Consider the following 57,671-nt stretch of genomic DNA (forward strand, 5'->3'; position numbering starts at 1 on the left):
CGTGTGACGTGTGGTAACTCCACCTTACCGATGAGCCCGGTGGCCACCGAGTTCGAAATCGCATGGGGTTGGGCATGCCCAACCCCATGCGATCACCTCAATCTACACCGGAAATTACACCACGAGCGCGGACGCTAACAGGCTTTTCGTCATGGGGTGGATCGCCAAACCGGGTTCTGCGGAAGACCGCCTAAATCAGTGGCTAGTTCGGAAGAACTTAGCCCCGGTCTTTTTGGCATTCTCGGTTTTAGAGAGCGGATTGTTTTTCTGGCTGGCTGTTCGCAGGGCTGGCGCTTTCTAATGCTTTTGCCGCTCGCCTACGCCATTGGAGCTTTCATAACCGGCGTCGTGTTATGGAGGTCGAAAGCCCCTTCATCGGCTCTATAGATAGCGACATATTTTTTCGTAGGGCTGCCGGTAATCAAGATGGTTCTGAACAGCGGTATCATTAGCGAAGTGGTTGCATTTTTCTCCTAGCGCCAATGCGTCATCACCCGTTCCAGCGGCGATGCCCGGATCGACCGGATCATGTGCGCGATGCTCAGCGCCTGCGTGCGCGAAGGCGTCAGCGATCCGGCCGGTGGCAAGGCCTGCATCAACGCCAAGATCGCCAGTTTCGAGGATGAGGTCGTGCCGGTGCCCGCGCCGGCCGCCGTCGCCGCCATGGCCGGCCCGCCTCCAGCCGCCCCGTCCCCGACCCCGCCCGACCAACCGCCCGCCCCGCCAAAAGGGCCGCCGATCATCGTCACTGGCCGCCCCAACCCGATCCTCGCGGGCCAATGGGCGTTCAGCCAGCACCAGACCGTGATCCGCGATTTCAGCGCCCGCACCCTGCCGATCCGCACCTGGAACCTGTGCATCCCCGACGGCACGATCGACGCGACGATCGAAACCATGCTGGACGACAGTTTCGCCGGCCCCGGCACGTCCAGCTATTGCCGGCAATGGAAACTGGACGGCGACGGTGCCGCCATACACGGCAATCAGCGCTGCTGGCTCGGGCCGGGGGTGCGGATGCAGGGCAAGCTGGAAGGCGAAATCGGCCCGCGCAGTGTCGAGATAAAACGCAACATCCGCCTGTTCGAGGTCAATAGCGCGCCCGCCCGCGATCTGGGCAGCCCCATGGGCGGCGACGCAGAATTTCTCATGTCGATCACCGGCACCCGCGTCGGCAATTGCAGGCCCCGGCGCTGAGCGCACCAGACCGCGGCGTCGCAAAATCGGCAGTGGTTCCGATCGCGCCTTGCCATTCCGGCAAGCCAGTGCATAGGCGCCACAAGGAAATGTTCCGCTGGGCCACAGAGGGCGTCTCCCACCATTGGTTCTGAATCCATCCGGAAGGGGGACAATATTTTGCGTTATTCCGCTTTGGTGATCGTCTTTTTCACGACGTCGGCGCTGGCCCAGACCGGCAGCATCATCGACCATCGGGCTGCCAACATCCCGGCGGGAAAGACGCTCGGCATCGCCGAAAAGCGCCATATCATGCAGGATTTCGCCGCCTGCACGGTCCGGCGTTGGCGCCATGGCGTGGAACGCTATCTCGACACCATGCCGGAATCGGTCGAGGCCCAGACAATGGGCGCGCGGCTGGCGACGGAGGACTGCCTGATCAGCGGTCAGATGCAATTTCAGGAAGCCCTCTATCGCGCCGCCGCTTATGAGGCGATGTATCGCGTCGCCTTCGCGCGTCAGGGCGTGTCCGATTTCACGTCCGTGCCGCCGATCGATTATGCGCAACCAGGCGCGCCCACGGACGAAGCGGCATCCGCACGGGCAACCCTGCGCCGCCTGGCCGACTGCGCCGTCCGCCACGGCCCGCTCGAAGCGCGCGCGCTCATCCTCTCGCCGATCGGCGGACCGGACGAAAGCGCCGCCTTCGCCGCCGTCACGCCGATGGTTTCGGCCTGCATGCCCGCCGACGCCACGGTCAATTTCTCGAAGATCAGCCTGCGCGGTTATGTTGGCGAGGCGCTCTATCGCCTGTCGATGGCGGCGCGGGGCGCCAGCGCCCCGCCATCCTGAGGATGCGACCGGCCACGCCAGACCACGCCAGCACCATAGGGCAAGCCCTGCGCAATTGGCCGCCATGCTTTCCAAGCCCGGCGGATCGATATAATATCGCGCGTACAAATCCGCCGTCCCGTCATCGGTCTCGCGCCAATATGGGACTGGAGAAGGATCGACCGTCATGGCCAATCGCTATGGAACCAAGAATAACAATATTCTGAGCGGCACCACCGGTCGCGACCGGATCGTCGGGCGCGGCGGCAATGACATTCTCTACGGCCGCGGCGGCCGGGACGTGCTGCTCGGCGGATCGGGTGGAGACCGCATCCATCTCGGCATTGCCAGCCGCTATTCGGACGTGTTCGGCAGCCGGATCGACGGTGGCGAGGGCACCGACCTCGCTTATCTCTACCTCAGCGAAATGACGCAGAAGCTGAAGATCCTGCCCAATTTCGAACGCATCACCGCCGATGCGGGCGACGGCACGGCCCCCCGCACCCTGGTCACGATCCACGGCATCGAAGTGCTGATCGCCTATCTGGGCACGGGCGACGATTATGTCCTGCTCGGCCCTCGCGAGGCGATCATCCGGGCCGGCGATGGCAGGGACAGGCTGATCGGCGGCGACATGCACGACGATTTCAGGGGCGATGGCGGCGACGACGTGCTGTTCGGCCGGGGCGGCGGCGACAGTCTGGATGGCGGCGCGGGCACGGATCTCATCCTTGGCGGCGCCGGCGCGGACGACATTGTCGGCGCCGACGGTGCCGATCGCCTATATGGCGGCGATGATCGCGATACGCTCTCGGGTGGCAACGGCGATGATCGCATCCATGGCGATGCCGGCGATGACATACTCTATGGCGGGTCGGACGCGGACATAATGTTCGGCGACGACGGCGCCGATATCCTGTGGGGCGAATGGGGCGACGACCGGCTCTATGGCGGCCTCGGCGCCGATCGCCTGCTCGGCGGCGCCGGCAAGGATCGCTTTGTCTGGCGCGACCTGGCCGAAGGCGGCGATACCGTCCGCGATTTCGAACAGGGCGTGGATCGGCTGGTCGTGGCCGGCCGCGCCGTGGGTGGCCTGACCAGCGTGGACGACAGCAATTTTTCCAGCAATGCCACCGGCGTGGCAATCGATGCCAATGATCGATTCCTCTATGCGCAGGACAGCAGGATGCTGTTCTTCGATCCCGATGGCAGCGGCGCGGCCCCCGCCACGCTGATTGCCCAAATTCAGTTCAACGTCGGCATCCAGCTTTACGCCAGCGACATCGTCATTGGATGAAGCCGGCGTCGCGAAGGCGCACCCGCCAGCGAAGGCCAAACCCATAACCAATCGATTATCGGATTTCGTCCATCTGTTCCCTGGCAGCTTTGGCTTCGGCGCAAAATAACTTCGCCTCCCGGCAGCGCCGCTCCATCTTCTCGACGGCCTCCTTCCATTGCTGCAAAACATAGGGGTCTCCCACGATCGAGGGAGAGAATATCCGCCTGCCCGATGGCGGCGATGCCGGCGCGCCCGACGACATGGCAGAAGGCGCCGCCTCCTGCCGATGCGCCGCGCGCTGCGACACCCCTATGCCCAGCAGGAAAAAGCCCGCCGCCCCCAGCACCAGCCCGCATCCGGTCAGCATGCGCCTGGCCTGGTTCATGATCGTTCTCCGCCGCTCGCCCTGCGCCCTATTTCACGAACCACCTATTTTACGAACCGCTTGAAGAAGCTGTCGCTGTTCCAGCTCGGCCGCGTGTCCGCATTGGCGACACGCAGCGTCACCGCGGTCACATAATCGTTCAGCTTCGCCGTCTCGGCCGGCATCACCGGCTGGTTCGCGTCGTCGAAGGGCGAATGATAGATGTTCGCGCGCCAGGCCTTCTCCACCGTCGCTTCCGGCGTTCCGGCCTTGAAGCCATATTTGAAGAACAGCGCCGGTATCCCCTCGCGGATGAAGGCATATTGGTCGGACCGGATGAAGACGTTGCGGTCGGGGAAGGGATCGGGCGTGATCGGCAGGCCCATCGCGTCGCTCACCGCCGCCGCATCCTGGCCCAGGCTGCTCTGGTCATAGCCGACCGGGGTCACGCTGGTCAGCTTGAAGATCGGCAGCGCCATGTCGAAATTGAGGTCGGCGACGATGCTCTTGCTCGGCACGGTCGGCCGCCGCGCGAAATAGCGCGATCCCAGCAGGCCCTTTTCCTCGCCGGTGACGATGGTGAACAGGATGGAGCGTTTCGGCTTCACCTTGCCAGCCTTCAACGCCTTGGCGATCTCGATCAGGCTGGCGACGCCCGACGCATTGTCCAGCGCGCCATTATAGATGGCGTCGCTCTTGATCGGCGTGCCGACGCCATAGCCGTCCAGATGCGCCGACAGCACGACATAGTCCTTGGCCAGCTTGGGGTCGCTGCCCGGCATCACCGCCACCAGATTGGGCGAGGACAAGGCCACCCGCTTGGCCGCGACCGCCGCCTTGAGCCGCAGCGTCAGCGGGAAGCTGGCGACCGGCTTCGACGCATCGGCGGCCGCCGCGATCGCGGCGAAATCCTGGCCGCTGCCGGCGAACAGGTCGGCCGACCGGGCCGGGTCGAACTGGGCATTGAGGAAGGGCGTCTGCGTGTCGCGCATCGCCACATCCTCATAATAGACCGCCGGCGCGCTCGCCAGCGCCTTGCGCCGGTCCCAGGGGATCTCGACCTGCCCCGGCGTCACCAGGCTGATCATGCCGACCGCCCCCTGCGCCGCCAGCCAGTGGCCCCGTTCCGATCGGGCATGGGATTTGAGCGCGCCGCTGATCTCCGCCGGCCCGCCCGAAACGACCACCACGATCTTGCCCTTAAGGTCCAGCCCGGCAAAATCGTCATGGCCCACTTCGGGCAGATGCAGGCCATAGCCGGCAAACACCATCGGCGCGTCGATCGCGCCGGGCACCGGACCGCCGCTGCCGGAAAAGATGATGTCGCCCGGCACCGACAACGCCGTCTCGCCACTAGCGCCGACCAGGCTCGCCCTGCTCTCGCCCGACAGCACCGTCTGCTCGACAAAGGCGATCGGCTGCTTATAGCCCTCGACCCCGGCGGGTTTCAGCCCCAATGCCTGAAACTGGCCGATCACATAGTCGGCCGCCTTGTCATAGCCCGGCGTGCCGGTGCCGCGCCCCTGCATGTCGTCCGCCGCCAATATCTGGACATGGCGCCACCATGTCGCGCCGCGCGCCGCCAGATCATCCTCAGCCGGCGCGGCGCTGGCCGCCGCTCCCATCATCGCGACCAGCGGCAGGGCGGAAAACAGCTTGCGCATCGGTGGAATACCCTTCTTTTATCCTGCAGATATCATGCCTTATCCTGCCCGACGAACAAGGGGGCTTGGAACCGCCACGGCAAGAGTGTATTGTGGAGATAATACAGCATGGAGATAATGATGCCGCGCCTGCCCCTGTCCCACCACCTGCCCCGTCACCTGACCCTCGCCACCCTGCTCGCCATCGGCCTTGCCACCAGCGCCTGCTCGCGCGGCAACGACCATCAGTCCGGCGGCGGCAACGGCGACTCCCCGGCCGCCGCCAGCACCCCGCAGGACTGGGCAAAGCTCAGCCAGTTCAGCCGCATCGACGTGACCGGACCTGACAATGTCGTCGTCACCATCGGCCCCAAATTCTCGGTCACCGCCGATGGCGATCCCAAGTCGGTCGCCCTGCTCGACATCCGAGTGAAGGCCGACACGCTCCAGATCGGCCGCAAGTCCGAAGGCATGTGGAACAAGGTCGACGGCGGCAAGGGCGCGACCATCCATGTCACCCTGCCCGCGATCCGCGCGATCGACGTCACCGGCTCGGGCGACTTCACCCTCGACAAGGCGGAAGGGACCGAACTCGCCCTCTCGCTCACCGGCTCGGGCGATCTCGACATCAGCCAGGTGAAGCTTGGCAGCCTCAAGGCGGAAATCACCGGATCGGGCAGCATCACCCTCGCCGGCACCGCCGATCAGGGCGAATTGTCGATCACCGGCACCGGCGACATCGACGCCGCCGGGCTGAAGCTCGGCCGTGCCGCTGCCGAAGTCATGGGCACCGGCGACATGGACTTTGCCTCCGACGGTCCGGTCGCTATCAAGATCATGGGCACCGGCGACGTCAAGGTGAAGGGCAAGGCGCAATGCACGACAAACACGATGGGACCGGGCGAGGCGCATTGCGGCCCCTGATGCTGGCAGCGGCGGCGGCACTGGTCGGGGCTTCCCCCGCCGGCGCCGCCACCCGCGGCTATACCATCACCAGCTTCGACCAGATCCGCGTCGATGCGCCGGTCACGGTCATCATCACCACCGGCACCGGCGTCTCGGCGCGGGCGGAGGGGGACCAGCGCGCGCTCGACCGGCTGCGCGTCGATGTCTCGGGCCGGCTCGCCATCATCTCGATGGAGCGGCCCGAACCGGGTGAAAAGGGTCTTGGCCCCGCGACCATCCGCCTCTCCACCGGCGAAGTGAACCGCGTCGTCCTGACCGGCGGCGGCGCCGTCGCGGTCAGCGCGATGAAGGGCCTCAATGGCGAGATCGTCCAGGGCGGCAATGGCGATGTCAGCGTCACCTCGCTCCAGCTCGACAATCTCCAGGTCACGCTCGCCGGCGGTGGCCGCACCACGCTCGCCGGCACCGCCGGCGTCGCCAATCTGCGCATCAGCGGCCCCGGCGCGATCGTCGCCGACCATCTGGTCGCGCGCCAGGCCGCGATCCTCAACGACGGCTCGGGCAATGTCGCCCTCACCGCCAACGGCCCGGTCAGCATCCGCTCGACCGGATCAGGCGATGTCAGCGTCACCGGCCGGCCGATCTGCACCGTCGAAAATCAAGGCACCGGCCGCATCCAGTGCGGCACCGAGGGCTTCTGACCGGCGCGGCGGCGGATCAACCTGCCGGAACATTGCCATGCTTATGGAAGTCTTTACCCTGCCCGCGCTAGTCAGGGCGACCTGACCCCAACCGGACCTTCCTCCATGCGCCCAGCCCTCGCCCTGCCCGTCCTTGCCGCCCTGTTGCTGGCCCAGCCGGCTGCGGCCCAGGTGGCGGCGCCCGACAGCGGCGACACCGGCTGGATGATCGCCTGCGCCCTGTTGCTGCTGCTTGCCGCGCTGCCGGGCCTGATGCTGCGTCATGCGGGGCTTGCCAATGTCCGCCACGGGCTTGCCGCGATGGCCCAGACGCTGGTCGCTGGCGCGACGATCCTGCTCGGCTGGGGTATTGCCGGCTACAGCCTTGCCTATGCGCCGGGCAGCGAATGGCTGGGCGGCGGCAGCAATCTGCTGCTCGCCAATCTCGCCCCGCTGCGCGACGGCCTCACCGTGCCCGAATCCGCCTTCGTCCTGTTCCAGATGGGCTTTGCCGTGCTGGCTGGGGCGATATCCGTCGGCGCGATCGCCGGCCGCGCCCGCCTTGGCTGGGTTGCCGCCTTCGCGCCGCTCTGGCTGCTGCTGGTCTTCGCCCCGATCACCCACTGGATGTGGGGCGGCGGCTGGCTGGCCCAGCTTGGCGCGATGGACTTTGCCGGCGGCCTGGTCGTCCATGTCCTGGCCGGCTTTTCCGCCCTTGCCCTGGCCCTCGTCGCCGGGCGCCCCCGCGATGCCCAGGGTGGCGGCCATGCCCATATCCTCGCCATCGCCGGCGGTGCGCTCTTCTGGGTCGGCTATGCCGGTGCGGTCGGCGGCTGGGCGCTGGGCGCCACCGACGATGCCGCCACCGCCATCCTCAACCTCTTCTTCGCCGCCTGCGCCGCCAGTCTCGGCTGGGCACTGGTCGACCGGCTGCTCGGCGCCCATGCCAGCGCCACCGGCCTGCTGTCCGGCGCCATTGCCGGCCTCGCCGCCATTTCCGCATCGGCCGCCCTGGTCGGCACCGGCGGGGCGATGCTGATCGGCCTCGCCGCAGCGATCATCGCCCGCATCGGCGCCGGCTTCGCCAGCGCCTGGATCGACGATCCCGCCCATATCTTCGCCATCCATGGCCTGGGCGGCGCGACCGGCGCGCTGCTGCTTCCGCTGTTCGTCCTGCCGCTGCTCGGCGGGGTCGGGTTCGACGCCGGCATCACCCCCACCGCCAGCCTGCTCGCCCAGGCGATCGGCCTGGTCGTGATTGCACTCTGGGCGCTGGTCGGCACCGCCATCGCCGCGCTGATCGTCTCGATCCTGGTGCCGCTGCGCGCCACGCCCCAGGCCGAAGCCGATGGCCCGGACGCCGTCGAGCATGGCCAGCAGGGCTGGGACTTCCGCTGATCCCGCCATGGCCGTCGCCGTCGCCATCTTCGCCCATCAGGAGGAACGCCGGATCGCCGGCTGCCTCGGCTCGCTGCCGCTCGACCGCCCGGACACCATCTTCCATGTGCTGGTGAACGGCACCACCGACCGCACCGTGGCGCGTGCCCGCGCCGCCGCCGCCGGCCGCGCCCATGTGATCGTCCATGACATCACCGCTGGCGGCAAGTCGCGCACCTGGAACCATTTCGTCCATCACCTGCTCACCGGCACGGAGGATGCCGTCATCTTCCTCGACGGCGATGCCCAGATCGCGGCCGGATCGATCGACGCGCTGGTGGCAGACCTTGCCGCCCACCCCCAGGCCAACGCCGCTGCCGGCATGCCGGTCAATGGCCGGGAAGTGGAAACCTATCGCCGCAACCTGCGGATCGAGCGCGGCATCTTCGGCGATCTCTATGCCCTGTCCGGCCGCTTCGTCGCCGCCATCCGCGCGAGCGGCCTGCGCCTGCCCGACGATCTGGTCGGCGATGACGGGCTGGTCGCCTCCTGGGCGCATACCGATCTGGCAAGCGATGCCGACTGGCAATTGGAGCGGGTGCTGGCCTGCGAAGGCGCCGGCTTCGCCTGCGAACCGGTCGGCCTCACCCGGCCGCTCACCTGGCGGATGCATTACAAGCGGCTGATCAACTATTCGGTCCGCTATTATCAAAACCGCATCGTCTCCGACATCATGAGCCGGGTCGGCCCCGCCGGCCTGCCGCGCGAACTGGTCAGCCTCTATCCCAACTGGCTGCCGCGCTGGCGCCCCCGTCCCGGCCCGATCGGCTGGTTCGACCGCAAGGGCCTCGCCCGGATGAAAGCACGGGTCGCAGCGACAAAAAAAGCGTGACCGGCCGGGCCGATCACGCTTCCCATTTTGCAAGGCCGTCGGCCAGGATCAGCGATCCCGCGCCGCCAGCTCCTTGTTGACGTAGAGCGCCACCATCGTCGCGACCGCGCCCGACAGCAGGTAGATGCCCGATGCGGCCAGACCGAACTTCACCGACAGCAGCAGCGCCAGCAGCGGCGCGAAGCCGGCACCGACCAGCCAGGCCAGATCCGACGTCAGCGCCGAACCGGTATAGCGCGCCTCGGTCGCGAAGTTGGAGGCCACCACACCCGACGACTGGCCGAACGCCAGGCCCAGCAGCATGAAGCCCAGGATCATGAAGGCGACCTCGCCCAGATCCCCGCCATTGAGCAGCAGCGGCGCCACCACCGCGAAGATCGCGATGCCCAGAGCCGACCAGCCGAGCAGCGAGCGACGACCAATCTGGTCGGCGATGAAGCCCGACACCACGATCGCCAGCAGGCCGACCGATGCGCCGATCATCTCGATCACCAGGAAGCGATCGATCGGCTGATCGGTGAACAGCACCACCCAGCTGAGCGGAAACACCGTAACCATGTGGAACAGGGCAAAGCTCGCCAGCGGCGCGAACGCACCGATGATGATGTTGCGCCCTTCCGCCTTGACCGTCGGCAACACCTGCGACGGCACCAGATCCTTCTGCTCGAACAGACGCTCGAACTCATGCGTCACCACGATGCGCAGCCGGGCAAACAGCGCCACGACGTTGATCGCGAAGGCGACGAAGAAGGGATAGCGCCAGCCCCAGTCGAGGAAGTCCGCTTCCGACAGCGTCAGCAGGAAGAAGGCGAACAGACCGCTCGCCACCAGCAGCGCCAGCGGCGCGCCGAGCTGCGGCACCATCGCATACCAGCCACGCTGGTGCGGCGGCGCGTTGAGCGACAGCAACGACGCCAGGCCATCCCATGTCCCGCCCAGCGCAATGCCCTGCGCCGCGCGCAGGATCACCAGAACGACAGCGGCATAGTGGCCAATCGTCGCATAACCGGGCATAAAGGCGATCGCCGCGGTCGACCCGCCCAGCAGGAACAGGGCCGCCGTCAATTTGGTCCCGCGGCCATAGCGCCGGTCGATCGCCATGAAGATCAGCGACCCGATCGGACGCGTGATGAAGGCGACGGCGAAGATCGCGAAGGAATAGAGCGTGCCCGTCAGGGCATCGACATAGGGAAAGACCAGGTTCGGAAAAACGATAACCGAAGCAATGGCGTAAACGAAGAAGTCGAAAAATTCGGAGGTGCGGCCAATGATCACACCAATGGAGATGTCTCCCGGTGCAATGCTGTGGTCGCGTGCATTGATTTTGCGCGCATCATCCTCAAGCGAACTGGAGGTGAAGGCAATGGCCTGTGAAGTCATAGGCATCCGCTCCCTGGCTGGGCCGACGGTGCCTGTTTTGGGTCTCCCGACGGCCAGAGAATGGCAACATAACAGAAAACCCACAGAGTCTAAGCAGTATCCCACATGTGAAACATTTTTTGCGTCCGCACATAATTGGACAAATTGCCCACTATCGCATGGCGTGCGGAATCGGTAACCGCGCGCCATGTCACACCCTCTCTCACCCAACTGGAGCCGGCTTCTGCGCTGGTCCTCCGCGATCCTTGCGGCGCCGCTGGCGGGCTGCAACTGGGTCGTGATGAACCCGTCGGGCGACATTGCGGTGCAGCAGCGCGATCTGATCCTGATCTCGACCGCGCTGATGCTCCTCATTGTCATCCCCGTCATGGCACTGGTCGTCTATTTCGCCTGGCGTTACCGCGCCGCGAACAAGGCGGTCGAAAAGGAATATGACCCCGACTGGGATCATTCCACCAAGCTGGAGCTGCTGATCTGGTCGGCCCCGCTCCTCATCATCATCTGCCTGGGCGCGCTGACCTGGGTGAGCACGCACAAGCTGGACCCCTATCGTCCGCTCGACCGCATCGACGCGCAGACCGCGATCGATCCCAAGGTCAAGCCGCTGGTCGTTCAGGTCGTGGCGCTCGACTGGAAATGGCTCTTCATCTATCCCGAACAGGGTATCGCCACCGTCAACGAAATGGCGTTGCCGACCAATGTTCCGGTCCGTTTCGACATCACTGCCTCGACCGTGATGAACAGCTTCTATATCCCTGAACTCGCCGGCCAGATCTATGCGATGCCCGGCATGAAGACGCAGCTCCACGCCGTGGCCAACAAGCCGGTCACCGGCACCGGCTTCTCCGCCAACTATTCGGGCGCGGGCTTCACCCACATGCGCTTCGGCTACAAGGCGCTGGACCAGGCCGGCTTCGACGCCTGGGTCGCCAAGGTGAAGGCCAGCAATGCGTCGCTCGACCGCAATGTCTATCTGAACCTGGCCAAGCCCAGCGAAAAGGCGCCCGTCGCCTATTTCTCGGCCGCCGATGCCAAGCTGTTCGACGCGGTCGTCAATCTCTGCCCCAAGCCCGGCCAGCGTTGCATGGGCGAGCTGATGCACATCAACCAGATGGGCGGCGCGGGCAAGGAGTCGGCCAAGGAGACCGAAGGCCTCCAGTACGACTTCCCCAACAGCCATGTGATCGACCAGACCGATCGCAACGAGGGCAAGGAAACCGCCCCCGATGCGCCCGGTGCCGAAAAGGCCCCGGCCGATCACTCCTCTCACAGCGGCGCTGACGCGCACGCGCAGCATCGGTAAGAGACATGACCGGTACACTCACAACAGCACAGATGATCTTCGGTCGTCTGACATGGGACGCGTTCCCATGGCATGAACCCATCGTCGTCGCGACATTCTGCGCGGTGGTGCTGGGCGGCGCGGCCGTCGTTGCGGCGCTGACCTATTTCAAGCTCTGGGGCTATCTCTGGAAGGAATGGTTCACCAGCGTGGACCACAAGAAGATCGGCATCATGTACATGGTGCTCGGCCTCATCATGTTCCTGCGCGGCTTTGCCGACGCCGTCATGATGCGCCTCCAGCAGGCTCTCGCCTTCAACGGGTCCGAGGGTTACCTCAACGCCCATCATTATGACCAGGTGTTCACGGCGCACGGCGTGATCATGATCTTCTTCGTGGCGATGCCGTTCATCACTGGTTTGATGAACTATATCGTCCCGCTGCAGATCGGCGCCCGCGACGTCAGCTTCCCCTTCCTGAACAATTTCTCGTTCTGGATGACCACGGGCGGCGCGGTGCTGGTGATGGCCTCGCTGTTCCTGGGCGAATTCGCCCAGACCGGCTGGCTCGCCTATCCGCCGCTCTCGGGGATCGACTATAGCCCGGCCACGGGTGTCGACTATTATATCTGGGCCCTGCAGGTGGCAGGCGTCGGCACGACATTGTCGGGCATCAACCTGATCGCGACCATCGTGAAGATGCGCGCGCCGGGCATGTCCCTCATGAAGATGCCGGTGTTCACCTGGACCTCGCTCTGCGCGAACATCCTGATCGTCGCTTCCTTCCCGATCCTGACCGCCACGCTGGTCCTGCTGTCGCTCGACCGCTATGCCGGCACCAACTTCTTCACGAACGACTTCGGCGGCAACCCGATGATGTACGTGAACCTGATCTGGATCTGGGGTCACCCGGAAGTCTACATCCTCATCCTGCCGCTGTTTGGCGTCTTCTCGGAAGTCACCTCGACCTTCTCGGGCAAGCGCCTGTTCGGCTACACCTCGATGGTCTACGCGACCTGCTGCATCATGGTGCTCTCCTACCTCGTGTGGCTGCACCACTTCTTCACCATGGGCTCGGGCGCCAGCGTCAACAGCTTCTTCGGCATCACGACGATGATCATCTCGATCCCGACGGGTGCGAAGCTCTTCAACTGGCTCTTCACCATGTATCGCGGCAAGATCCGTTTCGAGCTGCCGATGATGTGGACCGTCGCCTTCATGCTGACCTTCACGGTCGGCGGCATGACCGGCGTCCTGCTCGCCGTTCCGCCGGCGGACTTCGTGCTGCACAACTCGCTGTTCCTGATCGCGCACTTCCATAACGTGATCATCGGCGGCGTGCTGTTCGGCCTGTTCGCGGCGATCAACTACTGGTGGCCCAAGGCCTTCGGCTTCAAGCTGAACGTCTTCTGGGGCAAGGTCAGCTTCTGGTGCTGGCAGGTCGGCTTCTGGCTCGCCTTCACCCCGCTGTACATCATGGGCCTGATGGGCGTGACCCGCCGCATGCGCGTGTTCGACGATCCGTCGCTGCAGATCTACTTCGTCATCGCCGCGATCGGCGCCGCCATCGTCGCGGCCGGCATTGGTGCGATGCTGCTCCAGTTCGCCATCTCCATCTGGAAGCGCGACGAACTGAAGGTCGAAGGCGATCCGTGGGATGGCCGTACCCTGGAATGGGCGACCAGCTCGCCGCCGCCGGAGTATAATTTCGCCTTCACGCCGGTCGTCTATGACGCCGACAGCTGGGCGGACATGAAGAAGAATGGCTATCAGCGTCCGCTGACCGGCTATCAGGCGATCCACATGCCCAGCAGCACCGGCGCCGGCGTCATCCTTGCCGCCCTGTCGACGCTCTGCGGCTTCGCACTGATCTGGTACATCTGGTGGCTCGCGGGCCTCAGCTTCATCGGCATCGTCGCGGTCGCCATCGGCCACACCTTCAACTACAAGCGCGACTTCTACATCCCCGTCGAGGATGTGACGCGCACCGAGGAAGAGCGCACGCGAATCCTCGCCGCTGGAGTCTGACTGACATGAGCAGCGCAACTGCAACCACGGAACCTCGGGCATATCATTTGCCCGAGGAGCCGCACCTCCACGAAGGCCACAGCACCATGCTGGGCTTCTGGATGTACCTGATGAGCGACTGCCTCATCTTCGCCATCCTGTTCGCCACCTATGCCGTGCTCGGCGGCAGCTTCGCCGGCGGCCCCGGCCCGAAGGATCTGTTCGACCTGCCGCTCATCGCGCTCAACACCGCGATGCTGCTCTTCTCGTCGATCACCTACGGCTTCGCCATGCTGGCGATGGAAAAGAACCGGATCAGCGCCACCCAGGGCTGGCTGTTCGTCACCCTCCTGTTCGGCGGGGCGTTCCTGTTCATCGAACTCTACGAATTCTCGCACCTCATCCATGAAGGTGCGGGTCCGTGGCGTTCGGCCTTCCTGTCGGCCTTCTTCACCCTGGTCGGCACCCACGGCCTGCACGTCACCTTCGGCTCGATCTGGCTGATCACGCTGATGGTGCAGGTGGCCAAGAAGGGTCTGATCCCGGCCAACAAGCGTCGCCTGATGTGCCTGTCGATGTTCTGGCACTTCCTCGACGTCATCTGGATCGGCGTCTTCACCTTTGTCTATCTGATGGGAGTCCTGCGGTGAGCGACGCTGTCCATAGCCACGACGCCCACGGACATGGGCACGATCATCACGATGACCATCATGAAGAAGGATCGCATGGCAGCTTCGGCAGCTACATGATCGGCTTTGGCCTGTCGGTGATCCTGACGGCCATTCCCTTCTGGCTGGTGATGTCGGGCGTGCTGGGCAATCCCCAGCTGACCGGCATCGTCATCATGGCCTTCGCTGCGGTGCAGGTGATCGTCCACATGATCTACTTCCTGCACATGAACACCCGCGTCGAAGGCGGCTGGTCGTTCATGGCGATGATGCTGACCATCGTCCTGGTCGTCATCGTGCTGTCGGGTTCGATGTGGGTCATGTTCCACCTCAACGCGAACATGATGCCGCACGCCGACATGTCGGCGATGCACAATATGAGCGAGATGCCGTGACATCCGCGAAGATCGGGGGGCGCCGCCGGCGCTCCCCGCGCTTTACGATCGGCCTGACGCTGATCGCCCTCATCCTGTTTTCCGGTCTTTGCGCGCTCGGCAGCTGGCAAGTCTATCGCCTCGCCTGGAAGCGCGACCTGATCGCACGGGTCGACGCCCGCATCCATGCCGCGCCCGTCCCCGCCCCCCGCAGCATTACCAGCGACGACGAATATCGCCGCGTCACCGCATCGGGCCATTTCCTGCATGACAAGGCGGTGCTGACCCAGGCCGTCACCGTGCGCGGCCCCGGTTTCTGGGTGATGACGCCGCTGGTGACCGACGCCGGCTTCACCCTGATGGTCAATCGCGGCTTCGTGCCGCAGGACAATCGCACCCGCTACAGCCGCCCCCAAGGCACGGTCCAGATCGTCGGCCTGCTGCGCCTGACCGAGCCCAAGGGTGGTTTCCTGCGCAGCAATGATCCCGCCGCCGGCCGCTGGTATTCGCGCGATGTCGCCGCGATCGCCGCCGCGCAGCATGTCGCCCCGCCGGTCGCGGACTATTTCGTCGATGCCGGCGCCAATTGCGCGCCCGACACCGCGCCGGTCGGCGGCCTGACCGTCGTCCGCTTCCCCAACAACCATCTCCAATATGCCATCACCTGGTTCATACTGGCGGCGATGGTCGCAGGCGCCTACATCTTCCTCATGCGTCGGGATCCAGAAGACAGCGCGGAATGAGCGAGCCCCAAGCCGTCAGGCGCCGCTGGCTGCCCAGCCAGTGGCCCGCCGATGCCGCCGGTCGCAAGAATATGGCGCTGCTGATCCAGCTGCGCTGGATCGCGATCGCCGGGCAGCTGGTGACGATCCTGATCGTCCAGTTCCTGATGGGGGTGCGCCTGCCGCTCGCCCCGATGCTGCTGGTCGCGGCCGTCGCCGTGCTGGTCAACGCCGCCAGCTTCGCGGCGCTGCGCCCCCGGACCGACATCACCCGCGCCGAACTGTCGGTGTCGCTATTGTTCGACGTGCTGCTGCTGACCGCCCAGCTCTATCTGTCGGGCGGCGCGACCAATCCCTTCGTCTCGCTCTATCTGCTCCAGGTTGCGCTTGGCGTGCTGCTGCTCGACCGGGCGAGCGCCTGGGGCATCACTGCCGTTTCGGCGCTGTGCGCCGGCCTGCTGGCGCTCGACTATCGCCCGCTCGACCTGAGCGACCGGCTGGCGGGCCGGCTGTTCGACCTGCACATCATCGGCACCTGGATCTGCTTCACCATGATCGCGGTGCTGCTGGTGCTGTTCATCACCCGGATCAACCGCAACCTTCAGGCGCGCGAAGCCTATCTGGCCAGCATGCGCCAGCATGCGGCTGAGGAAGAACATATCGTCCGCATGGGTCTGCTCGCCTCAGGCGCCGCACATGAACTGGGCACCCCCCTCGCCCAGCTCGCCGTGGTGCTGGGCGACTGGCGCCGCATGCCCGAAATCACCGAGCATCCCGCCCTGGTCGAGGAAGTGGGCGAGATGCAGAGCGCAGTCCTGCGCTGCAAGGCGATCGTCACCGGCATTCTCCTCTCCTCGGGCGAGGCGCGCGGCGAGGCACCGGCCGTCACCAATGTGCGCGACTTCATCGAGGGCATTGCCGCCGAATGGCGCCGCGCCAATCCGGGTATGCCGCTGCGCTGCGACTTCGGTCCGCATGACTATCCGCGCATCATCGCCGACCCGGTGATCCGCCAGGCGGTCGGCAATCTGCTCGACAATGCGCGCGAGGCCGGCGCCACCTATATCGACCTGCTCGTCGGACGCGACAGCGCCTCGCTCAACATCGCCGTGCGCGACAATGGCAGCGGCTTTTCGCAGGCGATGCTGGAGGATTTCGGCAAGCCCTACCGATCCAGCAAGGGCAAGGAAGGCCATGGCCTCGGCCTTTTCCTTGTGGTCAATGTCGTGCGCAAGCTGGGCGGCAGCGTATCGGCCAGCAATGGCGCCGATGGCGGCGCGCTGATCCTGCTGCGCCTGCCGCTCGATACGGTCGCACTGGAAGAGGAAAGTGACAGCGAAGATGACGGCTGAACGGCTGCTGGTGATCGTCGAGGATGACGAGGCCTTTGCAAAGACCCTCAAACGTTCGTTCGAGCGGCGCGGCTATGACGTGCTGACTGCCGCCAGCCATGGCGCGCTGGAGGAGGTGCTCAAGGGCAACCGCCCCGGCTATGCCGTGGTCGACCTGAAGCTCGGCCCGGAATCGGGCCTGGTCTGCGTCCAGACGCTGCACGCCCATGATCCCGACATGCTGATCGTGGTGCTGACCGGCTTTGCCAGCATTGCCACTGCGGTCGAGGCGATCAAGCTTGGCGCGACCAACTATCTGGCAAAACCATCCAACACCGACGATATCGAGGCCGCCTTTGCCCGCTCGGGCGGCGACCCCGCCGCGCCGCTGGCGCCGCGCCCGACATCGATCAAGACGCTGGAATGGGAACATATCCATGAAGTGCTGAAGGATTGCGACTTCAACATCTCCGAAACCGCCCGGCGTCTGGGGATGCATCGCCGCACCCTCGCCCGCAAGCTGGCGAAACGCCAGGTCGGCTAATTTCGCGCGCGTCCATCAAGCCCCGTTGACCGCGCTCCATGGCCATGCCATGGCCACTCCAGACGCGGGTGTAGCTCAATGGTAGAGCAGCAGCTTCCCAAGCTGACGACGGGGGTTCGATTCCCCTCACCCGCTCCAGATATTCCCGAAAATCTCAAAAGCCCGCTGAAGGGCGAGAGCTGAGATATATCCGGCTCGCGCCTTAGCCATGACGGCCGCGCTTGACCATTGGGTGCATCTGCTCAATCCTGCGCCGGTGAGCGAAGCCATCGTCGATCCCGCCCCATCCCGTTCCGGTCCCTGCGTGGTGCTGCCGGCCCGCCCCGAAGCAATCCGGATCGATGCAGCGACGACGGCGCTGATCGTCGTCGACATGCAGAATGCCTATGCCAGCAAGGGCGGCTATGTCGACGAGGCCGGCTTCGACGTCGGCCCGGCGGCGGGGGTGATCCCCCGGATCGCGGAGGTGGTCGAGGTGGCGCGGGCCGCGGGCATGCCGGTGATCTTCCTGCGGAATGGCTGGGACAGCGGCTATGCCGAGGCAGGCACGCCGCTGTCGCCCAACTGGCACAAGTCCAATGCGCTCAAGACCATGCGGGCGCGGCCGGACCTGGCGGGCAAATTCCTGGCGCGCGGCGGATGGGACTATGAACTGGTGGAGGCGCTGGCGCCGCACGAGAGCGACCTGCGCGTCCACAAGCCGCGCTATTCCGCCTTCTTCAACTCGCAACTGGATAGCGTGCTGCGCGCGCGCGGCATCCGCACCCTGGTCTTTACCGGCATCGCCACCAATGTCTGCGTGGAATCGACCCTGCGCGACGGTTTCCATCTCGAATATTTCGGCGTGCTGCTGGAAGATGCGGTGCATCATCTGGGGCCGGACTTCATCCGCGAGGCAAGCCTCTACAATGTCGAAAAATTCTTCGGCTGGGTGAGCAATGTCGCCGATTTCCGCACCGCCGTCGGCCAGCTTCCGCCCAAGGAGATCTGATGCCTTTCGAACCGATCAATCCGCCCCAGTTCCCGACCCCGATCGCCCCTTATTCGGCGGGCGCAAGGGCCGGGAATACGGTTTATGTCTCGGGCGTGCTGGCGCTGGGCGAAGGCGGCACGGTGCTGCATGTCGGCGATGCCGCCGCGCAGACCCGCCATGTGCTGGACGTCATCAGGATCACGGTCGAGGCGGCCGGCGGCACCATGGCGGACATCGCCATGAACCATATCTTCCTCAAGGATCTGGACGATTACGCGGCCTTCAACGCCGTCTATGCCGAGTATTTTCCCGGCGACAAGCCGGCGCGCTACTGCATCAGGTGCGAGCTGGTGAAACCCGATTGCCTGGTCGAGATCGCCTCGGTCGCGCATCTTGGCTGAGGCCGCCGGCCTCTATTATGAAATCCACGGGCGGGCGGACGCTCCGCCGCTGATCCTGTCGAGCGGGCTCGGCGGATCGGCCAGCTATTGGGCGCCGAACATCCCGGCGCTTGCCGAGCATTTCCACGTCATCGCCTATGACCATCGCGGCACCGGCCGCAGCGATCGGACATTGCCGGAAACCACCTCGGTCGAGGATATGGCGGGCGACGTCATCGCCCTGATGGATGCGCTGGGCATCGGCAGCGCGCATTTCATCGGCCATGCGCTGGGCGGCGCGATCGGCATGGAACTGGCGATCGCCAACACACGGCTCGACAGCCTGATCGTCATCAACGGCTGGCGGACGCTGTCACCCCATACCCGCCGCTGCTTCGAAACGCGGCTGGCCCTGTTGCGCCATGCCGGTGTCGAGGCGTTCCTGCGGGCGCAACCGCTGTTCCTGTTCCCGCCGGACTGGATCGCGGCCCATGACGACGCGCTGAAGGCTGAACTGGCGCATCATCTCGCCACCTTCCCCGGCGCGGCCACGATGGAAAAGCGGATCGCCGCCGTGCAGGCCTATAGCCCGCACCTGCTCGACCTGACGGCGGTGGCCAAGGTGCTGGCTATCGCCACCCGCGACGATTTCCTCGTCCCTCATGCCAGCGCCCTCGATGTCGCGACGCCGATCGCATGGGCCAGGACCGCCAGCTTCGATTGGGGCGGCCACGCCTGCAACGTGACCGACCCGGATGCTTTCCATCGCCTCGTCCTCGAATTCCTCAGGAGTTGAAATTCATGCAGGTCGGCGTTTTCATCCCCATCAACAATAATGGCTGGCTGATCAGCGAGAACGCCCCGCAATATCTGCCGAGCTTCGACCTCAACAAGGAAATCGCCCAGCGCGCCGAAAAACATGGCCTCGATTTCCTGCTGTCGATGATCAAGCTGCGCGGTTTCGGCGGCAAGACGCAATTCTGGGAATATGGGCTGGAAAGCTTCACGCTGATGGCCGGCCTTGCGGCGGTCACGGACAGGATCAAGATCTTCGCCACCTGCCCCACGCTGATCATCCCGCCCGCCTTCGCCGCGCGCATGGCCAACACCATCGACTCCATCAGCCATGGCCGCTTCGGCCTCAACCTCATCACCGGCTGGCAGCCGCCCGAATATACGCAGATGGGGCTTTGGCCGGGCGACGAGCATTTCCGCAACCGCTATGATGTGCTCGACGAATATGCCCGCGTGCTGCGGGAATTGTGGGAGACCGGCCGATCGGACTTCAAGGGGCAATATTATCAGATGGACGACTGTCTGGTCCGCCCCCAGCCGCAGGCCGACATGAAGATCATCTGTGCCGGATCATCCGACGCGGGCCTGGCCTTCTCGGCCAAATGGGCGGACTATGCCTTTTGCCTGGGCAAGGGCGTCAACACGCCGACCGCCTTCGCCTTCAACAATGACCGCCTTGCGAAATTCACGGCGCAGACCGGCCGCGCCGTGTCGGTGTTCGTGCTGGTCATGGTGATCGCGGCCGAGACCGACGAGGAAGCCATGGCGAAATGGCAAAGCTATAATGACGGAGTCGATATCGAGGCGATCGCCTGGCTGGCCGATCAGGGCGCGAAGGACACCGTCAACACCGACACCAATGTGCGCCAGCTGGCCGCGCCCGAAGGGGCCGTGAACATCAATATGGGCACGCTGGTCGGCAGCTATGCCAGCGTGGCACGAATGCTGGACGAAATGGCGCAGGTGCCCAATACCGGCGGCGTGCTGCTGACCTTCGACGATTTCCTGGAAGGCGTGGAAGCGTTCGGCACGCGCATCCAGCCGCTGATGAAGAGCCGCGCCGAAAGCGCCCGACATTCCCGATCTTCCCACAGAAGTTAACCACCAAAGCCGTTGGCAGCCGGGACGCCGAGATGCACGCCTCCCCCTTTCCCACCACGGCAATTCCGCATAATTGTCCAAATCCCGCGCGCCCTGGCCACGACGCGGGCGCCATGTCCCTCTAGCTTGGCCCAAGGAGACGCCGACCCGCATGGCTGCGTCATGGCGGGAGGATCAACAGGGTGGCGAGCATGGATGCGCCGATCGTCGGCACATATCGCACCGTCCGCTTCCGCGCCGGGCCGGTCGATGCGATCGCGAGCGATGTCGATCTGCTGATCGTCGGCATGCCGGTCCTGTCCGCCACGAGCCGGATCGATCCTGGCGCCTGCGCGCTCGACGCCGCCCTGTCAGGCACCTTGTCGCAACTGCGCGCGGGCGGCCTGTTCGACGGCAGGTTCGGCGAGACGATGATCCTGTCCAGCCCGCCGCCGCCGGTGCGCTGCCGGTCGCTGATGATCGTGGGCATGGGGGAAATCGACGATCTGGATGCCGAACGGCTGGGCCGGCTGGCCGCCGTGGCGATGCGCGCGGCGCTCCGGCTCGACAGCTGTTCGATCGCCTGCCTGCTGCGGCTGCTCGATCCGGCGGCAACGAAGGTCGCGCAACGCGCCGCCGCCCGTGCGATGATGGCCGGCGTGCTGACGGCGCTGGACGCCTATCTCTCTCCCGGTCCCACTCCCGGCCGTTTCGCCGGCCTGAACTGGACCTTCGACCAGCCCGACAGCGCCGCCGACGTGCTGGGCACGATCATCGCACAATGGCCGGCCGCGCCGCGATGAGGCGCGACTATCGCATGGACTTGGGAAGCGGAACACGCCACTCTGGCGCGATGCAGCCCGGTCCGATCCACAGCCACGACATGCAGCCTGCGATCACCCCCATATCGATCCTGGTGGTGGACGATCATGCGCTGCTGCGTGAGGGCGTGCGGGCGATGCTGGCGACCCAGGCCGACATGCGGATCGTCGGCGAGGCGGACAATGGCCGGCGCGCGGTGGAGGAATATGCGCGGTTGCGCCCCGACATCGTGCTGATGGACCTGCAGATGGCGGAAATGCCGGGGCTCGACGCGATCGCCGCGATCCGGGCCGTCCATCCCGACGCCAGGATCATCGTGCTGACCACCTATTCGGGCGATGGCCGCGCGATCAAGGCGCTGCGCGCAGGGGCGATGGGCTATCTGCTCAAGGCCAGCCTGCGCAAGCAGCTGCTCGACGCGATCCGGTCCGTGCATCTGGGCGGCAAGCATCTCGACGCCACCGTCGCCACCGCGATCGCCCTGCATGTGCTGGAAGACCCGCTGACCGAACGCGAGATCGCGGTGCTTTCGCTGGCGGCCTGGGGCAACAGCAACAAGCAGGTCGCGGCGCGACTCGATATCAGCGAAGAGACGGTGAAGGGCCATATGAAGTCGATCTTCTCGAAGCTCGACGCGACCGATCGCACTCATGCGGTGACGCTGGCGATCAAGCGCGGACTGATCGACCTCTGACGACATGGCGCGCGAGCGCCCCCTTTGCATCGGAATGATCGCTAACATGTCAGCCTGATCCAAGATCGGGCGGCGACGGACAGCTATGATCGCGCGCGTCAGGCCAGTGACTGACCATTTCTATTTTTTAGAACAAGTCGGTGCATTTTATCTGGATAATTCGGATCAGAAACGCCGGCTAACACTATCTTCACAGCAGCGACGACTGCTCGAAACCAAGGAGCCGACCCATGACGATCACCGCCACGCCGACGCCGGGCAAGTCCCTCATCTCGCCGACCGACCATATTTTGGTCCTGATCGACTTCCAGTCGCAAATGGCCTTCGCCACCAAGTCGATCGCGCCGGAACTGCTGCGCAACAATGCCGCCCTCATCAGCCGCGCCGCCAAGTCGTTCGGCGTGTCGACCATCCTGACCACCGTGGCCGAAAAAAGCTTTTCGGGGCCGATGTTCAGCGAGATCACCGACGCCTTCCCTGGCCAGCCCCTGCTCGACCGCACCAGCATGAACACCTGGGAAGATGCCGCCGTGATCGAGGAAGTGAACCGCATCGGCAAGGAGCGGATCATCTTCGCCGGCCTGTGGACCAGCGTCTGCATCGTCGGCCCGGTCGCCTCCGCGATCGACCAGGGCTTCGACGTCTATTTCATCGCCGACGCCTGTGGCGACATCAGCGAGGAAGCGCATGAGCGCGCCGTGCAGCGCATGATCCAGCTCGGCGCCAAGCCGATGACCTCGCTCCAATATATGCTGGAACTGCAGCGCGACTGGGCGCGCACCGAAACCTATGAGTCCACCACCGGCATCGCCAAGGAATTTGGCGGCGCATACGGCCTGGGCATCAAATATGCGAAGGCCATGTTCGGCGCCTCCGAAGGCGGCCACTGACCTGCGCCAGGGGCCGGCGGTGCCTCCCCCTCTCCCCATGCACCGCCGGCCCCTTCCCCTCTCCCCTTTCCCCACCCGAGCAAAGGAAATCCCCATGAGCTTCGTGACCACGGATGACGGCGTCGACATCTTCTTCAAGGATTGGGGTCCAAAGGACGCCCAGCCCATCATGTTCCACCATGGCTGGCCGCTGTCGTCGGACGACTGGGACGCGCAGATGCTGTTCTTCCTGTCGAAGGGCTATCGCGTCGTCGCCCATGACCGTCGCGGCCATGGCCGCTCGGCCCAGGTGAGCGAAGGGCATGACATGGCCCATTATGCCGCCGACGCCGCCGGCGTCGCCCGCCATCTCGACCTCAGGAACGCCATCCATATCGGTCATTCGACCGGCGGCGGCGAAGTGGCCGCTTATGTCGCCCGCCATGGCCTGCCCGAAGGCCGCGTGGCCAAGGCCGTGCTGGTCAGTTCGGTGCCGCCGATCATGCTGAAGACCGACCGTTATCCCGGTGGCCTGCCCATGGACGTGTTCGACGGGCTGCGCGCCGGCCTCGCCGCCAACCGTGCGCAATTCTTCCACGATGTCGCCGCCGGCCCCTTCTACGGCTTCAACCGCGACGGCGCGGACGTGAAGCCGGCCGTCATCGACAATTGGTGGCGCCAGGGCATGATGGGCAGCGCCAAGGCCCATTATGAAGGCATCAAGGCCTTCTCCGAAACCGACCAGACCGACGATCTGACCGCGATCACCGTGCCGACCCTGGTGCTGCATGGCGATGACGACCAGGTCGTGCCCTACAAGAATGCCGGCGTGCTGCAGGCGCAGATCCTGCCTAATGCGACCCTCAAGATTTACGAGGGCTATTCGCACGGCATGCTGACGGTGAATGCCGACGTGCTGAACGCCGACATCCTCGCCTTCATCCAGGCCTGATCGCAGACGCAGGAGACCGGCGATGAAAGTCTATCTTCTCTCCCTCGGCGCCGGTCTCCTGGTCGGCATCGTCTATTCGCTGCTGGGGGTGCGCTCGCCCGCGCCCCCGGTGGTGGCCCTGATCGGCCTGCTGGGCATATTGGTCGGCGAACAGATCGTGCCGCTCGCCAGGCGCTGGGCTGATGCCCATGAACTGACCCGCTTCGTGCGCAACGAATGCCGCGACCATGTGCTGGGCACGCTCCCGAACAATCGGGCCGACAATCAAAAGGGCGACGCGTGATTACCCGCCGCGACGCCATGGCCGGGGTGGCCGCCTCCGCCCTTCTCGCTCCCTTTCCTGCTCAAGCCAAGGACCGCCCCATGACCGACACGATCATCGTCAATGCCAAGGTGACGACGCTGGACCGCGAAAATCCAGTGGCGCAGGCGGTCGCGATCCGCGACGGCAAGTTCCTGGCCGTTGGCAGCGAGGCGGAGGTGCGCGCCGCCGCGCCGGACGCAACGGTGATCGATGCCAAGGGCCATCGCCTGATCCCCGGCCTGATCGATAGCCATATGCACATCATTCGCGGCGGCCTGAATTTCAACATGGAACTGCGCTGGGATGGCGTGCCGACGCTGGCCGAGGCGATGGATATGCTTAAAAGCCAGGTCGCCCGTACCCCTACTCCGCAATGGGTGCGCGTGGTAGGCGGCTTCACCGAACATCAGTTCGCGGAAAAGCGCCTGCCGACCATCGCCGAACTGAATGCCGTCGCGCCCGACACGCCGGTCTTCATCCTGCACCTCTATGATCGCGCGCTGCTCAACGCCGCCGCGCTGCGCGTCGTGGGCTATACCAAGGACACGCCCAATCCGCCGGGCGGCGAGATCGTCCGCGACGCGGCCGGCAACCCGACCGGCCTGCTGCTGGCCCAGCCCAATGCGACCATCCTCTATTCGACCCTGGCCAAGGGGCCAAAGCTGCCGCAGGACTATCAGCTCAATTCGACCCGCCACTTCATGCGCGACGTCAATGCGCTGGGCGTCACCGGCGTGATCGACGCGGGCGGCGGCTTCCAGAATTATCCCGACGATTATGAGATCATCGAGAAGCTGCATCAGGACGATCAACTGACCGTCCGCATCAGCTATAATCTCTTCACCCAGAAGCCCAAGGAAGAACTGGCCGATTTCTCCGGTTGGGTGAAGCAGGTGACGCCGGGCCAGGGCGATGACAGCTATCGCCACAATGGCGCGGGCGAGATGCTGGTCTATTCCGCCGCCGACTTCGAGGATTTCCGCCAGCCCCGGCCGGACATGGCGCCCAGCATGGAGGGCGATCTGGAGCCGGTCATCCGCCTGCTGGCCGAGCATAAATGGCCCTGGCGCCTGCACGCCACCTATGACGAGACGATCGGCCGCGCGCTCGACGTCTATGAAAAGGTGAACCGGGATATCCCTTTGCAGGGCATCAACTGGTTCTTCGATCATGCCGAAACCATCAGCGACCGCAATATCGACCGGATCGCGGCGCTGGGCGGCGGCATCGCCGTGCAGCATCGGATGGCCTATCAGGGCGAATATTTCGTCGAACGCTATGGCGCGAAAGCCGCCGAGCGGACTCCGCCCATTTCCCGCATGATCGCAGCGGGCATCCCGGTCGGCGCCGGCACCGACGCCACCCGCGTCGCCAGCTATAACCCGTGGGTGTCTCTGTCGTGGCTGGTGACAGGCCGCACCGTCGGCGGCTTCGCCCTCTATCGCGGCGACAATCGCGTCAGCCGGGAAAAGGCGCTGGCGATGTGGACGCATGAGAATACATGGTTCTCCAACGAGATCGGCAAGAAGGGGCAGATCAAAGCCGGGCAGCTTGCCGACCTCGCCTTGCTGTCGGCCGACTATTTTGCGGTGCCGGAGGATCAGATCGTCCATATCCGATCGGTCCTGACCCTGCTCGGCGGCAAGGTGGTCCATGGCGAGGGCGATTATGCCCCGCTCGCGCCCGACCTGCCAAAGCCCATGCCCGACTGGTCGCCGGTCGCCACCTTCGGCGGCTATCACAAGACCCGTGAGGCGCGCGCGCAGCTGGCATCGGCCTGTGGCTGCCATTCGGCCTGCGGCGTCCATGGCCATGACCATGCCGCGGCGCTGGGCGCAGATGTGCCGGCCGCCGATGTCCAGACCTTCTGGGGATCGCTGGGCTGTGGCTGCTGGGCCGTCTGACGATAACCGCAAATCATTGTCATTCCCGCGCAAGCGGGAATCCATCTCGCAACCAAGCCCGACGGCGCAACGCCCGGAGATGGATCCCCGCCTTCGCGGGGATGACGAGAAAGACTTCCTGCCTGGAGATAGTCCATGAAGCGCTTCGCCTTCCTATTCGCCGCCGCCATCCTGATGCCTATGCCGGTCGCCATCGCAAAGCCCGCCGCCAGCGCCGATTATGCGGTCGGCCCGCAATATGACACGACCCATGTCTATGTGCCCGAAGGCCAGTTCGACGCCTTCGTCACCAGCTTCGTCGCGACCTTCGGCGGCAAGACGTCGAAACAGGGCGAGTTCCAGGTGACACCGACGCCCAGCCTGACCAAGTCGCAACTGGCACTGACCCCGGCCGGCACCGTCTCGGTCTTCGGCTTCAAGACGCCGATCCCCTATCCCTTCGGCGATGAACGCACCGGCTATCTGGTGAGCGACATGGACGGTGCCGTCACCTCCGCGCTCAAGCATGGCGCGGTGCGCCGCATCACTACCTTCCCCGACCCGATCGGCCGCGACGTGGTGGTGCAATGGGCTGGTGGCGTGAACATGCAGCTCTACTGGCACACCGCCAAGCCCAGCTATCCCGCGCTGACCACCGTGCCGGAAAACCGCATCTACCTGACCGCCGACGTCGCTGACCGGTTCATCAGGGACTGGACCGGCTTTGCCCATGGCAGGATCGTCTCCGACGATCGCGCCGCCAAGGGCGAGGAAATCGGCCAGCCCGGCAAGACCATCCGCCGCGTCGCCATCGAGAGCGGCTATGGCAAGATGACCCTCTTCGTCTCGGACGGCCAACTCCCCTGGCCCTATGGCCGCGACATGACCGGTTATGAGGTCGCCGACATGGACGCCACGCTGGCCAAAGCGAAGACCGCCGGCGTCGAAACATTGGTCGCGCCGCAGAGCGTTGCCGGTCGCCAGAGCGCGATCCTGCGCTTCCCCGGCGGCTATATCGCTGAAGTTCATGCGCCCGAGGCCAAGTAGGATGCGCGCCGACCGCGATCCCCGCTTCGTTGACGCGATCCTCGATTGGAAGCCAACCTGGTTCATCGCCCGGCTGCTGCTGGTCGGCGCCTATCTGCTGGGCGGCATCGTCAAGCTGACGGACTGGCCGGCGGCGGTTGCCGAGCAGGCGCATTTCGGCATGAACCCGCCAGCGCTCTGGGCCGCGCTCACCATCGCGATCGAACTGATCGGGCCGATCCTGATCCTGACCGGCCGCATGGCCTGGCTGGGCGCGGGGATGCTGGGCGTCTTCACCCTGCTGGCCGCCTTCACCGCCAACGCCTTCTGGACGATGCCGATGGGGCAGGAGCGGTTCATGGCCACCAATGCTTTTTTCGAGCATCTGGGTCTGATCGGCGGCTTCATCCTGGCGGCGCTGGTCGCCGAACAGGCGCAGCGCCGTGTGTAAAAAATCAGTCTGCCTTGCCCTCTCGCTCTGCGCTTGCCCGCCGCTGGCCGCGCAGACGCGGGAGGCCTGGCAGGCGCCGACCCTGTCGATCACCCGCTATGACGAGGATTGGTCGGATCTGGCGGACGCTCAAAAGCGCAACCATCACTGGACGGGGCAGTTCAAATATATCCCGCTGGGCGCCGATGTCTGGCTGTCCACCGGCGTCGAGCTGCGGCTGCGCAACGAAAATTATGCCGACAATCTCTGGGGCGGGGCTGATGCGCCCGACGACAGCTATTTATGGGCGCGCGCCATGCCATATGCCGACCTGCATGTCGGCGCGCCGGATCGGCTCCATGCCCGTGCCTTTGTCCAGCCGATCATCAGCCATGCGGTCGGTGTTGCGCCCTCGGCCAGCCCGATCGACCAGAGCCGGCTCGACCTGCTCCAGGGCTTTGCCGAAGTCGGTGCCGGCCCCGTCACCCTGCGCGCCGGGCGCCAGATGGTTTCACTCGGCACCGAAAGGCTGGTCGGCACCCGCTATGGCCCCAACACCCCGCTGGCGTTCGACGGCGTGCGCGGCAGCCTGTCCCTGGGCGAAGGCCGCGCGCTCGACCTGTTCCTGCTCAACCCGGTCCAGCCCGGCCCCGCCAGTTTCGACGATCGCACGTCCGACACCCGCAGGCTGTGGGGCGCCTATGCGACGCTGCCGGATCTCGACCTCTATTATCTGGGCTATCGCAACCGCGCCGCACGCTTCGGCGGGCTGACCGGGCGGGAGGAGCGCCACAGTCTCGGCCTTCGTTCGCATGGCGCGCGGGGCGACTGGCACTGGAATATCGAGGGCGTCTATCAGTTCGGCCATTATGACCGGCAGCGCATTGCCGCCTGGACGATCGGCACCGAAGTCGGTCGCACCCTGCCCCACCTGCCGCTGTCGCCCGACGCCACCTTGCGCTTCAACATCGTGAGCGGCGATCGTGACAGCGAAGATGACAGGCTGGGCACGTTCAACGCGCTCTTCCCCAAGGGCAAATATTTCGGCGAACTCTCGCCCGTCGGACCGACCAACATCGTCAGCCTCAATCCCCGGATCAGCGCGCCGCTGGGCGACGGCTTTTCCGCCAGCGTCGCCGGCATGGCCTATTGGCGATACGCCCGCCATGACGGCGTCTACGACATTCCCGGCAACCTGATCCGTGGCCCCGGCGACAGCCGCGCCCGCTTCATCGGCAAGGAGGTGGAGGCGACGTTGGCCTGGCAGGCGACGGCGGAGCTGGAACTGTCAACTTCGCTGTCCTTCTTCGCACCGGGCGCCTTCATCCGTGAGACCGGCCCGGCCCAGACCATCGCCATGACCGGCCTTGAGGCCAATTTCCGTTTCTAGATCCTGTGAGGAGCATCATCATGCCGCCAGCGTCCCAAAGCGCATCCCCCCTGCCCGGCCTGCTGTTGCTGCTGTCGGCAACCACCGGCCTGGTCGACGCGGTCAGCGTGCTGGGCCTGGGCAAGGTGTTCACCGCCAACATGACCGGCAATGTCGTGTTCCTGGGCTTCGCCGCGGCGCAGACGCCGGGCTTCAGGGTGGCGCCCTATCTGGTCGCGCTGCTGACCTTCTTCATCGGCGCGCTGATCGCCGGCCGGGTCGGCCAGGGCTTGGGCAAACGCCCGCTGCGCCACTGGCTGACGGTCGCCGCGCTGATCGAAGCGGCATTGCTGTGGATCGCGGCGATCGTCGCGCTGAACTTCCATATGCCCACGCTCCAGCCCGCCGCCGGCCTGTTCGCCATCATCAGCCTGACCGCGATCGCGATGGGCTTTCGCAACGCCACCATCCGGCAGTTGAAGGTGCCCGACCTTACCACCACCGTGCTGACCCTGACCGTCACCGGGATTGCGGCGGATTCCAGCCTGGCGGGCGGCGCCAATCCCAATCTTGGCCGGCGGATCGCGGCGATCGTCGCCATCTTCGCGGGCGCGGCGGCCGGCGCGCTGATGGTGGTGCATATGGGGCTGGCGCTGCCGCTGCTGGTATCGGGCGCGATCGTGCTGGTCGGCACCCTGCTCTGCGTCCGCCACCCGGCGGCCGCCCTGCCCCACGGGGGCTGAAGATCAGGGCAGCGCGACCCGCGCGAACCGCCGGTCGGGCACGAACCAGAGCGCGACGACCAGCACATAGAGTGCGACCGCCAGCCAGCGGCTGACGAAGCTCAGGGGAATGGCCGCGCCATAAATGGCCAGCGTTCCCCAGCCCTTCCAGTCCATACCGAGCGCGCGGGCGAGCCTGGAGCCTGCGCCATTGCAGGCGATGATCGCCCGTTCGGTCAGGAAATAGCCGATCGCCGCCGCGCCCAACACCATGCCATAGGCCGCCGTCGCTCCGGTCGACCAGGCGCTCTCGTCCAGCCAGCGGATGACGAAGGGGACCAGGCTGAGCCAGAAGAGCAGGAAGAGATTGGCCCACAGCACCCGCCCGTCGATGCGCGGGTTGAGCTGGAACAGATGATGGTGATTGTTCCAGTAGAGGCCGACATTCACGAAGCTGAGCAGATAGGCGATCAGCAGCGGCAGGCATTGCGCGAGATCGGCGAGCGATCCCCCGCTCGGCACCTTCAGTTCCAGCACCATGATGGTGATGATGATCGCGATCACCCCGTCGGTGAACGCCTCCAGCCTTTTGCTGTTCATGCCTGTGCCGCCAATGGCGATCCCTGCCAGGTCCGGCGCCAGGACAGCGGCGTGGTGCCGACCAGCCGCTTGAACAGCCGGGTCAGGTGCGCCTGGTCGGTCAGGCCGCAGGCGCTGGCGATGTCCGACAGGCTGTGGCCGGTTTCCAGCATCAGCCGCTGTGCCCGGCGGATGCGCTGGCGGATGACATAGGCATGCGGCGTTTCGCCCATGCTGACCTTGAACGCGCGGCAGAAATGACCGGGACTCAGGCTCGCCACCAGCGCCAGTTCCTCCGTCACCAGCGTGCGGCCCAGCCGCGTCTCGACATAGGCGGTCACCTTGCGCAATTGCCAGCCGGCCAGCCCGCCGGTCGGCGGTGGGCAATGGCTGTCGGGACGCCGGGCCAGCATAGCGACGCCCTCGTCCGCATCCGTGCCCTGCCGCAGCAGGTCGCGCAGTTGATCGAGGCACAGGTCCGCCCGGTTGGGGTCGCGATGCAGCAGCATCTGCGCCCGCGTCAGCAGGTCCAGAAGCGGCGCGGCGTCGAGCCGGTGCGGCAGGTTGGGGCGCGTGTTGAGACTGGCGATATCCGGCATGGCGGGAATGATGCGGCGGCGTCACGATTTCCCAAAGCCCGGATGGAGGGGGCGAGCGTCCCTCTAACGGGGGGCTTGTATCGCATCGGCCCGCGGCGCTACGGCTGTCGGTTCCTCCCGCCCCAAGGCCCCCATGTCGCGACCGAGCAGAAGATCATGAAGCGCCGGGCGATCATCACGGCGATCGCGGCCATGCTGATGGCCCAGCCGGGGCAGGCGCTGGACCCGAGCCAGTCGATCGGCCAGTTGCGCCACAGCCGCTGGACGCTGAAGGACGGGGCGCCGGGCAATGTCCGTGCGCTGGTGCAGGGCAAGGACGGCTATCTGTGGCTGGGATCTTCGACCGGCCTCTACCGCTTTGACGGCATCCGGTTCGAGCGCATCTTGGCCGATCGCGACGACCCGCGCCGATCCTTGCAGGTCACCGCCCTGCTGGCGGCGCGCAATGGCGACATCTGGGTCGGCCATGATTTCGGCGGCATCGCCCGCTATCGCGACGGCCATCTGCGCGATGCCAATCCCTGGCCGGCGCAGGGCGGCGTCGCCGGCATCGTGGAGGCGCGCGACGGATCGATCTGGGTCGCGGCCGAAGCGCGCGGCAAGATGCTGCTATCGCGTTACCAAAATGGCCGCTGGCGCCGCTATGGCGCGCAGCAAGGCGTGACCGACGGCATGATGGGGCCGTTGCTGGCCGCGTCGGACGGCAGCCTCTACCTCGCCTTGCCGCCGCACCTGCTGCGGCTGGCGCCCGGTGCCGCCCGCTTCGCCCCGCTGGCGATGCAGGTCGCCCCCTTCGCCGCGCTGGACGAGGACAGGGCGGGCCGGATCTGGCTGGCGGACGACAGCGGCATCCGGCCGATTTCCGGCGGGCAGGCCGCGGCCCGGCTCGATCCCGTCAACACCCCCTATGTCACCCGCCATATCCATGTCGATCGCCAGGGCACAGCCTGGATCACCGGCCAGAATGGTGGCCTGGCGCGGCTTCCTGCGGGCGGCGACAAGGTCGAGATCGCGGCCGGACACATGCCGCTGTCGCTCGCCGCGCTGGAGGACCGGGAAGGCAATATCTGGGTCGGCACCGAGACCGGGGTGGAACGCTATGCCGCCGCCAGCCTGATCGGCGCGGGCGAGGAGGCGCTGGTGACCGGCTTCGTCGCGCCGGCGCGATCGGCCCATATCTTCTATGCCGGTATCGGCGGCGTCTACCGCGTCGGGCCGGGCCAGCGCCAGCCCCGGCTGATCTTCCCGCGGGCCGACATTGGCGTGCTGTGCGGCGACGACCGGCAATTGCTGGCGATCAGCCTGGAAGGCGCCTTCTTGCTCGACCTGGACGACCGCGGCGATGTCCGCCGCACGACGTCGGTCGAAGGGCCGCTGTCGGTCAGTTGCGCACGCGACGATCGCGGACAGTTCTGGACCGGGATGGGCCGGCTCTACCGGCTGGACGGCGGGCGGCTGGTGCCGGCGAGCGGCGCGGCGGGGCAGCCGGGCGGCACCATCACCCTGTTGCGCGCCGATGGGCATGGCGGCCTGATCGCCGGGCGCAGCCGGCGCGGGCTGCTGCGCATTCGCGATGGCGAAGAGACGGCGCTGCTGCCCGCCGGGACCAGCCCGATCGGGTCGATCCTGACGTTGCGCGCGGATGGCGAAAGCTGGCTAATCGGCGGGATGAAGGGGCTGGCGCGCCTGAAGGGTGGCCGGTTGCAGTCATTGGGCGAACGCACCCATCCCTATCTGGCCGGGATTACCGGCATCGCCCGCACCGCCGATGGCTGGACCTGGATCAACGGTGCAACCGGTATCGTGCGGATGCGCAGCGATGCGCTGGACAAGGGCCTTGCCCAGCCCGATCGCCCCATCCCCTATCAGCGGGTCGGCCAGGAAGCCGATTATCGGGCGCGATCCAACCTGTTCGAGGCGAACGACATCGCCCTCGATCGCGACGGCCAGCTCTGGTTCGCCACCGACCAGGGCCTGGCCTGGAGCGATCCCGCCCGGCTGGCCCGCAATGGCGTGCCGCCGCCCGTGGCGATCCGGTCGCTGCGGGTCGATGGCAAGGCCTATCCGCTGGCCGCGGGCCACATCGCCCTGCCCGCCCATAGCGGCCGGGTGCAGATCGACTATAGCGCCCTCAGCCTGACCGATGCGGCGCAGAACCGTTTCCGCTATCGGCTGGAGGGCAGCGGCACCGGCTGGTTCGATGCCGGGACGGAGCGGCAGGCGCTCTATACCAATCTGGCGCCCGGCCAATATCGCTTCCATGTGATAGCGGCCAACAATGACGGGGTATGGAACAGGCAGGGCGCGGCGCTCGCGTTCGAGATCGCTCCTGCCTTCTACCAGACGCGCTGGTTCCGCATCCTGTGCGTCAGCCTGATCCTGCTGGCCGGCTGGCTGCTCTACCGCCGGCGCCTGCACGTCGTGACCGAACGGGCACGCAGCCGGGTCGAGGCGCAGTTGACCGAGCGCGAACGGATCGCACGGGAACTGCACGACACGCTGTTGCAGGGGTTCCAGGGGCTGATGCTGCGCTTCCAGGCGGTGGTCGAGTTGCTGCCGCGCGGCGAAAGCGCCCGCACCGAGCTGGAAGGTGCGCTCGACCGGGCCGAGGATGTGCTGGTCGACAGTCGCGAGCGGGTCCATTCGCTGCGACAGGCATTGCAGCCGGTGGCGATGGCGGTCCGTCTGCGCGCGCTGTTGGACGAGATGGTCGGCGACCGGCTGGACTGGCGCGTCGAGGAGGCTGGCACCGTGCGGCTGGTCTGCGCCCCGGTCGCCGACGAGATGATGCGGATCGCGCGCGAGGCGATCAGCAACAGCCTGCGCCATGCGGCGGCGCGGACCATCATCGTCGAGCTGCATCATGGCACCGACCGGCTGTCGCTGGCGATCATCGACGATGGCATCGGCCTGTCCGCAGCGGTGCTGGCGGCCGGATCGCGCGAAGGCCATTATGGCATGGTCGGCATGCGCGAACGGGCGCAACGGATGGATGGCGCGGTGGAGATCATCTCCACCACCAGGACCGGCACGACCATCCGCGTGACCGTGCCGGCCCGTGTCGCCTATCTGTGAGCGTCAGGCGGTGGCGGCACGCGGCGCGCCGCTGCGGCGGCTGAGCAGCAGCGCAATCAGCCCGAGGCTGGACGCAGCGGCCCCGGCGATCGCGACGAACGGCAGGCTCAACCCAGCGGCAATCACCGCGCCCCCCAGCGCCGCGCCGATCGCATTGCCCAGGTTGAAGGCGCCGATGTTCATCGAGGACGCCAGATTGGGCGCATCGGCCGCGGCGCTCATCACCCGCACCTGCAGCGGCGGCACCAGCGCGAAGCTGGCAATGCCCCACAGGAAGATCAGCACCGCCGTCGGCCCGGCAAAGGGCATGGCAAAGGCGAAGGCGATGAGGATCGCCGTCAGCGCAGCGAGCGTCACGATCAGCGTCCTGTCCACCGACCGGTCGGCAAAGCGCCCGCCCAGCCAGTTGCCGATGGTGAGGCCCACGCCATAGAGGACCAGCATCGCCGTCACGAAGCCGATCGAGCCATGGGTCTGATCGCGCAGGATCGGCGTGATATAGGTGAAGACGGTGAACATCGCGCTGGCGCCGACCACGGTAAGGCCGAGCGCGGCCAGCACCGGCCCGCGCATCAGCACGCGCAGTTCGGACCGTGCATCGCCCTCGGTCGGGGCCGGCATGTCGGGCAGGGTCAGGCGCAATGCCGCGATGGTGAGGACGCCCAGCGCCGCGATGCCCCAGAAGGCCGCACGCCAGCCCATGACTTCACCCGCCCAGGTCGCCAGCGGCACGCCGACGACATTGGCGATGGTCAGCCCCATGAACATGGCGGCGACCGCGCCCGCCTGCCGCTGGGGCGGGACCAGGCTGGCGGCGACGATCGATCCGACGCCGAAGAAGGCGCCATGGTTGAGCGAGGTGATGATGCGCGCGAACAGCAGCATCGCATAGCTGCTGGAGAGCGCCGCGATCAGATTGCCGATGGTGAAGATGGCGGCGAGGCCGATCAGCAGGGTGCGGCGCGGCAAGCGGCCGGTGGTCAGCGTCATCAGCGGCGCGCCCAGCATGACGCCGATCGCATAGGCGCTGATAAGCAGGCCGGCGGCGGGGATGGAGACGCCAAGATCGGTGGCGATGACGGGCAACAGGCCCATCGGCGCAAATTCGGTGACGCCGATGCCGAAGGCACCGGCCGCCAGCGCGAGCAGCGGTGGATTGATCTTCATGATGCTCCTCCCGTCAGACAAGCGGCGGGTTCAGCCGGGCGAAACCGGCCTGTTGGTGATAGGGGGCGTGGGGATAGGCCGGCATCTGGTAGCTGGCCCGGTCGAGCCGGGCGACCTGATCGGCGGTCAGCGACCAGCCGACCGCACCCAGATTCTGGCGCAACTGTTCCTCGTTGCGGGCGCCGATGATGACCGACGACACGGTCGGCCGCTGCAACAGCCAGTTGAGCGCGACCTGCGGCACCGTCTTGCCGGTTTCCGCCGCGATCTCGTCCAGCGCGTCGACCACGCGATAGAGATGCTCCTCCTCCACCGGCGGCGCGAAGGCGGCGGTCTGGTGCAGGCGGCTGCCCTCCGGGATCGGGCTGCTGCGCCGGATCTTGCCGGTCAGGCGGCCCCAGCCGAGCGGGCTCCACACCAGTGCGCCCACGCCCTGGTCGGCGGCAAGCGGCATCAGATCGGCCTCATAGGCGCGGCCGATCAGCGAATAATAGACCTGGTGGGCGACGAAGCGCGGCCAGCCATGGCGATCCGCCACGTCCAGCGCCTTCATCAACTGCCAGCCGGGATAGTTGGACACGCCGACATGGCGCAGCTTGCCGGCACGGACCAATTGGTCGAGCGTCGCCAGCAATTCCTCGACCGGGGTCGACGCGTCGAAGGCGTGAAGTTGCAGCAGGTCGATATGATCGGTGCCAAGGCGCCGGAGCGCGGCTTCCACGCCGCCGATCAGCCGGTCGCGCGATACGCCCCAGTCATTGGGACCATCGCCGGTCGGCAGGCCGAGCTTGGTCGAGATCAGAAGCTGATCGCGCCGTCCCCTGATCGCCGCGCCCAGCACCTCTTCGGACGCGCCGTTCGAATAGACGTCGGCAGTGTCGAACAGGGTGATGCCGGCTTCGAGGCAGATGTCGAGCAGCCGGCGCGCCTCCTGCGCGTCGCTGTTGCCCCAGGCGCCGAACAGGGGCCCTGAGCCGCCGAAGGTGCCGGTGCCGAAACTGAGCGCCGGCACGCGCAGGCCTGACGCCCCCAATTGCCGATATTCCATCGTCATCCCTTTCCATTCCGTGATGGACGCATAAATGGAAGGCAGGACTCCCCGCGTTTAGAGGGCCGCAAGGCGAAGGATCTTTGCAATGGATGAAAAGATACCCTTTCATGCCGATCGGGCGCGGGCGCTGGAAACCTTTGCCACCGTGGTGGCCGAGGGCAGTTTTTCGGCCGCCGGGCGATTGCTGGGCCTCACCCCTTCCGCCGTCAGCCGCGCGGTCGACCGGATCGAGGATCGGCTGGGGGTGCGGCTATTGCTGCGCTCCACCCGCGCGCTGACGCTGACGGCGGAGGGGCAGGCCTATCTGGCCAGCGCGCGCCGCATCCTGGCCGACCTGGACGAGGCGGAACAGACGATCGCCGATCGCGGCGCGCCGCGCGGGCGGCTGCGGGTCAGCGCCGCCCATTCCCATGGCCGGCTGTGCATCGTGCCGCTGCTCGGCGAATTTGCCCAGCTCTATCCGCACATATTGGTCGACATCAGCCTGAGCGACCGGCTGGTCGACATTGCCGGCGGGCAAGCCGATGTCGCGATCCGCTTCGGGCCGCTGGCCGACAGCCCGCTGACCGCCCGCAAGCTGGGCGAGAATGGCCGCGTCATCGTCGCCTCCCCCGCCTATCTCGCCCGGCATGGCACGCCGGTCGTACCGGAGGATCTGCACGATCATAATTGCCTGAACTTCAATTTTCGCCGCGCCGAACCGGTCTGGCCCTTCCGCAAGGACGGGCGCGACTATGCGCTGAGCGTGCGCGGCACGATCGAGGCGAATAATGGCGAAACGCTGGGGCAGTTGGCGGCCGATGGCGTCGGCATCACGCGGGTCGGCCGGTTCAGCGTCCAGCCGGAACTGGCATCGGGCGACCTGGTGCCGTTACTGGAAGACTATAATCCCGGCGATATCGAGACGATCCATGCCGTGTTCCTGGGCGGCACCAATGTGCCGGCACGGCTGCGCGTATTCGTGGACTTCCTGGCGGAACGGCTGACGCGGCCCGCACCGGCGGCCTGAGCCGGGCGACGCCTATATATCCCCGCGGCGGACCAGTTTCCGGCTGATCCGGGTCGGTGCCAGATGGCGGCAGAGCGCATCCAGTGCCGCCGTCATATAAGCTGCGCATCACTGTCATGCGCGCTTCATACTCCCCTCCTACCCGAGCGCCGAAAGGGGAGAAATATCATGCACTTCCGTTCTCTAGCTCTCGCTGCCATCAGCCTGCCCGTTTTCGCTACGGCAACCGCCCATGCCGAAACGCCCGATGCCGCCCCGGCCGATTCGATCATCGTCACCGCACAACTGCGCGAACAGGACCCGATCGACGTGCCGATGGCGCTGAGCGTCGTCGGCAATGAACAGATGGACCGTATGGGCCTTTATGAGTTCGACGCGCTGTCGCGCTTCGTGCCGGGTTTCGACGTCCAGAACCAGTCGCCCAACAATCCCGGCTTCGTGATGCGCGGCATCACGTCGGATAGCGGCACCGCCAGCAACGAGCCGCGCGTGTCTGTCTATCAGGACGGCGTTTCCATCTCCAAGTCGCGCGGCTCCTATGTCGAGTTGTTCGACATCGAGCGGGTCGAGATCGCCAAGGGGCCGCAATCGACCCTCTATGGTCGCGGCGCGCTGATCGGCGCGGTCAACATCATCCAGAACAAGGCGCAGCTCAACAATGTCGAAGCAGCGGGCCGGGTCTCCTATGGCAATTATAATAGCTGGCTGACCGAGGGCATGGTCAATGCGCCGATCGGCGAAGGCATGGCGATCCGCCTGGCCGGCCGCATCCGCAAGCGCGACGGCTATACCGAAAACCTGCTGGGCGGCGCCGACTTCAACTCGGCCGACACCAAGGCGGTGCGCGGCAGCTTCCATGGCGAGAAGGGCGATTTGAGCTTCGACCTGATAGGCAATTATCAGAAGGACACACCAAACGGCACCGGCTTCAAGTCGATCGCCTATAACCCGACCGATCCGGCCACCGGCGTGGTGATCGGCGATCGCGGCCGCAACAGCGGCGCCGCGCTGGCAGCGGCCGATGGCTTCGAGGGTGGCAAGGGCCTAGGCCTTGATCGCCAGGTCTGGGGCGTCACCGGCATCGCCAGGCTGAAGCTCAACGACCAGTTCAACCTCACGTCCACCACCGCCTTCCGCCGCTTCGACGCGCTGGAAATCTTCGACGCGGACGGCATTTCCCTGCCGATGCTGACCGCGGCGGAGGACGCGCGCGGCCGCCAGTTCAGCCAGGAATTCCGCCTGACCTATGAAAACGGTCCGATCTCCGCGTTTGTCGGCGGCAGCTATTTCTGGGAAAACGGCACGCAGCGTGTGCCCACCCAATTTGACGAGCGCGCAACGCTGGCGCGGCTGGCCAATGCCCTCAACGGTGGTGGTGCCATCCCCGGCCGCCCCGCGACCGATCCGGTGCCGATGTCGGTATTGGCCAGCCCGGCCTTCACCGGAGCCCTGCTACAGGGCGTGGCGAGCGCCTATGGCGTCAGCCTGTCGAGCGCGCAGGCCCAGGCGATCGCTGCCAACCTGAAGCCCGGTCATCTGGAAAGCACCACCAATGGCGCGCGTACCCGCGCCTTCGACCTGTTCGGCGACGTGACCCTGCGCCTGTCCGACCAGTTCGAGCTTGGTGGCGGCCTGCGCTACACCCATGACGACAAGCGCAGCACCTATTGGTCGTCGGTCGACAATGGCCGGTCGATCCTGGGCGGGCTGATCGGTGCGCTGACCCAGCCGGCGGCGGTGCGCGACGCATTGCTGCAGGCGCTGGCCGTGCCGGGCGCGGCGAACATCCCGACCTCGGCCGCCTATCCGGTGCCGATGTTCGGCCTCGGCGCCCAGCCGACCGCCGGCAATGGCGGGGTCGACAGCGACACGCTGCGCAATGGCGGCTTTTCCTGGCGCCTGACTGCCCGCTACAAGCCGGGCACCGACACCAGCCTCTATGCCACCTATGCCCGTGGCCGTCGCCCGCAAGTGCTGGCCGCCAGCGCGCCGTCCGCGCCGATGGGCGCCACCCGCTTTTCCGTGCTGGACTCCGAAACGGTCGACAGTTTCGAACTGGGCGCCAAGACCGCGCTGATGAACCGCACCCTGTTCCTCGACGGGGCGGCCTTCTTCTACCAATATGATAATTTCCAGACCACGGTGCAGCAGGGCACGCAGTTCGTCCTGACCAATGCCGGCAAGGCCGAAAGCTATGGTTTCGAGGGCCAGCTGCGCTGGGTGCCGAGCGACGTGCTGACCCTGTTCGCGACCTATGCCTATAATCATAGCCGCTTCCAGACGGGCGTGCGCGACGGCAACCGCTTCCGCCTGTCGCCCGACCATAGCGCGTCCTTCGGCGCGCAGGCGTCCCTGCCCGCCGGCCCCGGCCGCATCGTCTTCACGCCCAGCGTCACCTGGCAGTCGAAGGCCTATTTCGACGATGACAATGACCGCCCCGACCTGCAGCAGCCGCCCGCCGCTCTGGTCGCCGACAATATCCAGGACGAATGGCAGGGCAGCTATGCACTGGTCAATGCGCGGCTTGGCTATGAGGCGCCCGGTGGCGCCTGGCGGATCGAGGGCTTCATCGAGAATGCCTTCGACAAGAAATATATCATGGATGCGGGCAATACCGGCGACAGTCTGGGCATGCCGACCTTCATCGGCGGGGCGCCACGCTTCTATGGCGTGTCGGCCAGCTTCCGCTTTGGCGGTGCACAATGAGCGAGGATGGCATGAAGCTTGACCGTCGCGCGGCGCTGGGCCTGATCGGCTCGGGCGCTGCCCTCCCCGGCATCGGCATGGCGGCGACACAAGCCGCCGCCGGCTTCGTCCATGGCGTGGCCAGCGGCGACCCGACCCAGCGCGGCGCGATCCTGTGGACCCGCGTCACCCCGGCCGACCCGGCGCAGCAGGCGGCGATCGCGCTGCGCTGGCATGTCGCCGAAAGTGCCGGCGGCAAGCCGGTCGAAAGCGGCACCGCGCAGGCGCGCGCCGCTCGCGACTTCACGGTCAAGGTCGAGCCGCGCAGGCTCAAGGCCGGCCATGACTATCATTACTGGTTCGAACTGGCGGACGGCACGCCATCGCCGGTCGGCCGCTTTCGCACCCTGGCCAGGGGCGCGGTGGCCGATGCCGTGCTGGCGGTGGTCTCCTGCCAGCTCTACCCCGGCGGCTTCTTCACCGCCTATGACTCGATCGCCGCGCTCGACCGGATCGATGCGGTCGTGCATCTGGGCGACTATATCTATGAATATGGCGCCGACGGCTATGGCGCGGAGATCGGCCAGAAGATCGGGCGCGGGCTGGAACCCGCGCATGAGATCGTGACGCTGGCCGACTATCGCACCCGCCATGCCCATTACAAGGGCGACAGGAGCCTTCAGGCGGCCCATGCCCGTGCCGCCTTCATCTGCGTCTGGGACGATCATGAAACCGCCAATGACAGCTGGATCGGCGGCGCGGAAAATCACCAGCCCGCGACCGAGGGCGACTGGGCCAAGCGCAAGGCCGCCGCGATGCAGGCCTATTTCGAATGGATGCCGATCCGCGATCCGCATGGCAATGATCCCTGGGAAGCGATCAACCGCCGTTTCGACTTTGGCGATCTCGCCACCCTGCTGATGGTCGAGACGCGCCTGCTCGCCCGCAGCGAACAGGCCGGCTTCAAGGGCGAGACGCCGGGCCGATCGGAAGTCGCGGCGGTGCTGGCCGAACGCAACCGGCCGGACCGCGAGATGCTGGGCGAGCCGCAGCGCGCCTGGCTGGAGAAGGAATTGGCCGCGTCGGTCAAGGCCGGCACGCCCTGGCAGATATTGGGCAATCAGGTGGTGATGGCGCGGGTCAACGGCCCGGACCTCGCCAAGCTGTTCGGCACAGAGAAGGCCGCGGCCATGATCGCGACGCTGGAACCGTCGGTGCGGGCGCAGGTGGAACTGGCGCAAGCCGGCTATCGCGCCGGCCTGCCCTTCAACCTCGATGCCTGGGACGGTTATCCCGCCGCGCGCGAGCGGCTGTACCAGAGCATCCGCCGGGCCGGCGCCCATCCGCTGGTGCTGGCCGGGGACAGCCATGCCTTCTGGGCCAATCAACTGGCCGACGCACAGGGCAATGCCATCGGCGTGGAATTTGGCACGTCATCGATCAGCAGCCCGTCGATCGGCGACATGCTGCCGAAAATGCCGATCGGCGACCTGCTGCAACAGGCAAGCCCGGAGGTCGCCTTCTGCGACCAGCGCGCCAAGGGCTATATCCTGCTGACGCTGACACGGGAAAAGGCGACCGGCGACTATATCGCCATGTCGACCATCTATGCCCCCAAGGCAGAGGCCCGCACGCTCAAGCGCGTCTCGCTGCCGGCGGGCGCCACCCGGTTCGACGTAACCTGAAAGCGTCGGGGGCTGCGGATGCCCTGCCCGCAGCCCCCGATCTCGCGAGACTTACCGCTCCCTGATGACGAGCGATTTACCCGCATATTTCGCCGGATCGACGTTCGGCAAGGTCTGGATCTTGCGCCCCTTGCGGCTCATCCAGGTGACTTCGACCTTGACCGCGTCCATGGTTTTCAGGCCGAAATGCAGAGGCGCCGCATTTTCCGAATTATAGCCGTCGCCCGTCGACAGCTGTCGCGCGGCCAATATCTTGCCGGCCTTGTCATAGAGGCGCACTTCCGCCCCCATGCGGGTGAAACGCCCCTTCGCGTCGAGCAGCGTAACCGACAGGCTGCGCCTGGCCGCTGCCCGGTCCAGATCATTGTGGAACAGGAAATGGCCGCCCTGGCTGGTATAACCACGCATCACCGACAGATCGAGCGCACCGTCCCGGTCATAATCGACCCATTGCACGCCATGGTCGCCGACATTGAGCTGCGACGTTTCGGTCAGAACCTGGCGGAAGCCCTTGCCCGCTTCATTATGGAAGAGACTGTCCCTGGGCTGCTGCTGGTCGCGCGGGCCATGATAGGAGGTTACATAGAGGTCGAGATAGCCGTCATTGTCATAATCACCCCACACCGCGCCGACGGCATGATTGTCGATGCCGACCCCCATCTCCTTGGCGACGTTGGTGAAGGTGCCGTCACCATCATTATGGTAGAGCGCATTCACGCCATAATTGGGTACGAACAGATCAAGATAGCCGTCATTGTCATAGTCGCCAACGGCGCAGCCGACACCGCCTTCCTCCTTGGAACGGCCCGGATTGTCCAGGCCCAGTTCGGGCGCGACATCGGTGAAGCTGCCGTCGCCATTGTTGCGCCACAGCGCATCGGCCGCGCCTGACTGATTGGCCAGGAAGACGTCCAGAAAGCCGTCGCGATTATAGTCGAACCAGCAGGCGCCCACGGTCGGCCGACTGTCCGACACGCCGGTACCGGCCAAGACCTGCACGAACTTGCCCTTGTCGTTGCGATAGAGGCTGTTGGGGCCGATGCGATTGGCAGCATAGACGTCGAGGTCGCCGTCATTGTCATAGTCGACCCAACTGGTCTGGCGCGCGGAGCGGTTGGGGATGGTCAGCCCCAGTTCGGGCGCGACATTGGTGAACTTCCTGCCGCCTTCGTTGCGGAACACAAGGCTCAGTTCGCCCGGCATGGTCGCCCCGCCCAGCAGGTCGATCCAGCCGTCGCCGTCATAATCGCCCCAGGCGACGCCGCGCATTTCCGGGCCGGATGTGGGGAGCCCCAGTTCCGGCCCGACGTTCACGAACGTGCCATTGTCATTGCGATAGAGGCGGATATCGCCCCCCTTGAGCGAGACAACAAGATCGAGGTCGCCATCATTGTCGAAGTCGGCCCAACTGTTGGACAAGGATCCGGCGATGGCGAAATCGCCCGGCTGTATGGAGGTGAAGGGCGGCTCGGCAGGCGGTGCCGCATCCTGCGCCGTTGCCGGCTGGCACAGCAGCATCAGCGGCAGGATATGGCAAAGCGTCCGGTTCAGCGACGGCATGGATATTCCCCTCTTTCTGTCAGATTTTGCTGGTTTTGCGCGTATCGGGCATGCGCAGATAAACGATCAGCGACACCGCGATCATGGCGGTGACGTACCAGTAGAAGCCGCCTTCCATCCCGGCATGCTTCATCCAGAGCGCGGCATATTCGGCGGTGCCGCCGAACAGGGTGTTGGCCAGTGCATAGGGAAGCGCGACGCCCAGCGCCCGGATATTGGCCGGGAACAGCTCTGCCTTCACGATCGCGTTGATCGAGGTGTAGCCGGTGACGATCACCAGGCCGCCCAGCACCAGCAGGAAGGCGCCGAAGGAGGAGGTGACGCGTTCCAGCGCCGTGAAGATCGCGGTGGTGAACAGGACGCCGCTGATCCCGAAGCCGATCAGCAGCGGTTTGCGGCCGATGCGATCGGACAGCCAGCCGGCCATGGGCTGCAACAGCATGTAGATGAACAGCGCCGACGCCATGATCGCGGTCGCGGTCTGGCGGCCGAAGCCGGCGCTGTTGACCAGGAATTTCTGCATATAGGTGCTGTAGGCATAGAAGGCGAGCGTGCCGCCGGCGGTGAGCGCCATGACCAGCAGCACTTCGCGCGGATGGCGGCGGATGAGGTTGAGGCCGCTGGAGCGGGGCTGTTCGCTGACCGCCGCGCTTTCCTCGAAGGCTTCGGTTTCCTTGAGGCCCCGGCGCAGGCGATAGACGCCGACCGCCATCACCCCGCCGATCACGAACGGCACGCGCCAGCCCCAACTTTCCAGCTGATGTTCGGTGAGGAACAGCTGGAGCAGCAGCAGGACGCAGAGCGCCAGCAACTGGCCGGCGATCAGCGTCACATATTGGAAGCTGGAGAAGAAGCCGCGCTGGTCGCTCTGCGCCATTTCGGACAGATAGGTGGCGCTGGCGCCATATTCGCCGCCGATCGACAGGCCCTGCATCAGGCGCGCGAGCAGCAGCAGGGCCGGCGCGGCGACGCCGATGCTGGCATAGCCGGGGATGGCGGCGATCATCAGCGATCCGCCGGCCATCATCATGACGGACAGGGTGAGACCCGCCTTGCGCCCCCTGCGGTCGGCATAGATGCCCATCGCCCAGGCGCCGATCGGCCGCATCAGGAAGCCGACGGCAAAGATCGCCGCCGCATTCAGCAGCTGGGCGGTACTGTCGTCCGACGGAAAAAAGACCGGCGCGAAATATAGGGTGAAGGCGGAATAGACATACCAGTCATACCATTCGATCAGATTGCCGATCGATCCGCCAAGGATGGATTTCAGGCGATCCTGGCGGGAAAGACTGGCTGGGGAGAGAGACGCAACATGTTCCATCCCCGTTGATACGGACGGCCCCGCTCGTTCTGCTAACTGCCTTCGGCGGACACCAAAATTATCGAATTGTCGCTGCCCGGAACGGCGCGGATGCCGAAGCCGCTTTCGAGCGCGTCGACGAAATCCTGCGACCGGTCGAGGCGGAAGGCACCGCCGACCCGCAGGCTGGCGATCGCCGGATCGCCGATCACCAGCGGGGTGGGGCGATAGCGGTTGAACTCCTCGACCGCCTGGGCGAGCGTGTCGCCCTCAAACTCGACCATCCCTGCCTGCCAGGCGGTGCGCTGCCGGATCTTGGCCGGTTCCAGATGGGTGACAGCGATGCTACCGCTGCGCACGGCGGCGCTGCGCCCGCTTTCGATCCGACGGACGGCGGAGTCGCCGTTGCGCACCGCCACGATCCCCTCGATCACGGTCAGTTCGGTGACATCGGCGCGCAGGCGGACGTTGAACATCGTGCCCACGGCGCGCACCAGCGTCCCGTCGGCATTGACGATGAAGGGCCGTTTCTTGTCATGCGCGACATCGAACTGCGCCTCGCCCTTCAGCAGGGTGATCTGCCTGATGTCGTCGCGCAGGGCGACCTCGACCGAGCTGTTGGTGTTGAGATGGATGCGGGAGCCGTCGGCAAGCTGCACCGTGCGGGTCTCGCCCAGGGCTGTGCGATAATGATCGACCGTGCCGAGCAGTCGCAGCGCGACGGTGGAGGCGACGCCGATCGCGGCGGCTGCGGTTGCCAGGCCGATGAGCAGGCCACGCCGGCCGACCAGGTGCGGCCGGATTTCGGCAACGGGTTCTTCCGGGGCGGGATCGTCGGGCAGCGCGATTGCCGGCGCTGCAGGTTCGTCCCGCTGACTGACGGGCAGTTCATTGAGCCGCTCGGTCAGTTCCCAGCCGGCCTCCGCCTTGGCAAAGGCGAAGCCATGGGCAGGGTCCAGCGCCACCCAGGCATAGGCGTCATTCCAGTCTTCCGGGGCGTCGCTCGCCCGCGCCATAAGATACAGACGAGCCGCTTCGGCCTCGATCGCCTGCATGTCCTCCGCGCTTCTGTAGCGACCAACCAAATCCAGAACCCTCAAACTGTCCGATGGCTTGCATTATCTTCACAGCCGCGCGCGTCAAATGCTTGTCCACTGTAAAGACGGATAGCTGCATCTCCTCTGCTATCTCCTTGACCGATTTCTCATGGACCCGGCGCAGGATGAAGGCCCGCCGGCATTGCGCCGGCAGCGTGTCGAGAATGGCCTGGAGATGGCGCAGCTCGTCGCGCGCGTGCAGCGCTTCCTCGGTCGAATTGTCGGTCTGGAGTACGTCGAGTTCGGCGACCAGTTCGAGCGACACGATCTTCTCGCGCCGGGCCTCGTCGATCAGCAGGTTGCGCGCGATCTGGAACAGGAAGGCCTTGCCGCTCTGTGCGCGGTGAATGTCGCCATTCGCATAGGCGCGGGTCATGCATTCGGCGACGATGTCATCCACATCCTGGCGGTGGGACACCACCCGGCGCAGGCGGGAGCGCAAGGCGCCCTCATGGGGCAGGATGGCCTGCTTGAACCAGTCCAGCCTTGCCCTGATCGAGTCCACGTCCACAGCCACGCTTGTCCCCCTGTGCTTATCATTCTCCCCTCCGGCGCGCCCGATCCGGCGCTGCGTCGAGGCAGTGCTAGACCGATAGCGAAGGCCCCCTCGTCACAAAAATGAGATATTTTTAAGCGTCGTTAGCAGAAACGCGATCGGCCTCCGTATCCACCACTGAAGGGCAAATAATTTCGCAGCCCAATCATTTCACGGGGGATATGATGTCGCGTAATTTTCGGAACGTTTCTCTGTGCGCGGTCGCAACAGTTGTTGCCCTCAGCACCCAGTCGGCGGCAGCCGCGGAGCCGGCGAAATTCAAGATTCCGGCCCAGTCAATGCAGACGGCGCTGACGCTCTTCGCCAAGCAGTCTGGCATCCAGCTTCTCTTTCCCTATGACCAGGTCGCCGGCCTGCATGCCCAGTCGGTCAACGGCAAGATGGCGCCCGATGTCGCGTTGCAGCGGCTGATCGCCGGATCGGGGCTGAAGATCACGCTGTCGAACAACAATGTCATTGCCTTGTCGCTGAGCGCCCAGGCCCACAAGAGCCGCGCCGTCGAAGTCGCGAGCCTGGGCGTCACCGCCCTTCCCTTCGCGATGCAGGCCAGCACCGTACCGCAGGCCAGCACCGCCGCGGCCGAGGAAGCCCCCGGCCCGGCAATCGTCGTGACCGGGTCGCGCGGCCAGGCCCGCACCGTCACCGACAGCCCGACGCCGATCGACGTTATTTCCGGCGCGGATCTGACCCGCACCGGCAAGGCGGGCGTGTTCCAGGCGCTCAACACGCTGATGCCATCCTTCAACCTGCCGGTGCGAGCGGGCGGCGCCACCTCCACCGTCATCGCGACCGGCGGCCTGCGCGGTCTCAATCCCGACCAGGCACTGATCCTGGTCAACGGCAAGCGTCGCCACAAGACCTCGCTCATCAACGCGGTGTCGACGCTCTACAACGGCTCGGTCCCGGCCGATCTGGACATGATCCCGACCGCCGCGGTCGATCATATCGAAGTGCTGCGTGACGGTGCCGCCGCTCAATATGGGTCGGACGCCATCGCCGGCGTCATCAACATCATCCTGAAGGATGACAGCAGCGGCGGCTCCGCCAATTTCACCGCCGGCCAGAATTTCGACCGGTCCGATGGCGAACTCTATCAGGCCGACCTCAATTTCGGGATGAAGCTGGGCGAGAACGGTTTCGCCAACCTCTCGCTCAACCTCAAGAAGCAGGAAATGTCGAACCGTGCGCTGCCGCTCGCCGACTGTTCGGTCACGGCCACCACCACCTGCCTCTATCCGCTGGTGAACGGGCAGCTCGATCCGCGCGACGCAGCCGCAGTCGGCACCGAACGCATCGTCACCACCAGCTATGGCGTCATGCCCTCCCGCAGCATCAATACTGCGCTCAATGCCGGATATGATCTGGGCGGCGTCGAACTCTACGCCTTCGGCACCTACAGCCAGCGGCGGTCGGACCTGTGGTACAGCTATCGCTACCCCAAGGACATCAACAATGTCATGGGCATCTACCCCAACGGCTATCGCCCCCATATCATGATCGACGAGGAGGATTTCGAACTCACCGTCGGCGCGAAGGGCGAAGTCGCGGGCTGGGACTGGGACTTTTCCACCGGCTATGGCCGCAATCGCGCCCGCCAGTCGTCGGAAGGCACGCTCAACCCCTCGCTGGGCACGCTCAGCCCCACCGAATTCTATATCGGCACCCTCAAATCCTCGGAGTTCGTCACCTCGCTCGACGTGACCCGCGGCTATGATGTGGGTGGCGGCAACCTGCAGGTGTCGGCAGGCGCGCAGCAGCGCCATGAACGCTACCAGACCTTCGCCGGGGATGAGGCCAGCTATGCCGTAGGCCCGGCGATCGTGTCGGGCATGACGCCGGGCGCGCAAAGCTCGGCCGGCTTCCAGCCGGGCGACGCGGCCTATATGTCCCGCGACAATGTTTCGCTGTATGCCGACGTGGCGTGGGATCCCAACAAGGATATCACGATCGGCGCCGCTGCACGCTTCGAACATTATGACGATGGCAGCGGCAACACGCTGATCTGGAAGGTCAATGGGCGCTATGCCGCGACCGACTGGATCGCCTTTCGCGCGGCCGCCAATACCGGCTTCCGGGCGCCCGCCGTCGCCCAGCAAATCTATACCCAGACGACCAACCAGTTCCGCACCGTCAATGGCGTTCCCAACCAGTTGCTGCAAATCAAGACGCTGGCAGTCGACGATCCCGCTGCAATCGCGCTTGGTGCAGAATCGCTGCAGCCCGAAACATCGTTCAACATCTCCGCTGGCGTGGTGCTGACGCCGCTGCCCAATTTCAACCTGACGATCGATGCCTATCAGATCGACGTGGACGATCGCATCACCATCACCAGCACCCTGACCGGCACAGCGATCTCCAACATCTTGATCGCCAGCGGCGTGCCTGAAGCGGAAGCGCGGACGCTGACGGCGCAATATTATACCAACGCGATCGACACCCGCACCCGCGGCATCGACGTCGTCGCATCCTACAAGCATGGCCTGTTCGACACGGTGAACATGCAGTGGAATCTGGGCTTCAACTACAACAAGACCAAGATCACCCACATCATCGACAATCCGCCCGAACTGGCCGCGCTGGGCAGCGATTATGTCCTGTTCGATCGCGCGCGCCGCAGCAACATGACCAACAATCTGCCGCGCATCAAGCTGTCGATCAGCAACCTCGCCACCATGGGCGACTTCACCCTGTCGTCGCGCCTGACGCGCTTTGGTAGCTTCAAATCCTACCAGAACGGCGTCACCACCGATGGCGTCACCACCTACCCGAATGATCGCAGTTATGGCGCCAAGTGGGTCACCGACCTGGAGGCCAGCTGGCAGGTCACGCCACTGGTCAACATCGCGATCGGCGCGAACAATATCTTCAACGTCTATCCCGACAAGAACCGGGCCAGCGACGTCAGCGCCACGCTGGGCCAGGGGCTCTATGCCGGCACCTCGCCGATCGGGTTCACCGGCGGCTTCTATTATGGCCGCGTCGGCCTGAGTTTCTGATCCATCACCGACCAAGGCGCCGCTCCGCACGGGGCGGCGCATTTTCTGCACTGACGGGAGAATGATGGCGATGCGCCATATGACGATCTGGCTGGCGGCCCTGGCTGCTTCCTCCGCGATGACCGCCTCGGTAGCGGCCCCCTCCACCCGTTGGGGCGGCGGCGAAATATTGTGGGACAGTTTCGGCGTGCCCCATATCTACGCAAAGACCGAGGAAGGCGGCTTCTACGGCTTTGGCTATGCCCAGGCCCAGAGCCACGGCAACCTGCTGTTGCGCATGTATGGCGAAAGCCGCGCTCGCGCTGCCGAATATTGGGGCGAGAAATATGAGAGCCAGGACAAATGGCTGGTCGCCAATCACGTGCCGGCCCGCTCCGCCCAGTGGTTCAGACAGCAGACGCCGCAAATGAAGAAGAATCTCGAAGCCTTTGCAGCCGGGGTGAATGCCTATGCTGCCGCCCATCCCGACAGAATCGCGCCGGAAGTGAAGGTCGTGCTACCGCTCCGGGGCGTCGACATCATCGCCCATGCCCAGCGGCTGATGAATTTCGGCTATATCGCATCCGACCGGAAGGTGCTGACCGATCCGTCGATCAACGAGGCCGGAGGGTCGAACGCCTGGGCGGTCGCGCCTTCGCGCTCGGCCAGCGGCAAGGCGATGCTGCTCGCCAACCCGCATCTGCCCTGGGCGCCGAGCCAGCTCACTTATTATGAGGCACAGATCACCGCGCCGGGCCTGGCCATCTACGGCGCGACGCAGGTCGGCCTGCCGGTGTTGCGCTTCGGCTTCAACAATGATCTGGGCTTCACCAACACCGTCAACACGATGCAGGGTTTCACGAGCTACAAGCTGGTGCTGGAAGGCGATGGCTATCGCTTCGACGGCAAGACGCTGCCGTTCGATACGGTGACGAAGAGCTACAAGGTCAAGCAGGCGGACGGCACGCTGAAGAGCGTCAGCTTCGAACAGAAAAGCACGGTCCATGGCCCGGTCTTCACCCTGCCTGACGGCAAGACGACGGTCGCGCTCAAGGTCGCCGGCCTCGACCGGCCCGGCGTGCTGGAGCAATATCTGGAGATGGGCAAGGCGCGCGACTGGGGCGCGTTCGAAAAGGCGCTGCGCAAGATGCAGGTGGTGATGTTCAACATCATCTATGCCGACCGCGCCGGCCATATCCTCTATCTCGACAACGGCCTGCTGCCCAAGCATGCGAGCGGCGACCTCAAATATTGGTCGACGCCGGTGCCGGGCGATACATCGGCGACGCTGTGGAAGGATGTCCACAGCTATGACGACATGCCCAAGCTGCTCGATCCGGCGACCGGCTTCGTCCAGAACGCCAATGATCCGCCATGGCTGGCGACCTGGCCCCGTGCGCTCGATCCCAAGAGCTTCCCTGCCTATGTCGCGCCGGTCGGGCCGATGAGCCAGCGGGCACAGATGTCGGTCAAGCTGATGAGTCAGACGCCCAAGATCAGCTTCGACGATTTCGTGTCGCGCAAGCTGACCACCACCTCGCTGATGGCGGAACGGATGTTGCCCGACCTGCTGGCGGCAGCCGCCGGATCGAACGATGCCGAGGTGCAGGCGGCGACGGCGTTGCTCAAGGGCTGGGACCATCGGTTCGAACCCGACAGCCGCGCCGCGCTGCTGTTCGAAACCTGGGCCGGCCTCTTCGCGCCCAAGAATTTCACCGACCAGTCCAACTATGCCGTCAAATGGACTCTGGACGACCCGCTGGAAACGCCACGCGGCCTGAAAGACCCGACGGCAGCCGTCGCCATGCTGAAGGAAGCGGTGGCGAAGACGAAGCAGCTATACGGCGCGATCGACCGTCCGTTCGGCGATGTCTCGCGCTTTCATATCGGCGATGTCAGCGTGCCGGCCAATGGCGGCTTCGGCAATACCGGCGTGTTTCGCACCATCACCTGGGGGGCCATGAAAAATGGCGAGCGCACGCCCCTCCATGGCGAGACATGGGTTTCCATGGTCGAATTCAGCACGCCGATGAAGGCCGTGGGCCTGATGAGCTATGGCAATAGCAGCCAGCCCGGTTCCCGGCACAATAGCGACCAGTTGCAATTGCTGGCCGACAAGAAGTTCCGCACCCTGTGGATCAGTCGTGCTGACGTGGAAGGGCATCTGGAAGAGAAGACCGCGTTCTGACAAGGAGCGCGCGCCGGGGTGCAGGTGCTGCATCCCGGCGCGCGCGAATGGATGCGGCTGTGCTGCATCACGCAGGCACAAAGCCGCTCCCCTTTTACCCCTCTTCGCCCATCAAAGCCTCGCCGTCGCAGCCCGGCGTTGCGGCTCAGTGATGCGCACGCCCCCTGCCCAGACCGCTCGCCATCCGAAAATATGACCCTCCACGCATATTTGCGTTGACTTCAATCAACTGCGTTAATATCAAAATTGCACTATCGGATAAAAATAAACCGAGAGGATGGGGAGAAGTGCAATGCGAGGACGAGCGTCTTCATTATTTCTGACGGGTACCGCCCTGTTCACGATGGCCAGCGCGGCCGCCGCCCAGGAGGCCACGCCGCCGGCGGACGCCCAGAGCGGACAGGCATCAGCCCAGGATATCGTCGTCACCGGAACCCGCATCGTGCGCGACGGCTATACCGCGCCGACGCCGGTGACCGTCGCATCGACCGAAGAGCTGGTGAAGGCGACCCCGTCCAACATTCCCGACGCGCTCAACAAGCTGCCGCAGTTCCAGAACTCGTCCAGCCCGTCGCGCAGCTCGATGAACTTCGCCAACACCGCGGCGCACGGCAATGTGCTGAACCTGCGTGGCGTCGGGCCATTGCGCACGCTGATCCTGTTCGATGGTCAGCGGGTGGCGCCGACCACCTATCTCGGCACGGTCGACGTCAACGTCATCCCCAACCTGCTGATCCAGCGGGTGGACGTGGTGACCGGCGGCGCTTCGGCGGCCTATGGCTCCGACGCGGTCTCGGGCGTGGTGAACTTCGTGCTCGACAAGAAATTTACCGGCCTGACCGGCGTCGCCCAGGGCTCGACGTCGCAGCGCGGCGATAATCAGGGCTATCGCTTCGGCATCGCCGGCGGCTTCGACTTTGGTGGCGATCGCGGCCACCTGTTGCTGAGCGCCGAGACTTTCAAGAATAACGGCATGCTGCGCAGCGACCGCAAACTGGGACGTGGCGCCTATAGCTATGTCGGCAGCACGGTCGGCTGCACCAATCCCAATGCTGCGGCCGATCCCACCGCCTGCTCGCCGGGCGGCTCGCTCAATCCCTATATGATCGCATCCGGCGTAACGCTGAGCGCTGCATCGGAATATGGCAAGATCACGTCGGGGCCGTTCACCAATTACCGGTTCGACGCCAATGGCGCGCTGGTGCCGTTCAGCAACGGCACGGCAACCGGATCGCCGGGCTATTTTGTCGGGGGAGACGGTTATGCGATCTCGCCTGACACGCAGGCGGTCGCCCCGCTGCACACCTATCAGGCCTTTGGCCGGGCGAGCTGGGACTTTACGCCGGACGTGACCGGCTATGTCCAGGGCAGCTTCTCGCGCAGCGACCTGTCCTACACCTCGCTGGCCAACAGCCTGGTGCCGCCGACGGCCGCCACGCTCTACAGCGGCAATCCCTATCTGCCGGCCGAACTTCAGGCCGCCTTCACCCCGACCAGCCAGTCGATCACCCTCGCCCGCTATGGCGCCAATTCACCCCGGCCCCACACGACGGAACGCACCGATTACTGGATGGTCAATGCCGGGTTCGAAGGGACGCTGGCGGACAAATGGAAATGGAATGTCGCCTTCAACCATGGCGACTCCAATTTCTCGGTCGCACAGGAAGGCGTCTGGGATTGGCAGCATTTCTATGCCGCGACCGATGCCGTGCGCAATGGCAGCGGCCAGACCGTCTGCCGGGCCAGTCTGAGCGCCGATCCGACGATCGCTGCCCGCTACGCCAATTGCCAGCCCTTCAATCTGCTGGCCACCGGCGACGCCTATGCCAGCCAGCCTGGCTATGACTATGTCGTGGGTACGTCGCGTTACCGCGCCCGCATCTGGCAGAACGCCATGTCGGCCAGCATCCAGGGCGCCCTGTTCGACCTGCCCGCCGGTCCGGTCGATGTTGCGCTGGGCGCGGAATATCGCCGCCAGAGCCTGCGCCTGACCAGCAACGCCAACCCGGCCGATCTCGACACGACGGCGGAACGCAATGCTTATTTCGCTGGCCTGCGCGGCGTGCCTTCGTCGGTCTATTATTATTGGCTGACCAATGTCGGCGAGGCGTCGGGCGACCTGAGCGTCAAGGAAATGTTCGGCGAACTGGCGGTGCCGCTGCTCAAGGACCAGCCCTTTGCGCAGGAACTGAGCCTGAACGCGGCCGGCCGTTACACCGATTACAGCACGTCGGGATCGGTCAAGACCTGGAAGCTGGGCGCCACCTGGAAGCCGATCAGCGACCTGCTGCTGCGAGGGTCGGTCTCGCGCGATATCCGCGCGCCCAATCTGTTCGAGCTGTTTGCCGGCGACCAGAGCGCGATCAGCCTGCTGGTCGATCCGGTCAGCGGCATCACCGCCAATGTGCCGCAGGTGACGGGCGGCAACCCCGATCTGAAACCGGAAAAGGCCGATACGCTGACCTTCGGCGCGGTCATCACGCCGTCCTTCCTGCCAGGGCTCAGCCTGTCGGTCGATTATTACCGGATCAAGATCAAGGATGCGATCGGCACGTTGAGCCTGACCCAGATCGTCAACAATTGCAGCCAGAGCGGCGGCACCGCGCCCGAATGTGCGCTCGTCACCCGCGACACGCCGACATCCTTCCCCAGCCAGATCCGGGTGGCGCCCGCCAATATCGCCTTCCTGGAAACCAGCGGCATAGATTTCGACGCGTCCTACCGGACCGAACTGGCGGGCGGCAATCTGGGCCTGCGCCTCTATGCCAGCTATCTCGACACCTATCAGACCCAGCAGTCGTCGACCGCGCCCGTGCTGGAATATGCCGGGATCAGCACGATCAGCAGCACACCGGAGGGCCGCCCGCGCTGGCGTGGCACGCTTAGCGTCAATTATGAGATTGGCCGGGTCGGCGTCTTCCTCAACCAGCAGTTGATCGGCAAGGTGAAACTGGGCATTCCCGGCGGCCTAGAAAACGGCCTTGGCCAGACGATCGGGGCGGTCGGCTATACCGACATGACGCTCAGCTACCGCTTGCCCGTGGCCAACGGTCATGTCGAATTCTTCGGCACCGTCAACAATCTGTTCGACAAGGATCCGCCGTTGATCCCCGGCACCATTCCGGGCGTCAACATCGCCACCAATTTCGCGCTTTACGATACGGTGGGCCGCGCCTTCACAGGTGGCATCCGCTTCAAGTTCTGAAAGCCGGACGGCGGCCTGGTGCCGCCGTATCTCTCTCCCTGGGCGCCGGCTGCCAATGCAACCGGCGTCTCTTTTTTGTCCAAGGAGGTCGCCTTGCCCCATGCTTCGCCCCGTCCCGTCCGTCGCCCGTCCAGCAGGGGCTTGAGCGCGGCCTCCTCCCTCGCGCTGCTCATGGCGCTCTCAGCGCCTGCCGTCGCCCAGACCTCCGATGCTTCGGCCGCGAAAATCTATGGCCGCACGCCGGCGGAATCCTCGCCGCCCAGCTGGCCTCAGCCACTCCGCGCCGCCAACGGGGCTCCCAATATCCTGATCGTCATGACCGACGATGTCGGCTTTGGTGCCAGCAGCACCTTTGGCGGCCCGATCCCCACGCCGACCTTCGACGCGCTCGCGCAGGCCGGACTGCGTTATAACCAGTTCAACACCACCGCCATCTGTTCGCCGACCCGCGCCTCGCTGCTGACCGGGCGCGATCCGCAGGCGGTCGGCATGGGCTATGTCGCCAACTGGGCGACAGGCTATGACGGCTATAACAGCCTGATCCCCAAAAGCGCCGGCACCATGGCCCAGATCCTGAAGGAAAACGGCTATAATACGGCGATGATCGGCAAGGGGCATGTCACCCCGGAATGGGAAATGAGCCGCGCCGGACCGTTCGATCGCTGGCCCACGGGCCTGGGTTTCGAATATTTCTACGGCTTCCTGGGGGCCGACAGCAGCATGGCCGAACCCAATCTGGTCGAAAATACCGCGCATGTGCAGGCGCCAGCCGATCCCGCCTATCATCTGGAACATGATCTGGCCGATCATGCGATCCGCTGGATCGACGAGCAGCATGCGGCCGCCCCGGACAAGCCCTTTCTCCTCTATTATGCGACCGGCACCGCCCATGCCCCCAACCAGCCGCCCGCCGACTGGATGGCGCGCTTTCGTGGCAAATTCGATGCCGGCTGGGACGCGATGCGGGCGGAAACGGTCGCCCGGCAGAAGCGGCTGGGCGTGATCCCCCAGGGCACGGACGACGCTCCCCGGCCCGACACATTGCCGCACTGGGATAGCCTGACCGTCAATCAAAAGCGCCTCTATGCCCGCTATATGGAGGCCTATGCCGCGTCCCTTGCTTACGCTGACGCGCAGATCGGCCGCGTCATTCAGCGACTGCGCGACAATGGCGAGATCGACAACACGCTGATCATCTATATCCAGGGCGACAATGGCGCGAGCGCGGAAGGCAGTTTCGACGGCAAGCTGTTCGAGCAGTCGGCGCTGAGCGGGGTGAAGGAAAATCCCGATTATGCCCTTGCCCATATCGACGATATCGGCACACGATATGCCTATAATCTGATTCCCGGCGGATGGGGCTGGGCGCTCAACGCTCCCTTCCCCTGGGCCAAGCGCTATGGCTCTCATTTCGGCGGCACGCGCAACGGCATGGTCATGTCCTGGCCGCGCCATATCCAGGATCCGGGCGGGCTGCGCAGCCAGTTCCACCATGTCAGCGACATCATGCCGACCGTGCTGGAGGCTGCGGGGGTGAAGGCGCCCGAGATACTGGACGGCATACCGCAAAAGCCGATCACCGGGATCAGCATGGGTTACAGCTTCGCCGCCAAGGACGCCCCCTCGCACCGCACGACCCAGGTGTTCGCGATGGCGCAGAATCTGAGCGTCTACAAGGATGGCTGGGTGGCCGCGACCGCGCCGATGGTGACGCCGTGGGAACGCACGCCGCCGCCGCCCGTGCCGATCGACCAGCGCGTCTGGCAGCTATATGATACCCGTTCGGACTTCAGCGAAGCGCATGACCTGGCCGCAGCCAATCCGCAGAAACTTGCCGCGCTCAAGGATCTGTTCTGGGCTGAAGCGGCGACCGCCGGCATCCTGCCGATCCATGGCAGCGAAGGCGGGCAGAAGGGCCGGCCCGATCCTAATGCCGGGCGCGCCCTGTTCACCTATCATGGCCCGATCGGCCCTATTCCAGAGAGCGCGGCGCCGGGCCTGGTCGGCCATTCCTTCACCATCCGCGCGCAAGTCACGGTTCCTGCCGATGGCGGCCAGGGCGTCATCGCCGTGCATGGCGGCCGTTTCGGCGGCTACAGCCTGTTCCTCGACCAGGGGCGGCCCAGATTCACCTATAATTTGACGCCCGCCCATATGAGCCGGATCGCCGGCACCGCTCCCCTGACGGCGGGGCGGCACGATATCACGCTGCATTTTGTCATGGACCGGGAAGCGCCGACCAGCGGCGCCACCGCCACGCTGCTGGTGGATGGAAAAGAGGTCGCGCGCGGCCGGATCGACCGCACCTTCGCGCTCGTCGTGTCACATACCGAGGATTTCGAGGTCGGCCAGGACAGTATCAGCCCGGTCGATCCTGCCTATGATGTGGTCAGCAGCCACTTCACCGGGACGATTGAGCAGGTGGATATCAGCCTGCCCTAGGGGCCCTTTGCTTTCCGCATTTTGCGAGCCGTCAGCTGTGCCAGCTGACTTCAAAATGCTCTAGCAATAGCGCGCCAGCCAGGCCTCCACCGAAACCGGCAGGTCCGTTTCCCCCGGCGGAGCCAGCAGGCTGGCGCGCGCGCTCATCATCACGTCGCGGACATGCGCCTCCAGCGGCACGGTGCGATTCTCGGGCGGCATATGGTCCCAGCGGACCAGCAGGCTCTGCAGCATCATGTTGCACAGCAGGATGCGGTTGCGCGCGACGTCGGGATGCACCCCCTCCATCAGCGCGCGCAGATGGCCGATCACCCGGAACAGGTTCTGTGCCCTGTCCTCGACCGCCGCGAACAGGCTGGAGGTCAGCGACCAATATTGGGTCGCGAAATGCAGCAGGAAATGGGCATAGGGATGGGCGCCTGCTTCATCCTTCAGGTCGAGCTGCGGCAACAGCAACATACCCAGCAATGCCATCGGATCGCCCAGATGACCGTTCGCTTCCGCCTGCGCCAGCATCCGGCCGCGTATCGGATCCATCTGCTCCACACGGGCGCCGAAGACGGCGGCGAGCAGCCCATCCTTCGATCCGAAATAATAGGTGACGGCATTGGTGTCGCCACAGCGGGCGGCCGTGGCAATCTCGCGCATCGACACGGCATCGATGCCGCGCGCCGCAAAAAGCGCCTCTGCCGCGCGGACGAGCCGCACCATCGGCGGCTCTGCATGGCGCACCCGCTTCCTGGCGGC

General features: G+C 65.4%; 48 protein-coding genes and 1 tRNA gene (1 of these 49 running past the window's edge). 37 read left to right on the forward strand and 12 right to left on the reverse strand.

Annotation, left to right across the window (positions count from 1 at the left end; all coding sequences use genetic code 11):
- Positions 1-528 precede the first annotated feature (528 nt).
- From AC13EK_RS11360 to AC13EK_RS11370, 3 genes are all read left to right on the forward strand, one after another.
- Positions 529-1,194 (forward strand): hypothetical protein, encoded by a 666-nt coding sequence (locus AC13EK_RS11360; RefSeq protein ID WP_277788074.1) that lies wholly within the window; start codon positions 529-531, stop codon positions 1,192-1,194.
- Between the two features lie 159 nt (positions 1,195-1,353).
- Positions 1,354-2,025 (forward strand): hypothetical protein, encoded by a 672-nt coding sequence (locus tag AC13EK_RS11365; protein WP_139149896.1) that lies wholly within the window; start codon positions 1,354-1,356, stop codon positions 2,023-2,025.
- A gap of 166 nt (positions 2,026-2,191) precedes the next feature.
- A complete protein-coding gene (locus tag AC13EK_RS11370; RefSeq protein ID WP_069335538.1) occupies positions 2,192-3,301 on the forward strand; it encodes a calcium-binding protein in 1,110 nt (369 codons plus the stop codon).
- 55 nt (positions 3,302-3,356) lie between these two features.
- Here AC13EK_RS11370 and AC13EK_RS11375 read toward each other — a convergent pair whose 3' ends face one another.
- Positions 3,357-3,668: a hypothetical protein gene (locus tag AC13EK_RS11375; RefSeq protein ID WP_069335539.1), complete on the reverse strand. Its 312-nt coding sequence runs from the start codon at positions 3,666-3,668 to the stop codon at positions 3,357-3,359.
- 44 nt (positions 3,669-3,712) lie between these two features.
- Positions 3,713-5,311: a M28 family metallopeptidase gene (locus tag AC13EK_RS11380; protein WP_069335540.1), complete on the reverse strand. Its 1,599-nt coding sequence runs from the start codon at positions 5,309-5,311 to the stop codon at positions 3,713-3,715.
- A 108-nt stretch (positions 5,312-5,419) separates the two neighbouring features.
- Here AC13EK_RS11380 and AC13EK_RS11385 point away from each other — a divergent pair, with 108 nt between their 5' ends.
- The 4 genes from AC13EK_RS11385 to AC13EK_RS11400 all read left to right on the forward strand — a co-directional run bounded on the left by AC13EK_RS11385 (position 5,420) and on the right by AC13EK_RS11400 (position 9,145).
- Entirely contained in the window at positions 5,420-6,214 is a 795-nt protein-coding gene (locus AC13EK_RS11385; RefSeq protein ID WP_069335541.1) for a head GIN domain-containing protein, read from the forward strand.
- Complete coding sequence (locus tag AC13EK_RS11390) at positions 6,166-6,897, forward strand: GIN domain-containing protein (protein WP_069335542.1); 732 nt, start codon at positions 6,166-6,168, stop codon at positions 6,895-6,897. Before AC13EK_RS11385 ends, AC13EK_RS11390 begins: the two co-directional genes overlap by 49 nt.
- A 105-nt stretch (positions 6,898-7,002) precedes the next feature.
- The gene (locus AC13EK_RS11395) at positions 7,003-8,274 is read left to right on the forward strand and encodes an ammonium transporter (protein WP_483022203.1); all 1,272 of its coding nucleotides are present in this window, start codon (positions 7,003-7,005) and stop codon (positions 8,272-8,274) included.
- A 7-nt stretch (positions 8,275-8,281) separates the two neighbouring features.
- The gene (locus AC13EK_RS11400; protein WP_069335544.1) at positions 8,282-9,145 is read left to right on the forward strand and encodes a glycosyltransferase; all 864 of its coding nucleotides are present in this window, start codon (positions 8,282-8,284) and stop codon (positions 9,143-9,145) included.
- A 48-nt stretch (positions 9,146-9,193) separates the two neighbouring features.
- Here AC13EK_RS11400 and AC13EK_RS11405 read toward each other — a convergent pair whose 3' ends face one another.
- Positions 9,194-10,525, reverse strand: a complete 1,332-nt coding sequence (locus tag AC13EK_RS11405; RefSeq protein ID WP_069335545.1) for an MFS transporter — start codon at positions 10,523-10,525, stop codon at positions 9,194-9,196.
- Between the two features lie 187 nt (positions 10,526-10,712).
- On the opposite strand from AC13EK_RS11405, the gene cyoA reads away from it, so the two are divergent.
- From cyoA to AC13EK_RS11515, 22 genes are all read left to right on the forward strand, one after another.
- A complete protein-coding gene (gene cyoA / locus AC13EK_RS11410; RefSeq protein WP_026108879.1) occupies positions 10,713-11,828 on the forward strand; it encodes a ubiquinol oxidase subunit II in 1,116 nt (371 codons plus the stop codon).
- Between the two features lie 5 nt (positions 11,829-11,833).
- A complete protein-coding gene (gene cyoB, locus AC13EK_RS11415; RefSeq protein WP_004207841.1) occupies positions 11,834-13,834 on the forward strand; it encodes a cytochrome o ubiquinol oxidase subunit I in 2,001 nt (666 codons plus the stop codon).
- A gap of 5 nt (positions 13,835-13,839) precedes the next feature.
- Positions 13,840-14,463, forward strand: coding sequence for a cytochrome o ubiquinol oxidase subunit III (gene cyoC / locus AC13EK_RS11420; RefSeq protein ID WP_004207842.1), 624 nt, complete (start codon positions 13,840-13,842; stop codon positions 14,461-14,463).
- A complete protein-coding gene (gene cyoD, locus AC13EK_RS11425; RefSeq protein WP_017499771.1) occupies positions 14,460-14,876 on the forward strand; it encodes a cytochrome o ubiquinol oxidase subunit IV in 417 nt (138 codons plus the stop codon). The genes cyoC and cyoD overlap by 4 nt, the downstream gene beginning before the upstream one ends.
- Positions 14,873-15,598, forward strand: coding sequence for an SURF1 family protein (locus tag AC13EK_RS11430; RefSeq protein ID WP_069335546.1), 726 nt, complete (start codon positions 14,873-14,875; stop codon positions 15,596-15,598). Before cyoD ends, AC13EK_RS11430 begins: the two co-directional genes overlap by 4 nt.
- The gene (locus tag AC13EK_RS11435) at positions 15,595-16,929 is read left to right on the forward strand and encodes an ATP-binding protein (protein WP_069335547.1); all 1,335 of its coding nucleotides are present in this window, start codon (positions 15,595-15,597) and stop codon (positions 16,927-16,929) included. The genes AC13EK_RS11430 and AC13EK_RS11435 overlap by 4 nt, the downstream gene beginning before the upstream one ends.
- Positions 16,919-17,452 carry a response regulator transcription factor gene (locus tag AC13EK_RS11440; RefSeq protein WP_017499774.1) on the forward strand — a complete coding sequence of 178 codons (534 nt, stop codon included), beginning with the start codon at positions 16,919-16,921 and terminating at the stop codon, positions 17,450-17,452. Before AC13EK_RS11435 ends, AC13EK_RS11440 begins: the two co-directional genes overlap by 11 nt.
- Before the next feature lie 64 nt (positions 17,453-17,516).
- Positions 17,517-17,590 (forward strand) — tRNA-Gly (locus AC13EK_RS11445).
- Between the two features lie 70 nt (positions 17,591-17,660).
- On the forward strand, positions 17,661-18,443 hold the full coding sequence (rutB, locus tag AC13EK_RS11450; protein ID WP_069338309.1) for a pyrimidine utilization protein B: 783 nt from the start codon (positions 17,661-17,663) through the stop codon (positions 18,441-18,443).
- Positions 18,443-18,826 carry a pyrimidine utilization protein C gene (rutC, locus tag AC13EK_RS11455; protein WP_069338308.1) on the forward strand — a complete coding sequence of 128 codons (384 nt, stop codon included), beginning with the start codon at positions 18,443-18,445 and terminating at the stop codon, positions 18,824-18,826. The genes rutB and rutC overlap by 1 nt, the downstream gene beginning before the upstream one ends.
- The gene (rutD, locus tag AC13EK_RS11460) at positions 18,819-19,601 is read left to right on the forward strand and encodes a pyrimidine utilization protein D (protein WP_069338307.1); all 783 of its coding nucleotides are present in this window, start codon (positions 18,819-18,821) and stop codon (positions 19,599-19,601) included. Before rutC ends, rutD begins: the two co-directional genes overlap by 8 nt.
- Before the next feature lie 5 nt (positions 19,602-19,606).
- A complete protein-coding gene (gene rutA / locus AC13EK_RS11465; protein WP_069338306.1) occupies positions 19,607-20,701 on the forward strand; it encodes a pyrimidine utilization protein A in 1,095 nt (364 codons plus the stop codon).
- Between the two features lie 191 nt (positions 20,702-20,892).
- Positions 20,893-21,483, forward strand: a complete 591-nt coding sequence (locus AC13EK_RS11470) for a M17 family peptidase N-terminal domain-containing protein (RefSeq protein WP_069338305.1) — start codon at positions 20,893-20,895, stop codon at positions 21,481-21,483.
- Between the two features lie 50 nt (positions 21,484-21,533).
- Positions 21,534-22,196, forward strand: a complete 663-nt coding sequence (locus AC13EK_RS11475) for a response regulator (RefSeq protein ID WP_069338310.1) — start codon at positions 21,534-21,536, stop codon at positions 22,194-22,196.
- Positions 22,197-22,426: 230 nt separating this feature from the next.
- Complete coding sequence (locus AC13EK_RS11480; RefSeq protein WP_037512509.1) at positions 22,427-23,086, forward strand: hydrolase; 660 nt, start codon at positions 22,427-22,429, stop codon at positions 23,084-23,086.
- A gap of 94 nt (positions 23,087-23,180) precedes the next feature.
- The gene (locus AC13EK_RS11485; protein ID WP_069336478.1) at positions 23,181-24,017 is read left to right on the forward strand and encodes an alpha/beta fold hydrolase; all 837 of its coding nucleotides are present in this window, start codon (positions 23,181-23,183) and stop codon (positions 24,015-24,017) included.
- Positions 24,018-24,039: 22 nt separating this feature from the next.
- Positions 24,040-24,300, forward strand: coding sequence for a XapX domain-containing protein (locus tag AC13EK_RS11490; protein WP_069336477.1), 261 nt, complete (start codon positions 24,040-24,042; stop codon positions 24,298-24,300).
- An 80-nt stretch (positions 24,301-24,380) separates the two neighbouring features.
- Entirely contained in the window at positions 24,381-26,225 is a 1,845-nt protein-coding gene (locus AC13EK_RS11495; protein ID WP_483022204.1) for an amidohydrolase, read from the forward strand.
- Between the two features lie 135 nt (positions 26,226-26,360).
- The gene (locus AC13EK_RS11500; RefSeq protein WP_069336475.1) at positions 26,361-27,251 is read left to right on the forward strand and encodes a VOC family protein; all 891 of its coding nucleotides are present in this window, start codon (positions 26,361-26,363) and stop codon (positions 27,249-27,251) included.
- 1 nt (position 27,252) lies between these two features.
- Positions 27,253-27,681, forward strand: coding sequence for a DoxX family protein (locus AC13EK_RS11505; protein WP_004212559.1), 429 nt, complete (start codon positions 27,253-27,255; stop codon positions 27,679-27,681).
- Positions 27,674-29,050 (forward strand): alginate export family protein, encoded by a 1,377-nt coding sequence (locus AC13EK_RS11510; protein WP_069336474.1) that lies wholly within the window; start codon positions 27,674-27,676, stop codon positions 29,048-29,050. The genes AC13EK_RS11505 and AC13EK_RS11510 overlap by 8 nt, the downstream gene beginning before the upstream one ends.
- 20 nt (positions 29,051-29,070) lie before the next feature.
- The gene (locus AC13EK_RS11515) at positions 29,071-29,772 is read left to right on the forward strand and encodes a YoaK family protein (RefSeq protein ID WP_069336473.1); all 702 of its coding nucleotides are present in this window, start codon (positions 29,071-29,073) and stop codon (positions 29,770-29,772) included.
- Between the two features lie 3 nt (positions 29,773-29,775).
- Here AC13EK_RS11515 and AC13EK_RS11520 read toward each other — a convergent pair whose 3' ends face one another.
- Both AC13EK_RS11520 and AC13EK_RS11525 read right to left on the reverse strand, forming a co-directional pair.
- Positions 29,776-30,351 carry a TMEM175 family protein gene (locus tag AC13EK_RS11520; protein ID WP_069336472.1) on the reverse strand — a complete coding sequence of 192 codons (576 nt, stop codon included), beginning with the start codon at positions 30,349-30,351 and terminating at the stop codon, positions 29,776-29,778.
- Positions 30,348-30,929 (reverse strand): helix-turn-helix domain-containing protein, encoded by a 582-nt coding sequence (locus AC13EK_RS11525; protein ID WP_069336471.1) that lies wholly within the window; start codon positions 30,927-30,929, stop codon positions 30,348-30,350. Before AC13EK_RS11525 ends, AC13EK_RS11520 begins: the two co-directional genes overlap by 4 nt.
- A 156-nt stretch (positions 30,930-31,085) precedes the next feature.
- On the opposite strand from AC13EK_RS11525, the gene AC13EK_RS11530 reads away from it, so the two are divergent.
- Complete coding sequence (locus AC13EK_RS11530; RefSeq protein ID WP_234792135.1) at positions 31,086-34,004, forward strand: ligand-binding sensor domain-containing protein; 2,919 nt, start codon at positions 31,086-31,088, stop codon at positions 34,002-34,004.
- A gap of 3 nt (positions 34,005-34,007) precedes the next feature.
- Here AC13EK_RS11530 and AC13EK_RS11535 read toward each other — a convergent pair whose 3' ends face one another.
- Positions 34,008-35,171: an MFS transporter gene (locus AC13EK_RS11535; protein WP_069336469.1), complete on the reverse strand. Its 1,164-nt coding sequence runs from the start codon at positions 35,169-35,171 to the stop codon at positions 34,008-34,010.
- Positions 35,172-35,184: 13 nt separating this feature from the next.
- A complete protein-coding gene (locus AC13EK_RS11540) occupies positions 35,185-36,219 on the reverse strand; it encodes an aldo/keto reductase (protein WP_069336484.1) in 1,035 nt (344 codons plus the stop codon).
- A gap of 88 nt (positions 36,220-36,307) precedes the next feature.
- Between AC13EK_RS11540 and AC13EK_RS11545 the strand changes: the two genes are divergently transcribed.
- The 3 genes from AC13EK_RS11545 to AC13EK_RS11555 all read left to right on the forward strand — a co-directional run bounded on the left by AC13EK_RS11545 (position 36,308) and on the right by AC13EK_RS11555 (position 41,601).
- Complete coding sequence (locus tag AC13EK_RS11545; protein WP_069336468.1) at positions 36,308-37,231, forward strand: LysR family transcriptional regulator; 924 nt, start codon at positions 36,308-36,310, stop codon at positions 37,229-37,231.
- A 168-nt stretch (positions 37,232-37,399) separates the two neighbouring features.
- The gene (locus tag AC13EK_RS11550; protein ID WP_483022205.1) at positions 37,400-39,937 is read left to right on the forward strand and encodes a TonB-dependent receptor; all 2,538 of its coding nucleotides are present in this window, start codon (positions 37,400-37,402) and stop codon (positions 39,935-39,937) included.
- A gap of 11 nt (positions 39,938-39,948) precedes the next feature.
- Positions 39,949-41,601: an alkaline phosphatase D family protein gene (locus AC13EK_RS11555; protein ID WP_069336466.1), complete on the forward strand. Its 1,653-nt coding sequence runs from the start codon at positions 39,949-39,951 to the stop codon at positions 41,599-41,601.
- Between the two features lie 51 nt (positions 41,602-41,652).
- On the opposite strand, the gene AC13EK_RS11560 is transcribed toward AC13EK_RS11555, so the two are convergent.
- Genes AC13EK_RS11560 through AC13EK_RS11575 form a run of 4 tightly spaced genes read right to left on the reverse strand, consistent with a single transcriptional unit; the run spans position 41,653 to position 46,075 of the window.
- Positions 41,653-43,161 (reverse strand): CRTAC1 family protein, encoded by a 1,509-nt coding sequence (locus AC13EK_RS11560; protein ID WP_069336465.1) that lies wholly within the window; start codon positions 43,159-43,161, stop codon positions 41,653-41,655.
- Positions 43,162-43,180: 19 nt separating this feature from the next.
- A complete protein-coding gene (locus AC13EK_RS11565) occupies positions 43,181-44,482 on the reverse strand; it encodes an MFS transporter (RefSeq protein WP_069336464.1) in 1,302 nt (433 codons plus the stop codon).
- Between the two features lie 32 nt (positions 44,483-44,514).
- Positions 44,515-45,516, reverse strand: a complete 1,002-nt coding sequence (locus AC13EK_RS11570) for a FecR family protein (protein ID WP_069336463.1) — start codon at positions 45,514-45,516, stop codon at positions 44,515-44,517.
- Positions 45,440-46,075 carry an RNA polymerase sigma factor gene (locus AC13EK_RS11575; protein ID WP_081331648.1) on the reverse strand — a complete coding sequence of 212 codons (636 nt, stop codon included), beginning with the start codon at positions 46,073-46,075 and terminating at the stop codon, positions 45,440-45,442. The genes AC13EK_RS11570 and AC13EK_RS11575 overlap by 77 nt, the downstream gene beginning before the upstream one ends.
- Before the next feature lie 317 nt (positions 46,076-46,392).
- Between AC13EK_RS11575 and AC13EK_RS11580 the strand changes: the two genes are divergently transcribed.
- The 4 genes from AC13EK_RS11580 to AC13EK_RS11595 all read left to right on the forward strand — a co-directional run bounded on the left by AC13EK_RS11580 (position 46,393) and on the right by AC13EK_RS11595 (position 56,924).
- Complete coding sequence (locus AC13EK_RS11580) at positions 46,393-49,110, forward strand: TonB-dependent receptor domain-containing protein (protein WP_483022206.1); 2,718 nt, start codon at positions 46,393-46,395, stop codon at positions 49,108-49,110.
- A 70-nt stretch (positions 49,111-49,180) separates the two neighbouring features.
- On the forward strand, positions 49,181-51,277 hold the full coding sequence (locus AC13EK_RS11585) for an acylase (RefSeq protein ID WP_069336481.1): 2,097 nt from the start codon (positions 49,181-49,183) through the stop codon (positions 51,275-51,277).
- A 343-nt stretch (positions 51,278-51,620) separates the two neighbouring features.
- A complete protein-coding gene (locus AC13EK_RS11590; RefSeq protein ID WP_338329085.1) occupies positions 51,621-54,482 on the forward strand; it encodes a TonB-dependent receptor plug domain-containing protein in 2,862 nt (953 codons plus the stop codon).
- Positions 54,483-54,653: 171 nt separating this feature from the next.
- The gene (locus AC13EK_RS11595; protein WP_069336480.1) at positions 54,654-56,924 is read left to right on the forward strand and encodes a sulfatase-like hydrolase/transferase; all 2,271 of its coding nucleotides are present in this window, start codon (positions 54,654-54,656) and stop codon (positions 56,922-56,924) included.
- Positions 56,925-56,984: 60 nt separating this feature from the next.
- Here the strand turns inward: AC13EK_RS11595 and AC13EK_RS11600 are convergent, their stop codons facing one another.
- Positions 56,985-57,671: the 3' portion of a TetR/AcrR family transcriptional regulator gene (locus AC13EK_RS11600; protein ID WP_202968916.1), read on the reverse strand. Its footprint extends 6 nt past the window's final position; only the last 687 of its 693 coding nucleotides appear in the window; its start codon lies off the right edge, out of view — the gene reads right to left on this strand; the stop codon is at positions 56,985-56,987.

This window comes from Sphingobium sp. L-44 (assembly GCF_056859495.1).

Coding starts and splice junctions, on each gene's coding strand:
- AC13EK_RS11440 (WP_017499774.1), top strand. CDS start 16,919: ATGACGGCTGAACGGCTGCTGGTGATCGTCGAGGATGACGAGGCCTTT.
- AC13EK_RS11360 (WP_277788074.1), top strand. CDS start 529: ATGTGCGCGATGCTCAGCGCCTGCGTGCGCGAAGGCGTCAGCGATCCG.
- AC13EK_RS11470 (WP_069338305.1), top strand. CDS start 20,893: ATGGATGCGCCGATCGTCGGCACATATCGCACCGTCCGCTTCCGCGCC.
- AC13EK_RS11525 (WP_069336471.1), bottom strand. CDS start 30,929: ATGCCGGATATCGCCAGTCTCAACACGCGCCCCAACCTGCCGCACCGG.
- AC13EK_RS11570 (WP_069336463.1), bottom strand. CDS start 45,516: ATGCAGGCGATCGAGGCCGAAGCGGCTCGTCTGTATCTTATGGCGCGG.
- AC13EK_RS11555 (WP_069336466.1), top strand. CDS start 39,949: ATGAAGCTTGACCGTCGCGCGGCGCTGGGCCTGATCGGCTCGGGCGCT.
- AC13EK_RS11405 (WP_069335545.1), bottom strand. CDS start 10,525: ATGACTTCACAGGCCATTGCCTTCACCTCCAGTTCGCTTGAGGATGAT.
- AC13EK_RS11495 (WP_483022204.1), top strand. CDS start 24,381: ATGACCGACACGATCATCGTCAATGCCAAGGTGACGACGCTGGACCGC.
- cyoA (WP_026108879.1), top strand. CDS start 10,713: ATGTCACACCCTCTCTCACCCAACTGGAGCCGGCTTCTGCGCTGGTCC.
- AC13EK_RS11480 (WP_037512509.1), top strand. CDS start 22,427: ATGACGATCACCGCCACGCCGACGCCGGGCAAGTCCCTCATCTCGCCG.
- AC13EK_RS11515 (WP_069336473.1), top strand. CDS start 29,071: ATGCCGCCAGCGTCCCAAAGCGCATCCCCCCTGCCCGGCCTGCTGTTG.
- AC13EK_RS11395 (WP_483022203.1), top strand. CDS start 7,003: ATGCGCCCAGCCCTCGCCCTGCCCGTCCTTGCCGCCCTGTTGCTGGCC.
- AC13EK_RS11590 (WP_338329085.1), top strand. CDS start 51,621: ATGGCCAGCGCGGCCGCCGCCCAGGAGGCCACGCCGCCGGCGGACGCC.
- AC13EK_RS11530 (WP_234792135.1), top strand. CDS start 31,086: ATGAAGCGCCGGGCGATCATCACGGCGATCGCGGCCATGCTGATGGCC.
- AC13EK_RS11475 (WP_069338310.1), top strand. CDS start 21,534: ATGCAGCCCGGTCCGATCCACAGCCACGACATGCAGCCTGCGATCACC.
- AC13EK_RS11370 (WP_069335538.1), top strand. CDS start 2,192: ATGGCCAATCGCTATGGAACCAAGAATAACAATATTCTGAGCGGCACC.
- AC13EK_RS11490 (WP_069336477.1), top strand. CDS start 24,040: ATGAAAGTCTATCTTCTCTCCCTCGGCGCCGGTCTCCTGGTCGGCATC.
- AC13EK_RS11385 (WP_069335541.1), top strand. CDS start 5,420: ATGGAGATAATGATGCCGCGCCTGCCCCTGTCCCACCACCTGCCCCGT.
- AC13EK_RS11545 (WP_069336468.1), top strand. CDS start 36,308: ATGGATGAAAAGATACCCTTTCATGCCGATCGGGCGCGGGCGCTGGAA.
- AC13EK_RS11380 (WP_069335540.1), bottom strand. CDS start 5,311: ATGCGCAAGCTGTTTTCCGCCCTGCCGCTGGTCGCGATGATGGGAGCG.
- rutA (WP_069338306.1), top strand. CDS start 19,607: ATGCAGGTCGGCGTTTTCATCCCCATCAACAATAATGGCTGGCTGATC.
- AC13EK_RS11520 (WP_069336472.1), bottom strand. CDS start 30,351: ATGAACAGCAAAAGGCTGGAGGCGTTCACCGACGGGGTGATCGCGATC.
- AC13EK_RS11595 (WP_069336480.1), top strand. CDS start 54,654: ATGGCGCTCTCAGCGCCTGCCGTCGCCCAGACCTCCGATGCTTCGGCC.
- AC13EK_RS11485 (WP_069336478.1), top strand. CDS start 23,181: ATGAGCTTCGTGACCACGGATGACGGCGTCGACATCTTCTTCAAGGAT.
- AC13EK_RS11580 (WP_483022206.1), top strand. CDS start 46,393: ATGCAGACGGCGCTGACGCTCTTCGCCAAGCAGTCTGGCATCCAGCTT.
- rutB (WP_069338309.1), top strand. CDS start 17,661: ATGACGGCCGCGCTTGACCATTGGGTGCATCTGCTCAATCCTGCGCCG.
- AC13EK_RS11535 (WP_069336469.1), bottom strand. CDS start 35,171: ATGAAGATCAATCCACCGCTGCTCGCGCTGGCGGCCGGTGCCTTCGGC.
- AC13EK_RS11400 (WP_069335544.1), top strand. CDS start 8,282: ATGGCCGTCGCCGTCGCCATCTTCGCCCATCAGGAGGAACGCCGGATC.
- AC13EK_RS11560 (WP_069336465.1), bottom strand. CDS start 43,161: ATGCCGTCGCTGAACCGGACGCTTTGCCATATCCTGCCGCTGATGCTG.
- cyoC (WP_004207842.1), top strand. CDS start 13,840: ATGAGCAGCGCAACTGCAACCACGGAACCTCGGGCATATCATTTGCCC.
- AC13EK_RS11550 (WP_483022205.1), top strand. CDS start 37,400: ATGCACTTCCGTTCTCTAGCTCTCGCTGCCATCAGCCTGCCCGTTTTC.
- AC13EK_RS11585 (WP_069336481.1), top strand. CDS start 49,181: ATGCGCCATATGACGATCTGGCTGGCGGCCCTGGCTGCTTCCTCCGCG.
- AC13EK_RS11375 (WP_069335539.1), bottom strand. CDS start 3,668: ATGAACCAGGCCAGGCGCATGCTGACCGGATGCGGGCTGGTGCTGGGG.
- AC13EK_RS11540 (WP_069336484.1), bottom strand. CDS start 36,219: ATGGAATATCGGCAATTGGGGGCGTCAGGCCTGCGCGTGCCGGCGCTC.
- AC13EK_RS11435 (WP_069335547.1), top strand. CDS start 15,595: ATGAGCGAGCCCCAAGCCGTCAGGCGCCGCTGGCTGCCCAGCCAGTGG.
- cyoB (WP_004207841.1), top strand. CDS start 11,834: ATGACCGGTACACTCACAACAGCACAGATGATCTTCGGTCGTCTGACA.
- AC13EK_RS11565 (WP_069336464.1), bottom strand. CDS start 44,482: ATGGAACATGTTGCGTCTCTCTCCCCAGCCAGTCTTTCCCGCCAGGAT.
- AC13EK_RS11390 (WP_069335542.1), top strand. CDS start 6,166: ATGCACGACAAACACGATGGGACCGGGCGAGGCGCATTGCGGCCCCTG.
- AC13EK_RS11505 (WP_004212559.1), top strand. CDS start 27,253: ATGCGCGCCGACCGCGATCCCCGCTTCGTTGACGCGATCCTCGATTGG.
- rutC (WP_069338308.1), top strand. CDS start 18,443: ATGCCTTTCGAACCGATCAATCCGCCCCAGTTCCCGACCCCGATCGCC.
- AC13EK_RS11500 (WP_069336475.1), top strand. CDS start 26,361: ATGAAGCGCTTCGCCTTCCTATTCGCCGCCGCCATCCTGATGCCTATG.